The organism is Allobosea sp. Root483D1, from assembly GCF_001429505.1.
Lineage (GTDB): Bacteria > Pseudomonadota > Alphaproteobacteria > Rhizobiales > Beijerinckiaceae > Allobosea.
On sequence record NZ_LMJW01000003.1, the window covers coordinates 1 to 57,671 of the forward strand.

At 63.3% G+C, this 57,671-nt stretch carries 50 protein-coding genes and 3 pseudogenes (1 of these 53 running past the window's edge); 32 read left to right on the plus strand and 21 right to left on the minus strand.

What is annotated here, in order from left to right; genetic code table 11:
- Positions 1-364, plus strand: a pseudogene (locus ASE66_RS06365) (MBOAT family protein); the annotation flags it as partial.
- Positions 365-1,935: 1,571 nt separating this feature from the next.
- On the opposite strand, the gene ASE66_RS06375 reads toward ASE66_RS06365, so the two are convergent.
- Complete coding sequence (locus ASE66_RS06375) at positions 1,936-2,682, minus strand: FkbM family methyltransferase (protein WP_057188783.1); 747 nt, start codon at positions 2,680-2,682, stop codon at positions 1,936-1,938.
- Positions 2,683-3,273: 591 nt separating this feature from the next.
- Here ASE66_RS06375 and ASE66_RS06380 point away from each other — a divergent pair.
- The 6 genes from ASE66_RS06380 to ASE66_RS06405 all read left to right on the plus strand — a co-directional run bounded on the left by ASE66_RS06380 (position 3,274) and on the right by ASE66_RS06405 (position 15,050).
- Positions 3,274-6,717 (plus strand): AAA domain-containing protein, encoded by a 3,444-nt coding sequence (locus ASE66_RS06380; protein WP_057188784.1) that lies wholly within the window; start codon positions 3,274-3,276, stop codon positions 6,715-6,717.
- A gap of 182 nt (positions 6,718-6,899) precedes the next feature.
- Positions 6,900-7,373, plus strand: a complete 474-nt coding sequence (locus ASE66_RS06385; RefSeq protein WP_156412043.1) for a hypothetical protein — start codon at positions 6,900-6,902, stop codon at positions 7,371-7,373.
- A 404-nt stretch (positions 7,374-7,777) separates the two neighbouring features.
- Entirely contained in the window at positions 7,778-9,733 is a 1,956-nt protein-coding gene (zorA, locus tag ASE66_RS06390; RefSeq protein ID WP_057188786.1) for an anti-phage ZorAB system protein ZorA, read from the plus strand.
- Between the two features lie 24 nt (positions 9,734-9,757).
- Positions 9,758-10,678, plus strand: coding sequence for an OmpA family protein (locus tag ASE66_RS06395; protein WP_057188787.1), 921 nt, complete (start codon positions 9,758-9,760; stop codon positions 10,676-10,678).
- Positions 10,675-12,054 carry an EH signature domain-containing protein gene (locus ASE66_RS06400; protein ID WP_162262455.1) on the plus strand — a complete coding sequence of 460 codons (1,380 nt, stop codon included), beginning with the start codon at positions 10,675-10,677 and terminating at the stop codon, positions 12,052-12,054. Before ASE66_RS06395 ends, ASE66_RS06400 begins: the two co-directional genes overlap by 4 nt.
- Positions 12,051-15,050, plus strand: a complete 3,000-nt coding sequence (locus ASE66_RS06405; protein ID WP_057188789.1) for a DEAD/DEAH box helicase — start codon at positions 12,051-12,053, stop codon at positions 15,048-15,050. Before ASE66_RS06400 ends, ASE66_RS06405 begins: the two co-directional genes overlap by 4 nt.
- On the opposite strand, the gene ASE66_RS06410 is transcribed toward ASE66_RS06405, so the two are convergent.
- Positions 15,047-17,122: a 3'-5' exonuclease gene (locus ASE66_RS06410; protein ID WP_162262456.1), complete on the minus strand. Its 2,076-nt coding sequence runs from the start codon at positions 17,120-17,122 to the stop codon at positions 15,047-15,049. The genes ASE66_RS06405 and ASE66_RS06410 overlap by 4 nt on opposite strands.
- A gap of 433 nt (positions 17,123-17,555) precedes the next feature.
- Between ASE66_RS06410 and ASE66_RS31245 the strand changes: the two are divergent.
- The 5 genes and pseudogenes from ASE66_RS31245 (at position 17,556) to ASE66_RS06445 (ending at position 22,570) form a co-directional block, all read left to right on the plus strand.
- Positions 17,556-18,496 (plus strand): annotated as a pseudogene (locus ASE66_RS31245) (IS630 family transposase).
- Between the two features lie 1,349 nt (positions 18,497-19,845).
- Positions 19,846-20,796, plus strand: coding sequence for a hypothetical protein (locus tag ASE66_RS06430; RefSeq protein ID WP_057188792.1), 951 nt, complete (start codon positions 19,846-19,848; stop codon positions 20,794-20,796).
- A gap of 154 nt (positions 20,797-20,950) precedes the next feature.
- Positions 20,951-21,484: a hypothetical protein gene (locus ASE66_RS06435; RefSeq protein ID WP_057188793.1), complete on the plus strand. Its 534-nt coding sequence runs from the start codon at positions 20,951-20,953 to the stop codon at positions 21,482-21,484.
- A 466-nt stretch (positions 21,485-21,950) separates the two neighbouring features.
- A complete protein-coding gene (locus ASE66_RS06440; protein WP_057188794.1) occupies positions 21,951-22,289 on the plus strand; it encodes a hypothetical protein in 339 nt (112 codons plus the stop codon).
- Complete coding sequence (locus tag ASE66_RS06445) at positions 22,289-22,570, plus strand: hypothetical protein (RefSeq protein WP_057188795.1); 282 nt, start codon at positions 22,289-22,291, stop codon at positions 22,568-22,570. The genes ASE66_RS06440 and ASE66_RS06445 overlap by 1 nt, the downstream gene beginning before the upstream one ends.
- A 33-nt stretch (positions 22,571-22,603) precedes the next feature.
- Here ASE66_RS06445 and ASE66_RS06450 read toward each other — a convergent pair whose 3' ends face one another.
- Positions 22,604-22,795, minus strand: coding sequence for a hypothetical protein (locus ASE66_RS06450; protein ID WP_057188796.1), 192 nt, complete (start codon positions 22,793-22,795; stop codon positions 22,604-22,606).
- Positions 22,796-22,905: 110 nt separating this feature from the next.
- Here ASE66_RS06450 and ASE66_RS33115 point away from each other — a divergent pair, with 110 nt between their 5' ends.
- From ASE66_RS33115 to ASE66_RS06475, 4 genes are all read left to right on the plus strand, one after another.
- Positions 22,906-24,276, plus strand: coding sequence for a tail fiber protein (locus ASE66_RS33115; RefSeq protein ID WP_156412045.1), 1,371 nt, complete (start codon positions 22,906-22,908; stop codon positions 24,274-24,276).
- Positions 24,277-24,284: 8 nt separating this feature from the next.
- The gene (locus ASE66_RS32680) at positions 24,285-24,758 is read left to right on the plus strand and encodes a hypothetical protein (protein ID WP_057188799.1); all 474 of its coding nucleotides are present in this window, start codon (positions 24,285-24,287) and stop codon (positions 24,756-24,758) included.
- A 198-nt stretch (positions 24,759-24,956) separates the two neighbouring features.
- Positions 24,957-27,287 carry a tape measure protein gene (locus tag ASE66_RS06470; RefSeq protein ID WP_057188800.1) on the plus strand — a complete coding sequence of 777 codons (2,331 nt, stop codon included), beginning with the start codon at positions 24,957-24,959 and terminating at the stop codon, positions 27,285-27,287.
- Positions 27,284-27,946, plus strand: a complete 663-nt coding sequence (locus tag ASE66_RS06475) for a hypothetical protein (protein ID WP_057188801.1) — start codon at positions 27,284-27,286, stop codon at positions 27,944-27,946. The genes ASE66_RS06470 and ASE66_RS06475 overlap by 4 nt, the downstream gene beginning before the upstream one ends.
- An 80-nt stretch (positions 27,947-28,026) precedes the next feature.
- Here ASE66_RS06475 and ASE66_RS06480 read toward each other — a convergent pair whose 3' ends face one another.
- From ASE66_RS06480 to ASE66_RS33815, 4 genes are read right to left on the minus strand one after another with little or no spacing between them, the layout of a single operon-like run.
- Positions 28,027-29,073, minus strand: coding sequence for a type I restriction endonuclease (locus ASE66_RS06480; protein ID WP_156412046.1), 1,047 nt, complete (start codon positions 29,071-29,073; stop codon positions 28,027-28,029).
- A gap of 59 nt (positions 29,074-29,132) precedes the next feature.
- Positions 29,133-29,600 carry a hypothetical protein gene (locus ASE66_RS06485; RefSeq protein ID WP_057188802.1) on the minus strand — a complete coding sequence of 156 codons (468 nt, stop codon included), beginning with the start codon at positions 29,598-29,600 and terminating at the stop codon, positions 29,133-29,135.
- 10 nt (positions 29,601-29,610) lie between these two features.
- A complete protein-coding gene (locus tag ASE66_RS06490) occupies positions 29,611-30,084 on the minus strand; it encodes a hypothetical protein (protein ID WP_082613254.1) in 474 nt (157 codons plus the stop codon).
- Positions 30,085-30,088: 4 nt separating this feature from the next.
- Positions 30,089-30,568, minus strand: coding sequence for a helix-turn-helix transcriptional regulator (locus ASE66_RS33815; protein ID WP_320409756.1), 480 nt, complete (start codon positions 30,566-30,568; stop codon positions 30,089-30,091).
- A 64-nt stretch (positions 30,569-30,632) separates the two neighbouring features.
- On the opposite strand from ASE66_RS33815, the gene ASE66_RS06495 reads away from it, so the two are divergent.
- From ASE66_RS06495 to ASE66_RS06510, 4 genes and pseudogenes are all read left to right on the plus strand, one after another.
- Complete coding sequence (locus ASE66_RS06495) at positions 30,633-31,094, plus strand: DUF669 domain-containing protein (protein ID WP_057188804.1); 462 nt, start codon at positions 30,633-30,635, stop codon at positions 31,092-31,094.
- 163 nt (positions 31,095-31,257) lie between these two features.
- Positions 31,258-31,509, plus strand: a complete 252-nt coding sequence (locus ASE66_RS06500; protein ID WP_057188805.1) for a hypothetical protein — start codon at positions 31,258-31,260, stop codon at positions 31,507-31,509.
- The gene (locus ASE66_RS06505) at positions 31,506-32,705 is read left to right on the plus strand and encodes a hypothetical protein (RefSeq protein WP_057188806.1); all 1,200 of its coding nucleotides are present in this window, start codon (positions 31,506-31,508) and stop codon (positions 32,703-32,705) included. The genes ASE66_RS06500 and ASE66_RS06505 overlap by 4 nt, the downstream gene beginning before the upstream one ends.
- 47 nt (positions 32,706-32,752) lie before the next feature.
- Positions 32,753-33,085, plus strand: a pseudogene (locus ASE66_RS06510) (JAB domain-containing protein); the annotation flags it as partial.
- 196 nt (positions 33,086-33,281) lie between these two features.
- Here the strand turns inward: ASE66_RS06510 and ASE66_RS06515 are convergent.
- Positions 33,282-34,298 (minus strand): NAD(P)-dependent oxidoreductase, encoded by a 1,017-nt coding sequence (locus ASE66_RS06515; protein ID WP_244494822.1) that lies wholly within the window; start codon positions 34,296-34,298, stop codon positions 33,282-33,284.
- 124 nt (positions 34,299-34,422) lie between these two features.
- On the opposite strand from ASE66_RS06515, the gene ASE66_RS06520 reads away from it, so the two are divergent.
- The 6 genes from ASE66_RS06520 (at position 34,423) to ASE66_RS06545 (ending at position 41,622) form a co-directional block, all read left to right on the plus strand.
- Positions 34,423-35,043 carry a TetR/AcrR family transcriptional regulator gene (locus tag ASE66_RS06520; RefSeq protein WP_057188807.1) on the plus strand — a complete coding sequence of 207 codons (621 nt, stop codon included), beginning with the start codon at positions 34,423-34,425 and terminating at the stop codon, positions 35,041-35,043.
- Positions 35,044-35,149: 106 nt separating this feature from the next.
- Positions 35,150-36,565: a circularly permuted type 2 ATP-grasp protein gene (locus ASE66_RS06525; protein WP_057188808.1), complete on the plus strand. Its 1,416-nt coding sequence runs from the start codon at positions 35,150-35,152 to the stop codon at positions 36,563-36,565.
- Between the two features lie 85 nt (positions 36,566-36,650).
- A complete protein-coding gene (locus tag ASE66_RS06530) occupies positions 36,651-37,592 on the plus strand; it encodes an alpha-E domain-containing protein (RefSeq protein ID WP_057188809.1) in 942 nt (313 codons plus the stop codon).
- Positions 37,593-37,631: 39 nt separating this feature from the next.
- Positions 37,632-38,459 carry a transglutaminase family protein gene (locus ASE66_RS06535; RefSeq protein WP_057188810.1) on the plus strand — a complete coding sequence of 276 codons (828 nt, stop codon included), beginning with the start codon at positions 37,632-37,634 and terminating at the stop codon, positions 38,457-38,459.
- A gap of 80 nt (positions 38,460-38,539) precedes the next feature.
- A complete protein-coding gene (locus ASE66_RS06540) occupies positions 38,540-39,289 on the plus strand; it encodes a hypothetical protein (RefSeq protein ID WP_057188811.1) in 750 nt (249 codons plus the stop codon).
- 143 nt (positions 39,290-39,432) lie between these two features.
- The gene (locus ASE66_RS06545; RefSeq protein WP_057188812.1) at positions 39,433-41,622 is read left to right on the plus strand and encodes a putative bifunctional diguanylate cyclase/phosphodiesterase; all 2,190 of its coding nucleotides are present in this window, start codon (positions 39,433-39,435) and stop codon (positions 41,620-41,622) included.
- 110 nt (positions 41,623-41,732) lie between these two features.
- Here ASE66_RS06545 and ASE66_RS06550 read toward each other — a convergent pair whose 3' ends face one another.
- Entirely contained in the window at positions 41,733-42,329 is a 597-nt protein-coding gene (locus ASE66_RS06550) for an exopolysaccharide biosynthesis protein (RefSeq protein ID WP_057188813.1), read from the minus strand.
- Between the two features lie 82 nt (positions 42,330-42,411).
- Positions 42,412-42,681 (minus strand): usg protein, encoded by a 270-nt coding sequence (locus tag ASE66_RS06555; protein WP_057188814.1) that lies wholly within the window; start codon positions 42,679-42,681, stop codon positions 42,412-42,414.
- Positions 42,682-42,858: 177 nt separating this feature from the next.
- Between ASE66_RS06555 and bcsS the strand changes: the two genes are divergently transcribed.
- The gene (bcsS, locus tag ASE66_RS06560; RefSeq protein ID WP_057188815.1) at positions 42,859-43,572 is read left to right on the plus strand and encodes a cellulose biosynthesis protein BcsS; all 714 of its coding nucleotides are present in this window, start codon (positions 42,859-42,861) and stop codon (positions 43,570-43,572) included.
- Between the two features lie 157 nt (positions 43,573-43,729).
- Here bcsS and ASE66_RS06565 read toward each other — a convergent pair whose 3' ends face one another.
- From ASE66_RS06565 to ASE66_RS06590, 6 genes are read right to left on the minus strand one after another with little or no spacing between them, the layout of a single operon-like run.
- Positions 43,730-45,346: an NTP transferase domain-containing protein gene (locus ASE66_RS06565; RefSeq protein WP_057188816.1), complete on the minus strand. Its 1,617-nt coding sequence runs from the start codon at positions 45,344-45,346 to the stop codon at positions 43,730-43,732.
- A gap of 10 nt (positions 45,347-45,356) precedes the next feature.
- Entirely contained in the window at positions 45,357-46,049 is a 693-nt protein-coding gene (locus ASE66_RS06570; protein WP_057188817.1) for an XdhC family protein, read from the minus strand.
- Between the two features lie 4 nt (positions 46,050-46,053).
- Positions 46,054-46,683 (minus strand): LysE family translocator, encoded by a 630-nt coding sequence (locus ASE66_RS06575; protein ID WP_057188818.1) that lies wholly within the window; start codon positions 46,681-46,683, stop codon positions 46,054-46,056.
- Positions 46,684-46,695: 12 nt separating this feature from the next.
- A complete protein-coding gene (locus tag ASE66_RS06580; protein WP_057188819.1) occupies positions 46,696-47,022 on the minus strand; it encodes an XdhC family protein in 327 nt (108 codons plus the stop codon).
- A gap of 38 nt (positions 47,023-47,060) precedes the next feature.
- Positions 47,061-48,260, minus strand: coding sequence for a vWA domain-containing protein (locus tag ASE66_RS06585; RefSeq protein WP_057188820.1), 1,200 nt, complete (start codon positions 48,258-48,260; stop codon positions 47,061-47,063).
- The gene (locus ASE66_RS06590; RefSeq protein WP_057188821.1) at positions 48,257-48,631 is read right to left on the minus strand and encodes a nuclear transport factor 2 family protein; all 375 of its coding nucleotides are present in this window, start codon (positions 48,629-48,631) and stop codon (positions 48,257-48,259) included. The genes ASE66_RS06585 and ASE66_RS06590 overlap by 4 nt, the downstream gene beginning before the upstream one ends.
- Positions 48,632-48,702: 71 nt before the next feature.
- Between ASE66_RS06590 and ASE66_RS31265 the strand changes: the two genes are divergently transcribed.
- Together ASE66_RS31265 and ASE66_RS06595 are read left to right on the plus strand one after the other, a co-directional pair.
- Complete coding sequence (locus ASE66_RS31265; RefSeq protein WP_082613256.1) at positions 48,703-48,993, plus strand: BrnT family toxin; 291 nt, start codon at positions 48,703-48,705, stop codon at positions 48,991-48,993.
- Entirely contained in the window at positions 48,971-49,180 is a 210-nt protein-coding gene (locus ASE66_RS06595) for a hypothetical protein (RefSeq protein ID WP_057188822.1), read from the plus strand. Before ASE66_RS31265 ends, ASE66_RS06595 begins: the two co-directional genes overlap by 23 nt.
- Positions 49,181-49,192: 12 nt before the next feature.
- Here ASE66_RS06595 and ASE66_RS06600 read toward each other — a convergent pair whose 3' ends face one another.
- A complete protein-coding gene (locus ASE66_RS06600; protein ID WP_057188823.1) occupies positions 49,193-50,113 on the minus strand; it encodes an AAA family ATPase in 921 nt (306 codons plus the stop codon).
- A 118-nt stretch (positions 50,114-50,231) separates the two neighbouring features.
- On the opposite strand from ASE66_RS06600, the gene ASE66_RS06605 reads away from it, so the two are divergent.
- Complete coding sequence (locus ASE66_RS06605) at positions 50,232-50,585, plus strand: nuclear transport factor 2 family protein (protein ID WP_057188824.1); 354 nt, start codon at positions 50,232-50,234, stop codon at positions 50,583-50,585.
- Positions 50,586-50,750: 165 nt separating this feature from the next.
- On the opposite strand, the gene ASE66_RS06610 is transcribed toward ASE66_RS06605, so the two are convergent.
- From ASE66_RS06610 to ASE66_RS06620, 3 genes are all read right to left on the minus strand, one after another.
- Positions 50,751-51,557, minus strand: coding sequence for an FAD binding domain-containing protein (locus ASE66_RS06610; RefSeq protein WP_057188825.1), 807 nt, complete (start codon positions 51,555-51,557; stop codon positions 50,751-50,753).
- Between the two features lie 17 nt (positions 51,558-51,574).
- Positions 51,575-53,938, minus strand: a complete 2,364-nt coding sequence (locus ASE66_RS06615; protein WP_057188826.1) for a xanthine dehydrogenase family protein molybdopterin-binding subunit — start codon at positions 53,936-53,938, stop codon at positions 51,575-51,577.
- Positions 53,939-54,037: 99 nt separating this feature from the next.
- Positions 54,038-54,538, minus strand: a complete 501-nt coding sequence (locus tag ASE66_RS06620; protein WP_057188827.1) for a (2Fe-2S)-binding protein — start codon at positions 54,536-54,538, stop codon at positions 54,038-54,040.
- A 339-nt stretch (positions 54,539-54,877) separates the two neighbouring features.
- On the opposite strand from ASE66_RS06620, the gene ASE66_RS33665 reads away from it, so the two are divergent.
- Complete coding sequence (locus ASE66_RS33665; RefSeq protein ID WP_274532937.1) at positions 54,878-56,221, plus strand: methyl-accepting chemotaxis protein; 1,344 nt, start codon at positions 54,878-54,880, stop codon at positions 56,219-56,221.
- 3 nt (positions 56,222-56,224) lie between these two features.
- Here the strand turns inward: ASE66_RS33665 and ASE66_RS06630 are convergent, their stop codons facing one another.
- The gene (locus ASE66_RS06630) at positions 56,225-56,677 is read right to left on the minus strand and encodes a CoxG family protein (RefSeq protein WP_057188829.1); all 453 of its coding nucleotides are present in this window, start codon (positions 56,675-56,677) and stop codon (positions 56,225-56,227) included.
- A 166-nt stretch (positions 56,678-56,843) separates the two neighbouring features.
- Here ASE66_RS06630 and pcaB point away from each other — a divergent pair, with 166 nt between their 5' ends.
- Positions 56,844-57,671, plus strand: partial view of a 3-carboxy-cis,cis-muconate cycloisomerase gene (gene pcaB, locus ASE66_RS06635; protein WP_057188830.1) — the 5' portion only. The gene runs 543 nt beyond the window's last position; 828 of the gene's 1,371 nt are visible here — the first part of the coding sequence; its start codon is at positions 56,844-56,846; its stop codon lies beyond the right edge, outside the window.

Genomic DNA, 57,671 nt, shown 5'->3' on the forward strand with positions numbered 1-57,671 from the left:
CGCCGGCCTCAACTTCGTCGCCTGGGGCGTGGCGCATGGCGTCGTGCTCGCCATCGGCGTTCTCTGGCGCCGCGCCGGGCTGCCGATGCCGAAGCTGCTCGGCTGGGTGCTGACCTTCGTCTTCGTCGCCTTCTGCTGGGTGCTGTTCCGCGCCACCTCCTTCGACGCGGCGCTCGCCGTCTACAAGGGCATGCTCGGCCTCGGCCCGGTCGGCACCGGCTTCAAATGGCGCGCCTTCGTGCCCGCGATCGCAGTCGCGATGATCGGCCCAACCGCCTGGGCGGCAGTGCACAAGGCGACACCGGCACGCTGGCTCGCGGTCCTCACCGCCATCCTCTTCGTACTGATCCTGTTCAAGATCGGCNGACGACGCCAATTATGAATTCATCTACTTCCAGTTCTGAGGCNACGCTGGGGCGGCCGGACGCTACGTGCAAAGGCGCGCTATGAACTGGAACTCGTTCAACACCGCTTTTGTAATCTCAACCGTGCTGGGCGTTGCCGTCGCCGCTGCCGGCGGTCGATATCTGCCGAGCGATGACGGCAGATCGATCCCGCTTGTCACGGCAAACATCATGCGCACCGAACGCATCTGGCAAGCGCACACTGGTCAACCTGAGGCTTGCATCGCATTCCTGGGCGACAGCCGAACGGCCTTTCAACTGAATTCGTCCGAATTCTCGATGCCTGATTGCAAGGCCAGCAACTATGCATTTCCGGGCCTTTTTGCGAAGACCGTGGGCAGCGTCGCCCAAGCCATAGGCCGCCCGAAGCTTATAGTCTTCACCTACAGTGAATCCATTTTCCAGCAGCGGCCGGAAACGTGGAAAGATCACCTTCTCAGCTGGAGAATTCCTCGGTCGGTCTACCTAAGCTTCGCCCGAACAACTGCCGCAGTATCTGCTGTCTTTTCTGACAAAAGAAAGCCGTCAGACGGGTGGTGGTGGAACCCCGCCCTAGGACGCTGGATATACGACGGCGTCGACAAGCGGCAGCTCGCCTCTCTGCCCAGCCGCGACTCTGAGATACATACGATGGCCGTTTCCTATTTCGTGAAGGTCAAGAGACCTCCCACGCTCGAGGAGGACGTAAAGGCTTTTCTGATGAGCCTCGCCACGCGGACGGAGCGACTTGTCGTTGCCATTCCTCCCTCGATGCCCGGTTACCGCGACGTAGCGGATTCCGTCGCACCTGGAGAGCACGCCGCATATCTGGATGCTGCAAGGTCAGCGGCGAAGAGCCTTGGTTTGCCTGTTTTAGATTGCGCCGTCGCTTCAACCTGCGGTCTGGACGTGAGTGATTTCGCCGACCCTGTCCATATGAACGACAAGGGCGCAGCGAAGTGGACAGCTGTCGTAAAGGAGCGATTGAGAATTCAAGCGCTCATCCCGACTAAAGCCGCTGCTTTGCCGGCGCGTTAAACATTTACCTTCGACGCAGATCGGATTGTGGTAGTCTCCAAGCGGGGGACAACGCTGCGGAGCAAAGTTATGCTCGACCGGCTGGTGCGTCTCCTGTCGCTGAACAAGCATCCTTGCAAACGGTGCAGTTGGACGATCTCGCTTCACGGCACCATGTTGCAGGGCTGCAATGAGACCGGTCGTTGGGCGGTATTTAGGTGCAACCAGTGCGGCTCAACCAGGCTCATCGAGGAACCGGTTTCCGTAGATTCCCCACCGAATGGCCACCAGCCCGCCAGCTAGCCTAGGCAAACCTTTCGCGGGATCGGCCGCCCCATCAGCGGGACCGGCCGCCCCATCAAGCCTCAAATGCGTCGACCGTCTCCTCGGTCAGGTCGTTAACCTTGGGAGCGCACCTGCGGCTGCCAACGGGAGGACGACGAATTAGGTTGGTCAGACTGTGAACAGCAGGAAGCCGGCGAGTGCCAGCATAAAGATGCGCGACGAGAACGCTGAATGAATACTGCTGTAGAATTCAGTCTTTAAAGATCTCCTTGAAATGGCGATTTATCTCTTCGTGATCAACGGCGGTGCCGTGATTGCGTTCACACAAGATTTGTCGATTAAAATACCAGTCGTCAAAGCCGACTTTGAGCCGGTCGTAACCTGCCTGCGTGAGAAGAAGCGCGATTTCCTCGCGGCGCGGCTCAACAAAATTGTGCTCGATCGTGAAGAGCGGAATTTTGTACCGAGCGAGGTCGATGCTGCGCAGAATGTCGAGTTCCGAGCCCTCTGTATCGAGCGAAACGTAGTCAAAACCGGTCTGCGCAAAGTTGCCCAGAGAGGCCATCTCATCGAAGCTGATTGTCTCGACTTTGATAAGGCCTTTTTCGGCAATTTCGCGTCGGCGATCATTGGAATAGCCGTCGCAGTCCACGAATTCCTCAAGGGTACCGATCTCCGCACAGGCAACGAAACTGAGCAGCTGCCCGGACTCGCGGTAGACCGCCTTCTCCAAGCAAACGGCGGTACGATTTTGCCGTAGCAGTAAAAAAAGGCTTGGATTCGGCTCCACCACGATTCCATTCCAGTCGTACTCCGTCTCAAGGAAATAGCTGTTGCTATGGAGGATGCCGTCGAAGGCGCCGATCTCGATAAATCGTCCGTCACGTCGGCCGTTGCACATGGCGAAGACCCACCGCTCTTGCTCTATCTGTGAATTAGTCCGCATGCCGTAGGCGAGACGCGGGTCAAACACCTGTCTGTGCTCCTTAAAGGTCATCGCCCAAGTGCTCCTTAGCCTGCATCTGTCTAGCACGGCGCGCAGCGAAAATAGGGATAGATAGGCCGGTCATGTCCCCTGTAATTGCGAAGCCCAAACGATCAAAATCGCGCACTTGCGCAGGCAAATTTCCGACCTGACGGAGCAAGCCACAGCCACAGCCACAGCCGCATCCGGATCGGAGGGAGATGCTGGCAGATCACTCAATCAGAAGCAGGATCGTCTCGACAAGCTCCTAAGGCAACAGGGCGAGCCCCCAGCCGGTTAATGGCAATTGGTGACTTCGCGCCAGTTGCGGACATTGGCACGTTGCCCGGAAGCGGACATTCCAGACCTGCCGGCCGAATGCCCAGTCTCGACCCAGGCTGGTTACTCTCGGAGTTGCAGAGGCCAGAGGTCGCGCTGCTGAACGAATGACCGCTTCACGCCACAGCGTTCCCGAAACCTGCCAATCCGCTAACGGCCTTAAAGGGGCGTCCTTCGCCCCGCGCCCCGATATTTAGCGCACAGCGTGTTCGCCACGGAAATGTTGAATGCTCGGCAACCCTATGGGAGATGGCGGGTAGAGTGAATGCATGCCCTGGATAGGCAATGGTCAAGACCGATCAAGCTATTCTAAATTATTGGCGGTCGGCAGTTGCCGACAGTGCGATCGGCGACGCCTGTCTAACGAGCAAGATGCTCGGGGAGTTTCACGCCCTGTCCCGCGACGAGGCCGAAACCGGTGTGCTCGGGCGAGAGGCAGTCGATTTCCTGTTTGACAATGTGCCCGAGCAAGTACGGCGTATCGCGGTCAGCCTCCGCCCGCTCCACGTTCGCCGGCAAATGCGGCACGCTCGGTCGCGCGGCGACGGTCTGCCGCCCGAAGTCACCCCGATCGTGACCCAGGCCCAGGTCACGCGTGAGGGCCGCATCATTCCTAGCCACTGCGTCCTCGCGCGCGATATACTCGATCCCCTTCCGCGCGGTGCCTTCTCGGTCGGTCGTGTTGCGGATCTCGACAGCTTTCTGACGGCCAACCCCTTCCCGGCGGAAGAAGAAAATTCCGATCTCTGGCAACAATACCAGGACCATTGGCGGCAGATAATCACCGAAGTCGGCGGGAACTGGCCGGCTTCAGACTCCGAATACCAGATCGTTGGCCATGGCCTGATCCGACCCGAGACCGAGGCGGCCGCGACGGTAAAGCAGATCCTCGACTTGGCCGACACCCTGATCCATGACGCCCCGGAGACCCCGCTTCTGGCGAACTTGGCGCGCAGGACTGCCTGCGACGTCGAACCTGTGCGCGTGTCTCATTTCCCGCTGGCAGAGCGTCTCGGCCACTCCAGCGACAAGTTCGCGGTTGCCGACCAGCAGCGCGAAGTGCTCGCAAATCTGGCGACAGCGCGAAATGGCGACATCCTCGCCGTCAACGGCCCGCCCGGCACGGGCAAGACAACGATGCTTCTATCGGCGATCGCCGGGGAATGGGTGCGTGCCGCGCTGGCGCGCGCCGACCCGCCCTTGATCGTCGCGGCGTCGACCAATAATCAGGCCGTCACCAACATTATCGATGCCTTTGGAAAAGATTTCGGGCACGGCGAGGGTCCGTTCGCGGGCCGCTGGCTGCCCGGTATCGAGAGCTTCGGCCTGTTCCTCGCAGCATTCAGCAAGGAAAAGGAAGCATCGACCAAATACCAGACCGAGATCTTTTTCCAGAAACTCGAAACACCCGAATATCTGAGCGAGGCCCGCGCCGCCTATCTGGGCGCGGCCCGCAACGCCTTTCCGCACCTGAATGAGGCGGGTGTTGGGGCGGTGATCGACGCTCTGCACCAGCGCCTCAAAGAGGACAGCGAGGGCCTCGCTCGCGCTGACGGGGCTTATGCGCGATATCGCGAGGCGGAAGACGCTGCCCGCCGCATCCTGGGCGACGTGCCGGAAGCAACCCTCGCAGGGCGCCGCGAGGCGACGGAGCATAGCGCGACTGAAAAGGCCGCGGCCGACGCCCTGCTGCACGCATGGGAGGGCTGGCTCGCGGCCGAGCCGATGCTGCTTTCGCTATTCAGTTTTCTGCCGCCGGTAGCTCAAAAGCGGACTTTGCGGGCGCGGCTGTTCCTGCGCCAGGCAGGCGCACCCGAAACGTTTGCCTCGCACGCACGAATCGACGCGATCGACGAGCAACTGAAGAAGCATGCCCACGCTGCCGCGACACGCGCGAAGGAAGCCGCGGACGCTGATGAGTCGGCTAGGCGGGTGATCGCCAAACAGAAGGCGGCGAAAGAGGAATGGTGCGCGCTGGCCGGAACGCTCCTTCCGGACGCGAAGGAAAGCGCCGATCTGCTGGCGTTCGACCGTGCGGCCGACCGATTTGTGCGTTTTCCCCTCTTCCTGCTCGCCACGCACTATTGGGAAGGGCGCTGGCTGCTGGAAATGGAAAAGGCGCTGCCGGCACTTCAGCGGGTGCAGAAAATCGGTCGCGGCGGTAACGACCGCAGCATGGTCGAACCGATGTGGTCGCGTCGGATGATGCTCACGCCGTGCGCGGTGTCCACCTTCGCGACGCTGCCACGCAAGATGACCTGCCGAGACAACGCTTCGGGCAGCTATCGTACTAAATATCTGTTCAATCACATCGATCTCCTGATTGTCGACGAGGCCGGACAGGTGCTCCCCGAGGTCGCCGGCCCGTCATTCGCTCTGGCGAAAAAGGCTCTGGTTATTGGGGACGTCCAGCAGATCGAGCCGATCTCCGCACTGACAGCGGTCGTGGATACCGGCAACCTAATCGAAGCGGGACTTCTGCCGCCCGACGGAAGCCGTGAGGTCTTGCAGGCGCTCGAGGAGGTCGGGCTTACATCGCGCGGCGGAAGCACGATGCGGCTGGCGCAGTCGGCCTGCCGCTTTTATCCCTATCCGGAGTTGGCGCGGGGCCTTTATCTCTTCGAGCATCGGCGCTGCCTCGACGAGATCATCGGCTTTTGCAACGAGCTTTGCTACAAGGGCAGCCTGCAGCCGATGCGCGGCCCGGCGCAGGGCGGCGCTCTGCTGCCGATGGGCTATCTCCATATCGACGGCATGGCGATCTCGGCCGGCGGCAGCCGGTTCAATCCGCTTGAGGCGCAGACGATCGCAGCCTGGCTTGCAGCCAATGCCGAAAAGCTGAAAGCACGCTACGACAAGCGCCTGGAAGACATCGTCGGGATCGTCACGCCCTTCGGTCGTCAGGTCCGCGAAATCCGCAACTCCTGCGCCGCTGTGGGCATCGACGTCGGCCGACTAGGCATGACCGTCGGTACCGTGCACGCCCTGCAGGGCGCGGAGCGCGATGTGGTCATCTTTTCGCCGGTCTATTCTAAACATGCCGATGGCGGCTTCATCGACCTCTCGCCCAGCATGCTCAACGTGGCGGTCTCGCGCGCAAAGGATGCCTTTCTCGTCTTTGGAGACATGGACACTCTGGCCTCCGCGCCGCCGGGCAGCCCGCGATCCGTCCTTGAGCGCTTTCTGTCGCAAGACGACGCGAACGAGATGGTCTTCGAGGTGCCATCACGGCCCGATCTTTCCCGAGGGCCACGCGCGCTCCAATCCCTGCGCGATGCGGCTGAGCATGACGCATTTCTGCTGACGGAGTTCGCAAGCGCTCGGCGCAAGATTTGCGTCGTCTCGCCCTGGATCAACATCGCCACCATGAAGCAGGCCGGGTTTATCGAGGCCATCGCCTTAGCTCGTGCAAGGGGCGTCGGGGTGACGATCTACGCCGACTCCTATCTGACGCGCGAGCGAAGCAGACCCGGACAGGATATGTTCGCGGAAGCGCATGAGACCCTGGAGGGGCTCGGCGCGACGCTCCACGCTGTCCAACAGCTTCACAGCAAGATGATATGGGCGGACGATGCCTTGCTCGCGATCGGCTCTTTCAATTGGTTCAGCGCCCACCGGACCGGCGAATTTGCCCGTCACGAGACCTCGGTGGTCTATCGCGGCCAGCATTTGAGTCCCGAGATCCAGATTCTTGAAGACAGCCTGAAGGCCCGCATTCTCACCGTGTAACCTGTCTCTATGAGACGGCCAGACGGCATGTCTCTAGCCGCTTGGTCAAATACTCGTGCAAAACGGGAGAGAGTAGAGATCGGAACAAGCGGAGCCTCGCGACGGTCGAAGGTTCGTGAGAGGCTTGCGCGGCGCCGTAATGCTGGCCACCGTAGGGCACATCAAAACGCTTGGGGGCTGCCTTGGACGACCAACAGATTTCGCAACATCAGGTCGCCGTGTTCGTCGCGCAGACCGCCGATCCGACAGATCTCGACGCCATAGGCGTTTGGGCACGGAAGCTCCTAGAAATACAATCGTCGCCGCTTACTAAGATCGAGAAGGCGAAGGCGGCTGTCTCTCTCACGGCTTCGAGCAAGGTCGTCTGGCCGGCGGCCAAGATGGTCGCGAAGCAGGCCAAGCGCATCGGGTGGGACGACCGCAGTAAAACCGCAAGGCTAGGTCTCGGCGGGGCGGCGATCGGAGCCGCTGTATTTGGCGGAAAAAGCGCGGGGGTGGCCGCACTCGGCACGGCGATCGGTGTGCCTCTATGGGTTGTGCTCGGCGCCGGGGCCTCGTTTGCCAACGCCCTGATCGAAGAGATCACGCGGCGAAAGTCAGAGATTCAACACGCAACCTACACAGTCGTGGATGCGAAGCGCATAGAGCCCGACTGACAGACTTCTGCCAAGCTGCATGCGCTCTGCGTCGTTTTCGCTACGCGCCATTTGCGGAGTTTGGGTCCTCGCCAGGAAGAAGACATTCCACGCTGACGAATTGAGCGGCACTCCCGACCCAACGCAGGCACACCGCGAAGTGGCGAGGCCGCACGGGCGTCGGTACGCTCGATGTCTAGGCGCTGGTAACGCAGTTTGAGGCTCTGCTGGATAAGCACAAGCAGATGCTCTTTCTGACATGTCCGGCACGGGCCGAAAGTGGAATGGCAGGTTTCCCCCCCCCNACCGATCGATCGGGGTGCGACACGGGTAGACTGCGAAGTTTAATAAGATGAAGTACTTGAAAGACTTGCGCGAGCAAAATCGAGAGGCCTAAAAGGTACCTGGGTATGGGGAGACGAAGCATGCGCGGGCTCTTTATCGCGACGACGCGATTCGTTTTGTTCTGGGCGATACCCGTCGCTTTTGTTTTCGCCGCCGAGCTTCTCCTTCCACAGGTGAACTACCGGCTTGCCTACGACACCGTTGTGAGCGCCGCAGGCGGAAACATTGAAGGTATCAGCCAGCCGGAATTCGCCTATGCGCTGGCCGCAATACTATTCGTCTTCGCCATCGGCTTGGCGGCAGCCTTCATGCTGCTCCACGTTCTCCCGGTCATCCTCGCGCTTTCACGAGCCAAGCAGATGATCCAGGCTGCTGGGGGTAGGAGCAGGAACCGCGCGGAGGTTCGAAAGAGCTTCGCGTCCGGGTTTGAACGGCTGCGACAGCACCTCGCGCGCCGTTGGCTGATCGGCCACGCTTGGGTTGAGTTCGAGGAGACCCTTTTCGATATCGACAGTCCGGACGCAATTGGCAACACGGTGCGCCCGCAAGTCTTTTTCAACGCCAGCTTGGCGCGCGAAAGACTGGCAGGGCTGAAGATGATGAACGCCGTGCCTGGCTACTTCGTGGGCATTGGCCTGCTGCTAACTTTTGTCGGTCTGGTCCTCGCCCTTTACAAGGCAGGCACCGCCGCCGCGGCCGGCGACGCCAACGTTATGGCTGCGGAGATGGGCAAGCTGCTGCAGATAGCGACGTTCAAGTTTTCGACATCGATCGCGGGACTCGGCGCGTCGATCATCCTTTCGATCGTCTTTCGTTGGTTCTTCGTGCTGATCGAAAGCGCCTTCGATCGCTTCAACGCCGCGCTCGAGCGCGGCCTGCTCTACCACGCGCCACAGTCGATCGCGATGGAGATGAACCGCACCATGCACGATCAGCTGGTTCAGCTGAAGGACATCACGCAGGGCGACTTTTTCACACGCATGGGCGAGGAGATAGCACCGCGCCTCAACACGGCGATCAGCGATGCTATGGGCCCGGTCACTGAACAGATTGGCAGTGCGGTCGGCAGCCTAACGGCGAACAGCCAGACTGGCGTTGCAAGGATGATGGAGTCCTTTGTCAGCTCGCTGCAGAGCGGTGCTGGCACCGAGATGCGCGAGCTCGCCGCCACCCTGAAACAGCTGCAGATGGCGATGACCGAGATGCAGTCAAACGTCCGTGGCAGCGGCGATGCCTTCTCCGACAAGCTCTCGAAGGCGGCCGACAATCTCAACCTCATGATCGAACGCGCCGGCCAGAGCTTCGAGACGAGCTCGGGACAGAGCCGCGACGCGCTGGCCTCGGTCGTCGAGACGCTGCGCCAGACCATGGAAAAGGCGAATGCCGACATGGATGCTGCGCTGGGCAAAGCGGCCAGCGGCGCCTCGGCGAAGCTCGAGACGGCAATGGGAACGGTCATGGGAAAGCTCGACGAGCAGATTGTCGGCGTTGGCGAAAGTTTCGCCGCCCTGGCGCGTTCGATGCAGGCGATCGAGGGAGCGTTGTCCAGCCAGCGCGCCGCGCTGGAGGGCGCGACGGTGGAGGCACACAACGCCGCGAAGGCGTTCACTGAAACGGCCGGCAGTGTCCGCACCGCAGCTGTCCCACTTACGAAGGTCGGTGAGCAATTCACTAACGCTACAGAACAACTGGCAACTAGCGTCTCGACCACGCTGGAGACGCTCAACGGCGCCAAGGTCGAGATCGCGGCGCTCGCCGCAAACCTCGATGCGACCAACACGACGACAAACGAATTCTGGAACGGCTTTTCGTCAAAATTCGATGAGGTCGACACTGCGCTGGGCAAGGCAGTCAAGACGCTGTCGGAAACGTCACTCGACCACCAGCAGCGCCTTCAGGAGCATGTGCGCCAAGTTGACCAGGGGCTAACCGAGGCCATCCAAAAAATGGCACCAATGCTGACGAGCATTTCAGACAGCGCAGAGTCAATTGCCGACAGCTTAGAAAAAACTACGTCACTGGAAGCAGCGGAATAAGGTCAAAGCGACCGGGGCGGAAACATGATCGCAGCAGAAACCGACGAAAGCGCCGGAAGCCATGCCGAGGATGACGAAAACTATTTCGTCTCAATGACCGACATGATGGTCGGAATCCTGTTTATATTCATCATCATGCTAATGGTGTTTGCGCTAAATTTCCAGAAGCAAACCGACCAGACAGAGATGCTTACCAAGCAGCAGCGTCAGCAAATTGAGAGAGCACAGCACTTGGCTCGGCAAATTGCCAACCTCCAGACCCGCATCGATACTGAAGTAAGCGAGATCAACAAGGCGGACAAGGCGCGGGCTACCCTGCTCGAAACGGTCCGGGCTCGGCTCGAGGCAGTGGGGTTAAAAGTGACAATCGACAGCTCTACTGGCGTCTTACGTTTGGCGGAGGATGCGATCGAATTCGCGTCTGATAATTCCACGCTCGACAGGACCGCTTCGGCCAATGTCGACGCGCTGTCGAAGGTACTTCTCGACGTCTTGCCGGCCTATTCCGCCTGTGCATCAGACGCAACTTGCCCTCGGCACAGCGGATACACGGTCGAGACCGTGTTTATTGAAGGGCATACCGACCGAACGGGACAGGATAGCCGCAACTGGCAACTGTCTACCGAACGAGCGGTCAATACATATCGGCGGATCGTCGACAACTTCCCCGGTCTTCGCAACCTGAAGAATTCGGCAAACCGGGAGGTGCTTTCTGTCTCGGGGTACGCCTACACGCGACCGGCGACTAACAGAGAAGACCCTGACGGTCGCAAGATAAACCGCCGGATCGACCTTCGTTTTGTCATGGAAGCTGATCGCGAGAAACGTCTGACAGAAGTAACAAACCTACTTGAGCAGATGAAGCAGCAGGTCGAAACGCTGCAGGAATCGGCGCGCGCAGGATTGCCAGTTTCAAAACGACCAGCACCGAATGTCGCTCCGTGAGCACACTTTTGAAGGACGCTATCAGCGAGCTGTTGATACGGCACGGTCCGTCGAGAGCCCCGGCCATCGAGCCGTCCGTGCTGAGACTGGCGCGCAGGCTTCCGGAGGGCAGGGGCGATCTGCGTGGCGCCAAGAACTACGAGGAGATCGCGGTCCGGCTCAAGACTGCGCTCGGGCGTGGCGAGCGCCTTACCAAAGCACAGGCGCGCGATGGTGCATGGTGTCTTTGGGAAACCGAGGTCGCGATCGCGGAAGAGCCTGATCTCCTCAAGGCGTTCCTAGCCCAGGTGCGAGCGCTCAGGCACAAGGCATCCTCGCGTGTGCTCGCATTCTCCTACTTGATCAGCTTCCAAGCTGGCGGACCGGGTTTCGCCGCCGTCGCTTCGGTGTTGCGAGACCTAGCATCCGTGATGGGAGAACCGTTTGAGGTGTTGCATCATAAGTTGCAGATCTTCGACGAGGAACAGGGGCCTCGCCTGATAGGCGATGCGGCATTCGCCAAACGCAAATCGCCTGCAACAATTCTTGAAGAGAGCGGCCTGCGGCTGCAGCAGGTTCTGGCCGGCGGCTATGTGGAGCCCTGCTCCCGGCGCGTCCTGCAGCGCGCCGCCGAGGATCTGCGCCTACCGGCGCTGGAGCGCCTGGATTTCATCCAGCTCGTTGCGGTGAAAGGCGGCAAGCTGAATTTTCCAACTCACAAGGATTTGGTGGCCAACGCGCTGCTGCTCCCGCACCGTGACCGCGAAGTAGAAAAGAGTATCAAGGATCGCACGCTCGACTTCTTAGTGTCGCTCGAGGGCCTCGGCGATCCCCGTACGAGGAGCGGCAACTGGGTTGGCATCCCGCAGGCGCGTGATGTCGCGATCAACTGGCTCACCGAGCTTGCGCTGCGGCAATTCCTCGATGTTGTCGCGGCGGTCAACCCGAATGTTAACTGGCCGTACCGCCGCAGGTTCTGGGAGGCGATGCACAAGTCCGGCGCGATAAGCGGCGCGTGGCTGGTGCTGGACAGTGAGGGAACAAAGGAGGCTCATCGGCGGTTCGGTCGCAACGTGCCATTCGGGCGATTTGGCTATGGCAGCAGCGGCGTGCAGGCTGGCCACGCCGTGCTGCTGCTCCGGATTGGATCGGGCGTGTGCGCCGAGTGGAGCTTCGATGGCAAATGCCGCTTCTGGGCCGATGCTCAGCGCAAAGGGGCACCGGAGCTCTACAAGCCGCAGTATGACGCCGACGAACTCAGAACCGGCAACCGCTACGCTCCGGTCGAGGAAATCGTCCACATTCCCCATCAGGGTCAAAACGCCTGGCAGCATAAGGCTGCACGCCGGATTTCATTGATGACCGGCGAACGCTTCAATTCCAGGGACTACATGTGAAAGCCACCTTCACCCATTTGGTGCAGCCCGACGGCGTGTTGCTTAAGCTCCAGCGGCGGCGCTTGCTCAGCTGGCAGCCATTGCCGGTGAAGGACTGGCACCTGGCTGACGGCAAGCAGGGTGCCGCCGCTCGCTTCCTGCTGCCAGGGGTGGAGGCAGGCGACAGCGTCGAGCGCGAAGGTGGCATCTTTGTGCCTCACCCGCTGGTCGCATCGCTGCCGGGGACCGTCGCAGAAGCTGCCGGTCTCCCGCCGCTCGGTACGCTGTCGATCACGCTCGCCTTCGAGCGCATCATGACCGATCCCAAGGCGCGTATCCGTGCCAGCTGGTACGATCACGAGGAGAATCGGATCCGCATCACGCGGGTCGGCGCACTCGCCACTTGGGGCGCCATCGAAGGCCGTCTGTCGCGGCCTCTCTACGAGCTTGCCGAAGCGATCGACGGCTACAACAAGACTGAAGGAAAGAACGCTGAGACCCGTATTGCCGCATGGGGGGTGGTCCAGGCTGCGCTGAAGCGCACCACCGAGGACGAGCTGCGCAGCGACGACAACTATCTTACCAGCCTGACCGTCTACCAAGCCGGCGCGGTGGCGCTGGACGTGATCGAAACCGCGAGCGGACCCGACTTCTTCCCGGTGGTCATGGGCCGCGAGAAGGCCGCTACCCTCGCAGATAATACAGCGGCGCCCGATGAGGATGGTGAAGCGCCGCCGGCGCAGCGTGACCTCATTTCGGACGCGCTGCTGCCGCGAGCCATGCAGCAGCGATTCTCGCGCGAGATGTTTGCCGGCGAGTCCAGAAGCCGCGACGCCTATGTGCTGGACCGAAATGTCTTCCTAGTGCTTGATCCGTCGCTGAAGACTGCACTCGATGTCATCCGCCGCAAGCGCGCCGCGCCGAAAGCGGAGCGTATTGCCTTCCTGAAAAACCCGCGAGCTGAGATCGCCGCCGCGATTGGCGACGAGAGTGGCGAGACGACTTTGTCGCTGCTGGTCGAGACCTGGCAATATTCCGAGCGCGTGCTGGGGCTGGGCGTGTGGGAGCCGCCAGCGATTCCGTGGCTCATGACTAAGTCCGGCCAGTGGTTACCCGAGCGCTTTCCCTGTCGCATCGGCAACGAAGTCATCGAACTCGACCGCAAGGCGTTCCAGACGCTCAAGAGCGAAGTCGCCCGCGCCACGGCCAGCGATGAGAAGGAAATCACCGTAGATGGCCAGCATTTCCATGTTGTCGACGTTCAGGCCGCGTTTGTGCAGCTCGGCCTGGACCCATCAGGCAATGGACAGATGGAGGAGCCGCCAGCGCGTCCGGACATGCCGGAGCAGGCTGAACCCGATCTAGGCACCCCGCCGGGCGTCAATGTCGATGACCGCCTCGTCATCCGGCAGAACATCGACGGCAAGGAGTTCTGGGTCTCCTATTCGCCGCGCGTGGTCGCCGCTGACGTGGCGTTCCCCCGCGCACCGCTCGTCGCCACACGTCCGAAACCGCACCAGACCACCGGCTTCGCCTGGCTCGTGGATGCCTACAGGGCCGGCTGGCCCGGTGTTCTGCTCGCCGACGACATGGGGCTCGGCAAGACTTTCCAGGCACTGGCGTTCTTGGCTTGGGTGCGAGAGAACCGCCGCAAGGCAGGTCTTGATCGCGGCGCCCAGAACAAGCCTATCCTGATCGTCGCGCCGACGGCCCTGCTGCGCAACTGGATCGATGAAGCCGAACGGCATCTCGAGCCCGGTGCGCTTGGCGAGCGCGTCGACGCGTTCGGCTCGAGCCTGCGCCACCTCAAGGGGCCAAAGGACGAGCACTGGACGCCGGAGACAGCGATCCATGTCGACGAATTGCGCAACGCCAACTGGGTGCTGACCACGTACGAAACGCTGGCCGACAATCACCGCGCCTTTGCACGTGTTGCCTTCAGTGTCGCCGTCTTCGACGAGGCGCAGAAGATCAAGTCGCCCGGTGCCATTAACACGCAGTCCGCCAAGGCAATGAACGCCGAGTTCGTGCTCGGCCTCACCGGCACGCCGATCGAGAACCGGCTCGCCGATTTGTGGTGCATCATGGACCGGGTCGTGCCTGGTTACCTTGGTGACCTGAAGAGCTTTGTCTCGACCTACGAGCAGGGCGGCGATGAAGAGCTGAAGCGGCTGAAAGAAAGTCTCGACAAAGCTCCGGAGGGAAGCCGCGGGCCCGCGGTGCTGTTGCGGCGCATGAAGGCCGAGATTCTCGAAGGCCTGCCCACCCGCCAGTTCAAGAACGTGCGGGTCGAGATGCCGGCCGAGCAGGCGCAGGCCTACAGCAACGCGGTGCGCAAAGCACAGATTGGCGGCGCGACGCAGGGCGACATGCTGCGGGCGATCCATGTCTTTCGCGGTGTGTCGCTTCATCCTAGCGGCGCGCGCGACTGCGACCCACTCGACAAGGACTCTGTTCGGCGCTGGTTCTCGCAGTCAGCGCGCATGCGCCACGCCATCGCCGTGCTGGGAGAGCTAAACAGAACAAAGGAAAAAGCGCTTGTCTTCATTGAAGACCTGGAAATCCAGGCGCTGTTCGCCGCTGCGATCGCAACGCATCTCGACCTCGAGCGACAGCCCGCCATCATTAATGGTGGGGTTCCGGGCGAAAAGCGGCTGGAGATCGTCGACCGCTTCCAAGCTTCGCCGGCGCCTTTCGATCTTCTCGTGCTGTCGCCCAAGGCAGCTGGCGTCGGCCTGACCATCACGGCGGCCAATCATGTCATCCATCTGTCGCGCTGGTGGAACCCCGCGGTCGAGGACCAGTGCAACGATCGCTGCTATCGCATCGGTCAACAAAAGCCGGTGACGGTGCACGTGCCTATCGCGGTGCATCCGCACTATGGCGAGGCGTCCTTCGACGTGAAGTTGGATCAACTCCTGGAAAATAAGCGCCAACTGTCGCGCGACATGCTGATGCCGCCGGTCGCTGATGGCGACGTCCAGCAGCTGTTCGGTCAGACGGTGCGAAGCGTCTAGGGAAGCGCTGCCTCCGCAAGGAAGGGCGAAAGGATCGTCACCTTGTCGCCGATGCGCCCCGACGCGGTTAGGATCAGCCTTTTGCGCGCCCGCGTCATGGCCACGTAAAACAGCCGCCGTTCGCTCTCGAGCTTGCGCTCGTCATCGGCATAGCGGAGCGGCCAGATGCCGTCGACGACGTCGAGCATGACCACGGTGTCGAACTCGCGGCCCTTGGCGCGCAGCGCCGTCATCAGGTGCACAGGCTTCTTCCAGACGTCGCTATCGGTGTCGCTGTCCATTCCGGGTAGCTTGACCAACGTGTCCTTGGCCTTTTCCAGATCGTCAACGAAGGCCTGGAAGTCGGTGCCATAGCGTTCCGAGAATTCGACGAGATAGAGAAAGGGCGGATCGGCTAGGAAAATGTCCTCAGCGCCGCGCCCATAGTCCTGCCGGAAACCGGAATAAAGGTTCTGAAGTGCCTCTATCGCAGCGCGCACTGTCGGCGCATGGATCAGCTGGCGCAGCTTGATGGCGAAGTTGGCCGCCGTCGCGCCTTTGTCGCTCTGCCCACGGATCGGGCCGTCATAGGTCTCCAACTGGTCGATCGCTGCGTCGTAGGATTTCGGTCGCGCCAGCCGGATGTGGCGCGCCATCGCATCTGCTTCCGCCTTGCGCAGCGGATAGCGTTGGACCGAATTACAGAGCGCCATCACATCGTCTACGATAGTTGGCACCGCCACGCCCAGCCCCGCCATGGTCCGCGTCCTCAGCGCTCCAAGCAGCCTATCGAAGGTCTCGGAGAGGAAAAGGTGCAGGTCTTCGGCGGCGCAAAACGGAATGTCATCGCGCGCCAGCAGGATCTGATAGGGAATCAACTGCGCCCGCTTGCGCGACAGCAGCGCCATGCGTGCGCCGGGCGCCTTGCTGCGGACGAAGACGTGAATCTCGGATAGCACATTCTCGGTGGAATCCAGGAACGTCGCACCTCTGTGCATGTCCACAACGGCATCCGTGGTCGACACCGGGTGCATCGTCTTAGCGACACGCCGCTTGTTATGGGCGATCAGCCGCGCCGATTTCCCTACAATGTTACGCGGGCTGCGGTAATTCTTCTCGAGGATATAGGTGGCAAAGTGCCGGCCTAGATGCCGGTCGGGCTCAAGGATGAAGTCAGGCGCCGCGCCCCGCCATTCGAAGATCGCCTGGTCGTCGTCGCCGACGATCGTTAGCGCCGCCTGATTTAGCTCGGCAACGCTCATGATCAGCGCGAGGTCGAGCGGATTAATGTCCTGGAATTCGTCAACCAAGATCTGAGTGATGGACGTACCCTTCGCCACCGCCATTCCGGCGTTGAGCTGGCGCCGCTGGTCGAGCCAGGCGCCGTATTTCTGGTCCTCGAGCGTAAATGAGCCGGTTGCATACTGCTGCGCGCATGCATTTTTGAAGAATGGCAACGCCACTTCCAGGAAGGGCTCTTGGCGCCTGTTCGGCAACACACCTAGCTCTTCCAGCCGCTCGATGTACTCATGAATCAGGGGCATCAGGCCGAGTTCGGTCAGCGCATCCAGCCGATCGTCGGCCATACGCAGTGAGCCATCTTCATGGTCGAAACCGAGCGTCTTCATCATATCGAGCAGCCCGGCAAGCAGCTTTGGCAACTTGAAGGGCTGGTGCTTCATACCCCGCTCGAGCGCCGGCACGGCCGACCAGGCTGGTGCAAGTACGGTCTTAATCATGGTGGCGCGTTCGAACTCGGAGACGTGCAGGCGCGGCGACGCCGACATTGCTTTCAGCCGCCTGTGGCCCCAGCCATTCAGTGTCACCACGTCGGCCCGCGAGGCAAAGTCGACAAAATCCGGTCCGCTCAGCCTCGCCTTCAACTCGTCGCGCGCTGCGCGCGTGAACGATACGATGAGAAATCTGGAATCCGGTGCGCGGCGATACAGTTCAGCGCAGCGATGCAGCAGCGATAGCGTCTTGCCGCTGCCCGCTGGCGCCAGCAGGCGGATGTCGCGCTCGGGCGCTTGCACGAAGGACAGCTGCGTCCCGTCAAGGCCGCCATAACCTGCGTTGGGTGTGGTGATATTCACGATGCCCAAACCGCCTCGAGCATCCCCGCGGCCTTATCTGCTTCTAGCGTCAGAATCGTCATTGCTTGGAACTCTTTCTAATAATCCTCTCTGATTTCCAATGGAACGTTAATGGCTGCGGGGTCCGCTAGTCGAGCGTTCTTGGCCTTGGCGCAGCCGCTTCAAATTGATGCTCGAAGGAATCGTCGGGTTGACAGCCAGTCCCTGAACTGAACTGCCGGGAAGCGGACGCTCCGAATGACGGCTATGGGCCAAATTTGGACACTTGGTGTTTGCTAAGGCCTATTTGCCCCCTGCAAGGCGCAGTAGGGTTTCACTTGACCACGGTCGAGGCCGCATTCTGGCTAGAGCGTTTCCGCGGATCGTTGAATCGATTGTGATGTGACGAACCCGTGTTGTGCTGATTCAACCTGCCTGTTGAAGGAAGTGGACGATGGCACGGGCTTTGAGCGACGATCTTCGCGTGCGTGTTGTGGAGGCCTCGACGAATGGGCTTTCAGCTCGGCAGGCCGCGTGCCGGTTCGGGGGCGGGATCTCGACGGCGATCCGGTGGGTCGCGCGGGCCAGGAAGGGTGAACTGACAGCGCGGGCACAAGGCCGGCGCCGGGGCTCGAGCCTGGATGCGCACGCGCCTTTCATCTTCGGACTGAGCGAGGAGCAGCGGGCCATCACGTTGCACGAGATGTCGGCCCGGCTCCTGGCCGAACGCGCCGTCTCCATCCGCCGCAGCGCGTTGAGCGCCTGGCTTCGCGGACGGGGCTGGACGTTCAAAAAAAGACCGCCCATGCACTGGAGCAGGAGCGGCCCGAGTCCTGAAGCGGCGGCGGGACTGGTTCGAGGCCCAGCCCGATCGAGCTCCACGCAGCCTTGTCTTCATCGACGAGACCAGCCTCTCGACTAAGATGGCCCGCCTGCGCGGCCGGGCTCCGCGCGGCGAACGCTGCCGGGCCGGCGTGCCGTGGACATTGGAAAACGACGACGTTCGCCGGAGCTCTGCGCCTCGTTGGCATGACGGCGCCCTTTGTCTACGACGGCGCCATGAACTGCGTCGTCTTCCTCGCCTATGTCGAGCAGGTGCTGGTCCCAATACTGAAGCCGGGCGAGATCGTCATCATGGACAACCTGCCCGCCCACAAGCCGGCCGGCGTCCGCGAGGCAATCCAACGCGCGGGCGCGACGTTGTCCTTCCTGCCGCCCTACAGCTCTGACATGAACCCGATCGAGAATGCCTTCGCCAAGCTCAAGGCCAGGCTCCGAGCCAGAGCAGAGCGCTCGATCGGTGCGCTCTGGGACGCGGTAGGGGCCATCGTCGACCTCTTCTCGCCGAACGAATGCGCCACCTACTTCAAAGCCGCAGGATATGATCCGGATTAAGCCGGAAACGCTCTAGCTGTGCGCATGATAAAACGACCAGCTGGGGAGAGTTCTGTGCACGTGAGACCCGTGACAAGCGGGCATGTCCCGCTTTTGTCCTGTCCCGTCCCGGCCATGGGCAAAAAGCGGCTAGCGGGAACAGGACGGGACAAACCCTTAGGGTTGTCCCGGTTGTACCGTTTCCGATGCCGGGAAAAGATAGATTAATATGAAGATGCGGTGTCGCTGGAGCGCCCCCCTGCCCCGGGGGTATACGATCTCCAGGGCTCTCGATTCCGGGACCGGTGCCATCCCCGAGCGATAGCGCTAACTCAGATTTTTGCCTCGCGCGTGCGCAAGCGCGCGAGAGGACCGGGGCGGGTCTCGGTCCAAGAGCCTTGCTCAACCAGACCGGCGCCTTAGCAAAAAAGGTTCATCCGTAAAATTCGGAACCGGAAATGGGGAGCCTGCTAGACACGCGCCAAAGCGTGCTCCACATCGCCCTCAATTTCAGAAACGGTGACCTGATATTCCGCAGCAATCTTTGCGGCGTATGGGCCTGGCGACCTCCTCCAGCGAAGCTCTGCAGCGCAGGCGAGCTCATATGCCTCGCAAAGCTCATTCAGCGGGTGGGGTGCATCGCGGAGCTTCTCTCGCCATTCCGGCCGGCGGAGCATCAGCCTAGCCAGGCCAGAGTGTTGTAGGTCTGACATCTAGCAGCGGGCCAGCAGTAAGGGACCGCTACTCTATCACGCCGCACCACGGAGCGCGCACCCTTTCGAGGCGTTCACCGCAGCAAGATCACGGGTAGAACGACGCCCGCCCCAAGCACGACGACAATTGCGACTCTGACCAGGACACCTACAACACCAGAGCTAACCAACATAACAGCCTCCCTCGGCGCGAGTGAACGCGGCACGCAGTGGGTTGTTCCCGGGGGCACCAAAATCTCTGGGTATGACATTAGGAGCAGCGCCCGCAGTCCCCTCACGCGCAACTAAAATCGGGAGCTTTGATTTTTGATTTCCTGGCGGCATGCCGGATTGTGGCAATGCGGTTACAGCAGGCCCGATCTAGCAGCGGCATCAACGCTTTCCGGCATGCCTTGAAGAATATCCCCGATCCTCACACCTTCCTACAAGATGTACCAATCGTTGACGAATGCGCGTGCTCGGGACTAAATTTGGATATGTAAAGCGGTGCGCGCACTATATCATGTGTCTGCGGCCCGGACTGAGCCGCTTCCGCCGTTTCGGCTACCCACACCGACTACATCAAGAAAAGCCACCACAGGCCCGCTCTGGGCCAGGGAACCGCATTCAATTCCAAGACGCTGAGTAACGGCGCTCACTTACAATGGGGAACACCGAATGACCGTTACTTACTACCAGGCCCCGGCTAATCCGAATGACGCCGCGGGGCGACGGGCGATACTGTCCCGGATCGACGCCGCCAACGACAACCAGCCCACCCGCGTCGAGGAGTCCGAGATTCCGCGACATGCGAAGCACGAGCCGGAATTGCGACCTCTGCTGGTTTGGCGGCGACTGCGCATAGCGGAGGGTAAGACAGAAGCCCCCTCCACGTGGATGCTGGCCGCCGGAGCGTCGTCCGATCTGCCACAAGTCGCCGAAGCCAGTGTTGAAAACCTATGGCCTGTCGCCACGTTGATACGGGCGGCGCAGGATGGTGTTGATTATTGCGAGCGAAGTGGCGCGATCATTCCCTACGGCGGCAAGAGCGGCGCACTCGAGTACAGCGAAGGTACGGGCAGGCTGGTACGCCTCGGGCGATTGGTGCTTGCGGACGATTTGCGACCCGAGTCGGCCAACGACGACGAGCCGGAAGACGAGGCGGGGGACGTGCTTGCCGTTGATGAGGTGTTTGGCCGTGCGATATCCGGCGACCGCTGGGGGCGCGGAAACGTTTCGACCGACCGCAGATACAACACGAAGATCGCCAGGGCCGGCTCGATCATCGGGATCCGGCATAAGACTGAGAAGGGCAAGTGGGTAACACTCACAACCCCACGAAACCCGGACGGGGCTTATCGCAAACGCAGCACCGAGCAGCCGGAGCCAATCTTTCCCGACGATAGCGCCAACGCACAGGAGCGGCTGGCGTCTCTCCTTGCGGTTCTTTCGCCGCAAACGTTGCTGGTTCTAGACGCCGCGCTGGAAGCGCAGAATTTTCGGGAGATCGGCGAGCTACTCGGCAAGACAGGCAAGCATGCCGAGCGTGTCGGTAAACAAGCTTTGATCGACTCCTGCACAGACTTACAGGCTGGGCTCGTCTCTGCGCAGCAACGTCTCGCGGCCTAACGTCCCTTTTTCGCAGGTTGCGTCCCTAATCAATGAGAGGGAAGAAATTCCGCTCTGCAGCCCCCACGACTTCACGCCCTGGCTCATCGCCAGGGTGTTTTTTCTTTGCCATTTAACCCGTCACGGTACGCCGTGACTATTTCAAGGGAACTTCATGGCGACGCTCAATAGCGTGCTCGCCACCACCGAGCAACACGTCGGCTTTCCGACCAGCCGAACTAAACAGATCAACCGCAGGCTCGCAGAAGCTGCTATCACACCCACCGGCGGGCCACGTCGTTCGCCGCAGTTGGACGTCGACGATTTCCTTGCGCTCCTCGCCACATCGGCAATGGAAGACGGTCTCGCAGACGTTGTCTCCGCGCACCGCCGCCTGTTTGCGATGACGCCGGACGGACTTCCGCCGACACAAAACGTTCCGGCCAATCTGACGAAATCGGCATGGGAACAGCTCCAGACACTCGCAGACCTTGCTCTCGGCTCGCTCGAGGATCAACGCCAAGTCATTGCAACGAACATTGAGTTCGTTCGTGCTCCGGTAGCCGAGGTCATCTTTCATGACCGCGACGGCGGGTCGATCTCCTTCCACGAATCCGGACGCTGTCGCGATCACCAGCTGGGTCATCGCAAATCGACGACCGTCAACGGCAGCGCGCTCGTCCGCGCCCTCCGCTCTCTTTTCAACTGAGGATACATGTCAGGTTTTATAAAGGCCGCGGCCCAACCAGCGGCAGAGCTCGTTATGCGGTGTAGGGGTATTGCATCGTGATTGGCGTCATCTCGGAATGGTGCGCTGCCCGCAACAGCGGGCGTGTGCAGCCTGTCGATGAGCCACATCATCCAGGCTATTATTGTCACGGCGCTGCATTCAGAAACAAGCCACAGCCGATCGGCACGCGGGTGATCTACGAGGCTTGGACTTCGCGCAGTGGTCAAGACTTCGCGGTCAATGTGTGGCTGGAAAGCGCAGAGCCACCTCGATGACTGCCGCCTGATCCTCGCGCGGTCCCTGGCCAGCAACTTGTCCCTATAGCCCCCGGGGGGGTGCCTCAATCTGTGGGGCCATCGATCCACCGGAACGGTGCCGGTCCAACGCGCATGCTGAGCATGCCCCGAATCGATACGAACTTCTCAAATCATGAAAGAGGGCCGGAATGGCCGAAAGTCATAAGGTTCCGGCCCACTTGCGCCCCGAAACGCGCAAATGGGTACGGGAAATCGTTGCCGATTTTGATCTGGAATCCCATCATTTTCGTGTTCTTGTGAAGACTGCAGAGGCCTTTGACCGCTCGGAACAAGCTCGCGAAGAGTTGGTGAGCGGTCTGACGATCCTTGATCGGGCCGGTATTCCGAAGGCGCATCCGTGCGTCGCAATCGAGCGAGATAGCCGCACCGCCTTTTTCCGCGGCCTGCGCGAACTTGCGCTTGACGGCGTTGATGCACCAGACGCGCCGCGTGCTGCGCGCACAGCCGACTACGGCGCGAGGCGCTGATGCCCGTCAGAAAGCGCAAATCTAAAGCACGGACCAGCGACGTCGCTGCTTGGGCCGAGTTTCTTATGTGGGGTCGCGATTTTTTCGACGAGTTGGCCGCGGTGGGCCATTCCAGCAGCACGGCTATGCCGCTCGCCGAAAAGGTGTGGCACGAAATCGGTGACCAGGTGATTGCCTACATCGACGAGATGCATCGAGGCTTCACCCCCCCAACAAGGCCCTTCTGGGCCGAACGGGAATTCGGACCGCCGGGTGGAAAACGCAAGCTCCAGCGTCGATAAGGACCGTGATCCTTCAAACGAGTTTTCGGCTAGCTAGCTCTCACCCACACCCGCCGCAGGCTTATCCTCCGGTGGTACTTTCGGCGTATCCGCCTCGCCGGTGTCCTTTTCGGCGTTGGGGTCGATGGACACCTTATTCAGCGACTCCTTGTCCGGCTCGCATTGAATTGACTTCACCCTCTGGGCCTCTTCGGAGCTCAGTTTGTTTCCCTGTCCGTCGCGCATGGCGACCTCCTGTTCCCCCAATGAGGAACGGACGGCCCGAACAGCGGTTCCGCCTCACGCTTTCATTCCTTTTCTCAGCCGCCTTAGGGCGGCATTTTTCATGGACCATCATGCGTCGAGATCTAGCTTTTTTTCAATATTCGACCGATGAAGCTTTCAGTTATGTTCTTTCATTTAATGGAATCTCTCTTGCTGGCCGCCAGTTTGACGTAAAAATTCGCGAGCGCAGCTCGAATACTATATATGCCACTCTCACGTTGGGCACGGGGCTGACGCTGGAATCGGCGACTGAGATTTCGGCTGCCGTCTCGAAAGCCAGTATGTCGACCTGGCCACGCGGCGAGTACTCGGCGGACCTGGTCGATATCGACACCGACTCACGCCTCATCGCTGTACGGTTCGTCTACGATTTGCCGGGCCGCCTCGTTCAGGGCGTTCGTGATCGGAAGGCCTATATCAACTGGACGCCGAACCAGGCGGTCGTCACTGCGACCGGCGCTGTCGGTCCTGCTGGGCCGCAGGGCGCTCAGGGGCCACAGGGAAATGAAGGCCCGCAAGGGCCGCAGGGCCTGAAGGGTGAAACCGGCGACGAGGGCCCTCAGGGGCCCATCGGACCCGAAGGCCCGGAGGGTTCGCAGGGTGTTGTCGGCCCTGAGGGACCGCAAGGACCTGAGGGACAGGTCGGTCCGGAAGGACCTGAAGGTCCACAGGGGCCGCAGGGTGATCCGGGCCCGGCTGTGGGCGCCGGCTCGATCGGCTCCACAGAGCTTGCCAACAGTGGGGTGACGAACGCCAAGCAGGCAAACATGCCTGCCCACACATTCAAGGGTAACAACACCGGCTCTGCAGCGGCTCCGAGGGATCTCACGTTGGCGGAGGCGACCGCCGAACTAAGCGCGATGGTCGGCGACTCCGGTTCGGGCGGCACCAAGGGGCTCGTTCCCGCGCCCTCTGCGGGAGACGCGGCCAGCAAAAAGGTGCTGGGCGCTGGCGGGGGATGGGTAAGCGCTGCCGCACCGGGGGCGCGTGGCGCGTTTTACATGAAGACCGCCCCGGCGGGCTGGTTGAAAGTGAACGGCGCTGCCGTCGCTCGCGCTACCTACTCTGACCTTGATGCCGCGATCTATTGCGGGAACACCGACAACCCGACCGCGGATTGGGGTTATCGGTGCACCAACCCCGCGAGCCCTACCAGTACACGCAGCACCTCGGGCGACTACGTCGTCCTGCCCGACGAGCGCGGCGAGTTCTCTCGCGGCTGGGACGATGCTCGCGGTGTCGATAGCGGCCGCGGCTTCTGGGCTACACAGGGGCAAGCAATTCAGGCCCACACTCACGGTTTGGGCGGTGGCTCCAGCTTCGCCACCGGCGGTGCCGCCTTTGCTGTTCAGGCGGGCGGCTCAACTGTCCAATCGGGTCCCAGCGGCGGCACCGAAACCCGGCCACGGAACGTCGCAGCACTTATCTGCATCAAATATTGAGAGACAGAATGTTACTTTATCAGACGGATGTCGGCGGCTTCTTCGTCGGCCAGGTCACGGCCGACGAAAGTCCGCTAGAGCCTGGTGTTTTTTTGATACCGGCCGGTTGCGTGGCGGCGACGCCCCCGGTTGTCGAAGAGGGGCAATCCGCACGCTGGGACGGCGTCGGCTGGGTCGTAGTAGAGCCCGCCCCCCCGCCGGAGCCACCGCCGACCACGGTCGACGATTATCGGTTTGCGATCCAATCTCACCTCGACGCGACTGCACGGCAGCGCAACTACGACGGTGCGCTAACGTGCTCTTCCTATGTAAATTCGACGAACCCCGGCTGGGCAATTGAGGCCCTGGCCTTCGTGACCTGGCGGGATGCCGTCTGGACGTACGCTTATGCCGAGTTCGGCAAGGTCCAGTCTGGCGAGCGCGAGCAGCCTAGCGTCGCCGAGATCCTTGCCGAGTTGCCGACGATCGTTTGGCCCCAGTAGGAACACCATGGAAAACCAACCAGTGACCGTCAAAATCAGCATGCCCAAGGCTGACGGATTCGACCGCGTGAGGCTAGTGGACGACGACGACGGAGATTCTGCCGCCGTCTATATCGATCACGACACAGTATGCGTCAGGGTTGAGCTTAGGCCGCCTTCGGGCAACTTTTCATATTCGCGCCGCGACGCAGGAAACACATGGCAGTCGACGTAGAAAAACTCAGCCTCCTTTTGGAGGTGAACAGCCAGAAATTCGAAAACGCCCTCAAGAAGCAAAACGCCCAAGCTTACCGGATCTTCAAATCGCTAGAAGACCGGGCTAGCCAGATGGAGTCAGGGGTAGGCAGCTCGATTGAGCGCCTTGCCAAGATTATCGGCGGCGGCGCTGTCTTGAACGAGGTAAAGAAGCTTGCTGATACCTGGCTCGAGGCTAGCAACAAGATCAAGTCGGCAGGCGTTGCTGATGCAGTCGCCGGCTCGGTCGCCAACGAAATCGCTGACATTGCCACGCGCGCTCGATCTGGATTTGCAGAGGTCTCAGATCTCTATGCCCGCTTGACACGGACCAGCAAGCAATTTGGAGCGACGCAGGAAGAGGTCGCTGTCGCCACAGAGACCGTCGCAAAGGCCTTGAAGGTCTCGGGCGCAGGCGCATCCGAAGTGCAGTCCACCCTCATGCAGTTGGGCCAGGCGCTTGGGTCTGGACGCCTTCAGGGTGATGAACTTCGATCTCTAAGCGAGAACGCGCCGGTGGTCATTGAGGCCATCGCTAAGGAATTTGGCGTAGCCCAGAGCGCGCTGAAGGATCTGGGCGCCGAAGGCAAGTTGGTCAGTGACCGGGTGTTCAAAGCCCTGGTCAACGCAGCTCCCGAGGTTGGTGCTGCTTTCGCAAAGACGCAGCTCTCTATCTCAGACAGCTTCACACTCCTCTCCAATGCGGCGCTGAAATACGTCGGCAACAGCCAGCAGATGGGTATGGCGTCCAAGGCCGCGGCTACGTCGGTCAAGTTCCTCGCCGATAACATGAACGGCGTGGCGACCGCGGCTGGGGCAGTCGGTGCTGTGATTGCGTCTCGCCTGGTTGCGGCCGGGCTTACACCGTTGGTGGTGCAGATGGGCGCCGCAATCACAGCCGCAACGGCAACGTCCGCCGGCATTGCAGCTATTGGCTTGCGCGCCCAAGTGGCAGCGGCGTCAGTGGGCGCTCTACGTGGCGCGCTCGCGCTGGTAGGTGGCCCCGTTGGCGCTGCCATTCTCGGCACGGCTGCCGTAGTGGCTTACCTGGCCACCGAGGCCAGCAAGGGCAAAGAGGTAACCGACCGATACGCCGAGGCCCTGAAGCAGCTTCGCCCCGCCGCGGACAGTGCCAAGGAAAGCGTGAAGGCCGTCGGTGACGAAGTTGCTGAGACGTCCCGGCGTATGCGAGAGGCTGCGGCGGATGGTTATCGGCAGAAGCTGAAAGAGGACACGGGCGCAGCCAGGGACCTCGAGACGACGATCCGCAGCGCGGCGCAAGGGCTCGAGCAGTTCGGTTCCGTCGGTCTGAAGGCGGACGACAAGAAGCGCGGCCTGGAGCTTGTTCAAAAGGCTCTCGAGGGCAATGAGACCGCAGCGATCGAGGCGGCCGACGAACTGAAGCGCCTCGGCGACGTCAGTCCGAGCTTCGCGAACGCATTCGCCTCGATGGGCTCGCTGATCGAGCGTCTGGGCGCCGCGAGGCAGTCGGCATTGAACCTCAACACTGCTCTTGCCGGCGCGCTAGCTGGCAACGCTGCGAAGGACGATCAGTCCGCACTAGAGCGCTCTGGTTTCCGCGTTGACACGGCCGTTCCAGACGCAGCTACGGTGGTCAACAAGGACCCGGTTGTTGCAGCGATGAAGCTGCAACAGAAGATTCGGGAAGCACAACTCGGCAAGGACGCCAAGGCGCTCAAGGATAAGACTGAAGAGCTTTGGAAGGCTGCCATGGAAGGCGGCAGCCCGGTCACGCTGAAGCAGGCCGAGGCTGCCGCAAAGGCTATCATCGCGGCTGACAATGCCCAGAAGGGCAGCGGAGGCGGCGGGGGAAAGTCGACGTCAGAGACAGCCGAAGACAGGCTGAAGTCCTACACTGACAGCCTGGCTCGTCAGAATCTTGTCCTGCAGGCCGAGATTGAGAACTTCGGCAAGTCCAATGCCGAAAAGCGCGCGGCGCAGGAACTGGCCCGAGCCGGCGTCGACTTGAATCGCCTGGATGCCCAGACCCGAGAAGAGGTCCTCAGCAAGCTCAACAAGGAAATCCAGCTATCCGAGCAGTTGCGTACCAAAAAGAAAGAACTGGAAGACGCCCAGAAGGCTGTCAACGACGCGTCTCGGCTCTTCGCCGACTCCGCAGTCGATGCGCTCAGCGACATCATCATTGAAGGCGGCAAGGCCGAAGACGTACTCAAAAATCTCGTCAAACAACTAGCAAAAGCCGCCCTGCAGGCCGCCCTCATCGGCGGCGGGCCGGTCGGAACCATTTATGGCATTGAAAGGAAAGCCGCATGAGCGCGTGCAATATTATTCGAACTGATGAAGCAATTTACCTGTTCTCGGACGGCGCGTCCTACTACGGCGACGGAACGCTCGGTGCAGTCGGGCAAAAGGTGTCCATACTGGCGCACTTGAACTGCGCCATTTCGTGCCGCGGGCCGAAGGGCTTTGGCGAAGAGCTAGCGCAGGCGGTCAACGACTCTTTCGGCTCGTTCGACGAGCTGGTTGAGAGTTTCGCCCTGGCGGTGTCGAACCTCTACGCGATCGGCCGCGAGGGTTATGCGCTTTGCCAGACAGGCCCCGAGATCGAGGTCTATTTGGCGGGCTGGTCCGACGCGCGCAATCGCCCCGAATCCTATGTCGTCACGTCGCATTCTTTGTACGGCCCGGCGTGGGAGCTGCAGCCGCTCGGACCCGTCGCTGTGTCACCGTTCGATGCGGATCTGGAGGCCCGTTGCGCTGCCTTGGAGCCCAGCGATGACATCATCGCGACAGGCGTCGCCCTGATTGAGCAGCAGCGGCTGGTCCGCGGCTCTCATGCTGGCGCAGGGCCTGCTGTGGCCGGTGTAGGCGGGTTCTGCCAGGTGACGATCATCCGGCCGCAGTCGATTCAGACGGCGATCGTGAAGCGATGGGATGACAGGATCGGCGAGGTGTTGGGGGAAGCGGCGTAAGTGGCAAACCGGCCCGGTGACGTTGGATGTAAACGCACCGGGCCGGGGTGAATCAGATAGGCGCCAGCGCCCGCCCTGCGCTATGCCGCAGAGTAGGTGTTCGCTGTCTGCCGGATTCGATCCGCATGCTCATAGATCTCGTCCAGCGTATCAACTTTCATCTTCTCTTCTTTTTCGCCGTCGAAGAGCCCAATGTATTTCACAGAACGGTTGAACCAAAGGCGGACTAGGGGCTTCCGATTGTTGTTATCGACCAAGACGCCGCAGTAACTCTTCTGATCTCTCATAAAAATACGTGCAGGCTTAATGATGTCACGCACAATTGCCTTCACAACCATGAAGCCCTCGCGCTCCTCCTCGGAGGTCGCGATTTCCTCCTCGTCGTCTACGGCTAGCCCAATCTCGGGAACTTCTGTCTCAGCCAGCGCCGTTGACAGCCTTGATTGCACAGTTTCACGGACAGTTTCGCGGAACGCAGCTTTCACCATTGGCGTAAACATTTCGCGTACCTGGCTTGTAAAGCGACCGCTATAAAGCCCTGCCGTGACCATTCTAACAAAATCTTCGGGCGGGTTCTCCATCACATTGGCAATCTCTTTCTTGATTGCTGATGTGTATTTCAACCGATGAGCCGACTGGAGAATGCCATCGACATTGAATTCCGACTTAGCAAACTTCTTCAATTCACCAGTCAGTTGACCTTGGAGATCGGAAAGATCAAATGTGAGAAACGGCCTATCGTCGAGTTTATTAGGCGCGACCAGGTCGGTGTGGAATTGAAAGGTCCTGCCATTTGTAAGGATGGCAAATTTAGCATTAGTAACAGAGAAATACCGATATAGTTGAGCTAAATGCACTTTATCGAGAGAAGTAGATATCGGCTTACATTCAATTAGTATCCGAATATCTCCGTCCACTTTGATCGCATAATCTACCTTTTCACCCTTTTTTCCGACCGCGTCCGCGCAAAATTCGGGTATCACCTCGTCGGGATTGAATACATCATATTCAAGAGCAGCAAGAAAAGGCAAGACAATAGCCGTTTTCAGGGCTTCTTCAGTCAGCATCGCGCTAGAATGGGTTTTTATGCGCTCTGCCAGTACGCGCAATTTTTCGTCGACACTCATTATTCGTTGCCCCCCCTGCTTTGCCCCAGCGTCACGCAACCACGGCGTGCGGTCAAGGGTTAGGTGTCGTCTTCTTCATCCCAGTCGCCGTCAGGGTCGGGGTCGCGAGTTTTAGGCTGGATGCGCATGCGGCCGGAGGGGCGGCCGGTGAGCTGCTGCATGCGCGCAAGAACGTCCTTATCCGGATCACCAGCGGCCATCGCCTCTTGCATGTCAGTGACCAGCAGCATGTGATTTGCCATCGCGCCCATATAGGCGGTCTCTTCCTCCATACGGAGGACCAGAAGCCAGTAAAATCCGGCACCAGCTTCATCGACGATTATCCTATCGACAACTACAGCTGGATCATACAATTGGGTGTCGTGAAGCTTTAGTAGTTTGTCGCCTTTTACCGGAACATTCCAGCCAAAATATTGTAGATCGTAGTCGCTAAATCCGACGAGCTCGCCGTCTTCTTGAATGAAGACATAGCGAACTCGGATCATTGCTTCGCTGAATTTATCGATGATTTTCTGCTCTTGAGTCATGCCCTTATGTTCAATCCCCCGGGGTCGGGTCTGGCTTGCGCACTTTCGGCTTATACCGGCGGATGCCTGGCGTCGGCTCGCCGTCCAATTGGTGCGTTCGCGCCAAAATCTCTTTGGTCGGCTTCTTGTCTTCGATCGCCTGCGCCAGGTCGGTCATGAGCAGGGCATGAGTGCAGATCGCATCTGCCTGAGGCGATTGGTCAGCGTCCCGCACGACTATCGCCCAGTAGGGGCCGCGTCCTTTCCACTCATTGAGAAAATAGCGCCGCTGGACCGCCTGGAGCTCATAGTCACCATCGCCCCAGATCATGCCGATCGTGTCGCCGGTGTTTGGAACCGTGCCGCCAAAATAGTGCGCGGGGTACTCTGCAGATCCGATGAGCGTTCCATCCGCCTGAAATTTGACGATCCGGATCCCCGGAAGATCGTAGACGAAATGGCGAATGCCAATGTCTTTTATGTCACGCGGATGGTGGTCGTTCACGGCTTCAGCAAAACTCGAGTTCGGAAACAGGGACACCAGGGTAACGGATACCTGCTAGATCAATCAGATCCACTAGCCCTCTAGGTGCCGTCTTCGTCGGTCCATGAAATACCTGAACCTTATACGTCTCGCCTGATGATCTCGGGAATCTGGCCTCCATTTCAGAACTGGCTCGGAAGCGCACAATTTGCCCGGGCACAATCTTTCTTAAGCGCAATCCCGGCCCTTCACCGTTCTCAGGGACAAATATCACCCCTGCCAGTTCGAATGCCTTTTGAATCGCTGAAAGAGTCGACACGCGGGGGTCATTCTCTCCGCGCTCGATGTTTTTGATGCTCATTTCAGAAAGCCCTGCGGCAACCGCAAGGTCGGTCTGCTTCCATCCTATCAAGGCACGTGCGGCTCGTATCTGCGCTGGCGTAATCATGAACCTCATATAAGGCTCAATGTCCTTAAAGGCAAGCAAGGTGTCCCCTACGGTCATTTTCTCGTTGACGCTTAAGGAACTAACCCTTACGGTTATTCTTGTTAACCCTAGGAGCAACGCAATGGCCAAAATCGCCGGCAGCCACAACCCCGGACCCAGCAGCGGCTACCTCCCGCTTCCTGCCGGACCCTACACCCTCGAAATCGTGGAGACTGACTACGTCGTCAATCTGGCCGGGACGGGCATGGTTCTGAAGTGCAAGGCGCAAGTCGTCGGCGGCGACTATGACCAGCGTCCGTTCTACATCAACTACAACTTGGAGAACGACAACGCGACCGCGGCTGAAATCGGCCAGCGTGACTTCGCGGGCTTGCGCCGCGCTACCGGTGTGCTGCAGCTCGAAGACAGCCAGGAACTGCACTTCAAGCAGTTCGGCGTTCTGATAGGAATCAGGGCCCGCAAGGATACCGGCGAGATGGAAAACGTGATCAGGGCCTATCTGTTTGAAGACCAGGCTGCGCCACGACTGGTCTCAAAAAGAACCGTCACGACCCGAGCCAGTGCCGAACCGTGGGCGGCTTGACTTGGCCTTGTGACCACCCGGCTATTGAGCATCACCAAAATCTAGCCGGCGCGCCCAAAGAGCTCGCGAGCCGAGCATCTATGGCTGCGCCGGAGGGCAGGACTTGACTTTCGACCTCAAACACTCGGCTATTAGAGGGCATTCGCCCGCTGCGGAGCTACGAATGCGCGCATCCAACGATAACTCGCCCCTATACCTGCCCGAGCCCGCTATTGCTCAGCGGGTCTTGGGGCCGCGTGCGAAGACGCAATGGGCTGCGCTCGCCATGGTGTGGGAGCGCGAGGGCCTCCCGCGTATCGACCCGCTGACGGGCTGCCGCTACTGGCCCGCCGTCCGAGCGTTTCTCGACCAGCGGCACGGCCTCCATCAGAGCGCCCTGCCCTCTGGCGTTGACGGCCTGGAGAACTGGCAGTGACCGACTTTCCGGGACTCAAGCGCAAGCGTAACAAAGACGGCTCGTATCGGGAGTATTGGGAAGCCCGCTCCGATCTCGCAAAGCGTGGCTATCAGCCCAAGGCGGTGCGGCTCCACTATCCCGACACTCCGGAAGGTGCGGCGCAGAAGTCTTCTCGCTGCCAGGTTCTGCAGGCGGAAATGCTGGCCTGGGCGGCCCGCGGCAACCACGCAGCCCCCGGCTATGACGGAACGATGTTGAGCCTATCCCGGCTCTTCCAGACCAACGAGGACTCGCCGTTCCGCACCATGAAGTGGAACAGCCGGGACAATGTGCTCAAGTCTCTGACCATCATCGAGCAGAGCGTCGGCGCTCGGCAAATCGCAAAACTGCTAGGCCCCGATTTCAAGCGGTGGCACTCGCAATTCGGTGCCCCGAAGAAGCCTGATGCCCCTGCCCGCCCTTGGCGAGCCAAGCACGCGATGGACGCTGTCAGGCAATTGATCAGCTACGGCGTGACACTGGGCCACGACGACTGCTTCCGCGCCGACCGCATCTTGGACAAGATCCGATTCAAGTCACCACCGGCCCGGACCGCCGTGATGACGGTCGAGCACGTAAGCGCGGTTCGGAAGACTGCACACGCTGAAGGCTGGCCGTCAGTGGCGCTGGCAACGGTTCTTCAGTTCGAGCTCGCAATGCGTCAGAAGGACGTCATCGGCGAATGGGAACCAGCCGAGATCGAAGGCGGCATCTATTACCGCGGGCGCCGATGGGTGAACGGCGTGCTCTGGTCTGACATCGACGCGAACACGGTCCTTCGCAAGGTCCATACAAAGACTGGATTCCCGGTCGAACACGACTTGAAGCTTCACCCGGCCGTGCTTGAAGAGATTGCACGCGTCCCGCTAGAAAAGCGCATCGGGCCGATGATCATCGCCGAGCGCACAGGCGAGCCATACAAGCATCGAAATTTCACCGATCGGTGGCGAGCGATTGCCGACAAGGCCGGCGTACCGAAAACGGTGTGGAACATGGACGCTCGAGCCGGGGCGATCACTGAGGCCTACGACCTCGGCGCAACGGAAACTGACGTCATGAAATCCGCAGGTCACAAGAACCGGCAGACCAGCGCTCGATACAATCGCGGCACCATCGAACAGACCAGCCGCGTTGCCCAGCTTCGGCTCGCAAAACGTAGCGAGAACAAGAGCTAGGGGACGCGGCCGGGACGTTTGGGGGACGCGCCTTGCAAGTAGCTGATTCTATGTCAAAATCCGAGAAGGAGGAACACATCCGCATCCTCTTCCTCGACAAGAAGAACGCGCTGATCGCCGACGAGGTGCAGCAGACCGGCACAGTCGACCACACCCCGGTCTACCCGCGCGAGGTGATGCGCCGGGCGCTGGAACTCTCAGCGACGGCGCTGATCCTGGTCCACAACCACCCTTCGGGCGACCCGACCCCGTCCGGCGCCGACATGCGCATGACCCGCGAGCTGGTCGATATCGCCAAGCCGCTCGGCATCGCCATCCACGACCACATCATCGTCGGCCGCGACGGCCATGCCAGCTTCAAGGGGCTGGGGTTGATCTGACATTTGCTGGTGCCCGCACCAGCAAATGTCATGGTCGGCCTTGAGCCGACCATCTCAGGCCGAACAAGGTTCCTGTGCAGCCCTCTCGGTGAAGCGACTCGCGCGCCTGCGCGGAGTCTATCCTTGAGCCGGCCGAAGGTCGGACCCGAGGCTTCGCCCGAGAATGACGCAAGCCATAGCGATCCCGAAAACGGGATCAGCCATTGGCCGAACCCTCCTTGAAAACCGCACCGAACTCCTTCATCCGGGCGATATAGTAGGCGGGTTCGATGATCCCATCGGGGAAGTAGAGCCCCGGCTTCAGCGCCTCGCCGCCGACGAGCCCGAGAGCGCGCTCAGTCGCGAGCGCGACGCCGAGCGCGGTCAGCGGCGCCTGACCCTGCGGATGGACGACCTCGTAAGTCCGCGTGGTGCGCTCGCCCGACTGCAACACGCCCTCGATCGCGATCACGCTCTCTGTCGAGAACGGCTCGCCGCGCCGGCGGCTGGCCGAGACATCGAAGGCGAGATCGAAGCGGATGTTCCTCGCGTTGGTGGCGGTGGCAAGGCTGAGCACGTCGAGCGGGCCATAGGCGGTCGCCGGCAAGTCGACGCCGTCGACACTGCGATAGCGCGCTATGGCCTCCTCGCCGGCGATCCAGGCGAAGCGCCCATCCTTCAACGTCAGCGTCGCCGAGCCGGCCTGGGTGATGCGTTCATAGTCGGCGAGCGCCGCCTGCCCGCCCATATCCTCTTGGTCGAGCAGCACGCCGACATGGATTCGATCAATCGAGCGGAACGCCTTGGCGTAGTCGAGCGTCGGAAACAGCGCCGCGCCGGCCAGCCACTGGCTCGCGAGAATGATCGGCGCGGCCTGCGGCGCATGGACGAAGCGCGCGGCCTCGATACCGATTTCGAAGGCGCCGCTGGAGACGCTGAGATGCGGGATACCGTGGTGCTGGGCGAAGCGTAGCGCGTTGCTCCAGTCATCCTTGACGAAGACGATCACGGCGCTGAAACGCGCGCTCTCGGGCAAGCCGAGATCGGGCTTCGACAGGTCGGCGGCGAGCGCCTCGACGCCGAGCTTTTCTGCGACCGCCTGCGCCTTGGCGAGGTCGCGGCCGGCGATCTTCACCGGCAGGCTGGGATGCAGGCGGCGGATCGTCGCCGCAGCCTGCGCGCCGACGACGCCGGAGCCGCCGATGATGAGGACGGGATGCTGTATGCTGGACATCTGATGGTCTCCTTGACGAGTTCAGCCACGACAGGCTGGAATTCCTACTAAAAGTAACTTACCTTAAGTAGGAATTCGATTTCCCTCTTGTCAAGCGGGCCTTCGCCGGGATTCTTGAATCGCCATGCCACCGACCTCTGCCATCGCCTCAGCCCGCAAACTGCCGAAGCAGGAACGCCGCGAGCAGTTGCTCGATTGCGCGCAGGCCATGGTTCGCGAAGAGGGCACGGAGGCGCTGACCCTGGCGCGTGTCGCCGAGCGGGCCGGCGTCACCAAGCCGGTCGCCTACGACCATTTCGGCACCCGCGAAGCGCTGATGGTCGAGCTCTTCCGGCGCATCGACGACCGGCAGACGGCCGTGCTCGTCGATACGCTGAAGACGACGGCCGGCCGGCTCGACGCCATCGCCGCGACGATCGCCGCGGCCTATATGAGCTGCGCCCGTGAGGTTGGGACCGAGTGGTACGCGCTCTCGGCCGCGCTGAAGGGCAGCGAGGCGATGGAAGCCGTCCAGCGCGAACTCGTCACCCGCTATGTCGGGATCTGGCAGGGCGCCTTCGCGACACATGCGGCGCACCTCCCGCCCGACGAATTGAACCTGCGCTGCATCGGCATCCTGGGCGCCGGCGAGGCGATCTCGCTCGAGCTGCTCCGCGGCCATATCGACGAGGCGCGGGCTGCGGCGAGCCTCGCAGCCTTGATCACCGCAGCGATCGCTGCGCCGGCCGCCGCTGCGGCGAGCTGACCCCTGCCCAAGAATGAGGCAAGCCTAGCCAAAGTGCTTGGCAAAGAACCCCTTTCCGAACGCGAGCGAATGCGCATAGGCTACCCGAAACGGGGAACAAGCCTGCATGGTCGCATTCGACGAGATGACAGGGGGAGAGGGTGGCTTGCGGGCTGCCTATGGCGAACTGGATCGCTGGCTGAAGGAGGCGCCGCCCGAGATGCTGGCGCTGCGCCGGTCGCAGGCCGAGCTGTTCTTTCGCCGCATCGGCATCACCTTCGCGGTCTATGGCGACGAGGAATCGACCGAGCGCCTGATCCCCTTCGACATCATCCCGCGTGTGCTGACCAAGCCGGAATGGACCAAGCTGGAGAAGGGCCTGCGCCAGCGCGTCACCGCGCTCAACATGTTCCTGGCTGACGTCTACGGGAAGAAGGAGTGCCTGAAGGCCGGGATCATTCCGCCCGAGCTGGTCTATCGCAACGCCTGCTACCAGCTCGAGATGGTCGATTTCCAGGTGCCGCATGGCATCTACTGCCACATCGCCGGCATCGACATCGTCCGGGTCGACGCCGACACCTTCTACGTGCTCGAGGACAATGCCCGCACGCCCTCCGGCGTCTCCTACATGATGGAGAACCGCGAGGTGATGCTGCGGCTCTTCCCCGAGCTTTTCGCCACCCATCGCGTCGCGCCAGTCGACAATTACCCCGACCAGTTGCTGGCGACGCTGCGCTCGGTCGCGCCGCACCGCGCATCCTCCGACCCGACGATCTGTCTCCTGACGCCCGGCCAGTACAATTCGGCCTTCTACGAGCACTCGTTCCTGGCCGACAAGCTCGGTGTCGAGCTGGTCGAGGGCTCGGACCTGCTGGTCAAGGACGACGTCGTCTACATGCGTACGACGCAAGGTCCCAAGCGCGTCGACGTGATCTACCGGCGCATCGACGACGACTTCATCGACCCGCTGGTGTTCCGCAGCGATTCCGTCCTCGGCGTGCCCGGCATCATCGGTGCCTACAAGGCCGGCAACGTCACGCTGGCGAATGCGGTCGGCACCGGTGTCTCCGACGACAAGGCCGTCTACAGCTACATGCCTGAGATCGTGAAGTTCTTCACCGGCGAGGAGCCGATCCTGAAGAACGTGCCGACCTATCGCTGCCGCGAGCCCGAGGCCAATGCCTATGTGCTCGACAATCTCGAGCAGCTCGTCGTCAAGGAGGTCAACGGCTCCGGCGGCTATGGCATGCTGGTCGGCCCGCATGCCAGCAAGGCGCAGCTCGAGACCTTCCGCCAGAAGCTGAAGGACCAGCCCGAGGGCTTCATCGCCCAGCCGACGCTGGCGCTCTCGACCTGCCCGACCTTCGTCGCCTCGGGCGTGGCGCCGCGCCATGTCGACCTCAGGCCTTACGTGCTCTCTGGCGCCAACGGCATCTCCTGCGTGCCGGGCGGGCTGACGCGCGTCGCGCTCAAGGAGGGCTCGCTGGTGGTCAATTCCAGCCAGGGCGGCGGCACAAAAGACACCTGGGTTCTCGATGCATGAGCGAACGGGAGCGACCTCGAGCCAATCCATCCCCGATGCCGGGCCCTTGCGCGAGCCGCATCACGCTAAACGACCGGACCTGATCATGCTTTCCCGCACCGCCGACAGCCTCTACTGGGTCTCGCGCTATGTCGAGCGGGCCGAGTATCTCGCTCGCATCCTCGATGCCACGATCCGCTTGACCAACCTCCCCTCCGCCTATGGCGGTGCCGGCACCGAATGGCAGAGCGCGGTCGCCACCGCCGGCTGCGAGGAGACCTTCGCCAAGGCCTATGGCGAGGCGAATGAGCGCAATGTCTGCGACTTCCTCAGCTTCAACCCGGACAACCCGACCTCGATCCGCAACTGCTTCGCCCTTGCCCGCTCGAACGCCCGCGCGGTCCGCACCGCGCTGACCTCGGAGATGTGGGACGCGCTCAACGGCGCCTGGCTCGAACTACAGCGCTTCGAGCGCAAGCGCATGGACCGCGAGGAATTCGCGCGTTTCCTCGACTGGGTGAAGAACGTCTCGCTGACCTTCGACGGCTCGGCCTACCGGACCATGCTGCGCGACGACGGCTACTGGTTCTCGCGGCTCGGCGTGAATGTCGAGCGGGCCGACAACACCGCCCGCATCCTCGACGTGAAATACCATGTGCTGCTGCCCGAGACCGAGCAGGTCGGCGGCTCGCTCGATTACTTCCAGTGGACCACGATGCTGCGGGAGGTTTCGGCGCTGACCGCCTATCACTGGGTCTATCGCCAGGCGGTGAAACCCGTGCTGATCGCCGACCTGCTGATACTCAACCGGCGCATGCCGCGCTCGCTGGCCAGCTGCTACGAGAACATCTCGCGCTTCCTCGACCAGATCGGCGATGCCTACAACCGGCACGGACCGGCGCAGCGCCAAGCGCGCAAGACCCTGACCAACCTCGCCAACACGCCGATCGAAGCGGTGTTCCAGCGTGGCCTGCACGAATTCATCGAGGACTTCATCACCGAGAACAACCGCCTCGGAAACGTCATCGTCGAGCAATACCTGCAATAAGGACTTCCCTTCCGCTCCCGAATTTGGATTTCTCGCCGCATGCGGATCCGGATCTCCCACAGCATCGCGTATTCTTATGCAGAGCCGGTTCGCCAGCTCAGGCAGGTCTTGCGGCTGACGCCGCGCGACCATGACGGCCAGCACGTCATGTCATGGCGCGTCGCGCCGAGCATCGACGGGCGGCTGCACGCCGGTCAGGACCCGTTCGGCAACATCGTCCATGATTTCTCGGCCGACGGCCCGATCGAGAGCTACACGATCGAGATCAACGGGGTGGTCGAGACCATCGACCTCGCCGGCGCCGTCCGCGGCGTGACCGAAAAGGCGCCGCCCGACGTCTTCATGCGCGACACCCGGCTTACACAGGCCAACGAGCCCCTGCGCGCCCTCGCCAACAAGGCCGCCGGCACGGACGGCAGCGACCTGACCAGGCTGCACGCGCTGATGGAGGCGATCAACGCCGAGATTCGCTGCGTGCCGACGGCCGACCATCTCGGCATCGGCGCCGCCGCCTGCGCGGAGGCCGGCAAAGGTATCCCGCAGGATGTCGCCCATGTCTTCATGACCTGCGCCCGCCTACTGGGCGCTCCCGCGCGCTATGTCTCCGGCTATGTCGCGGCATCGGACACCCTGTCCCACGCCGACGGCGCCCATGCCTGGGCCGAGGCTTATCTGCCCGACTATGGCTGGATCGGCTTCGACAGCGCCAACGGCCTCTGCCCGATCGACACGCATGTGCGCGTCGCGAACGGGCTCGACTATGCCGATGCCGCTCCGGTCCGCGGCGCCCGCACCGGCGGCCAGGGCGAAAGCCTCCTGGTCGAGGTTACCGCCCAGGCAGCAAAACCGCGCTTCCAGGGACAATAACGACGGCCTCGCATTGTCGCTGTCACGGCGGCCTGATACCAGCCTCGCACGCCGTATTCGGCGTGCTGCGGAGACCAGTCGTGACCTATTGCGCCGGCATCCTCGTCCAGGACGGGCTCGTGATGATCGCCGACACCCGCACCAATGCCGGGCTCGACGACATCTCGACCTTCCGCAAGCTGCATATCTTCTCCTGGCCGGGCGACCGGACGCTGGCCCTCGCAACCGCCGGCAACCTCTCGGTCACCCAGTCGATCGTCAGCCTGCTGCACGAAGGCATCCCCAATCCGGAGACCGGCGAGCCCGAGACGCTGCAGAACGCGCCCTCGATGTTCCGCGCGGCCCAGCTCGTCGGCCGCGCCGTGCGCATCGTGCGCGAGACTGATGGCGAGGCGCTGCGCGAAGCCGGCCTCAAATACGACATGTCGCTGCTGTTCGGCGGCCAGATCAGCGGCCAGCCGATGCGGCTCTTCATGGTCTACTCGGCCAGCAACTTCATCGAATGCGGCATGGACGCCCCCTTCCTGCAGATCGGCGAGCACAAATACGGCAAGCCGATCCTCGACCGCGCCGTCACTTTCAAGACGCATCTCTACGATGCGCTCAAGGTCGGGCTGATCTCGATGGATTCGACCATGCGCTCCAATCTCGGCGTCGGCCTGCCGATCGACCTGATCGTGCTCCGGCGCGACGCCGCAGCCCCGGAGCTCAACCGGCGCATCGAGGCGGGCGAGCCCTATTTCCATGATCTGCGCGAGCGCTGGTCGGCCGCCTTGCGCGCCGCCCATATGGCGATTCCCCGTCCGCCCTACGAGCCGACGGGCGAATAGCCTCAATCAGGCGATTTTAGTCGAAAGTTCTGCAACTTCGCTGGCTTCCCGGTGGTTCTGGAAACCGGATGGCAAGATTCCCCTGCCAAGGTCCGCTGTCAGCGTGCCGCTACAGGTCCGGGTCTTTGCCGACAAACGTTAAGATGACGAACACCGAATCGTCGGCACGCATGCTGACTCGCACGCTGGCGACTCTGGCCGGTGCGTTCGCGCTCGTCCTGGCGGCAGTGCTCGGCGTGATGTCCGCGATGGTGAGCGACGCCAACCAGCTCGAAGCGACCCGCCAGCGCGACCGTGTCGAGGCGGCACTGACCACGCAGGTGCATCTGCGCCGGCTGCGCTTCGAAAATCTGCAGGCTGCCGGCGTCCTGCAACCGGTCCTCAACAGCCTCCTGCCGAACGCCACCCTGCAATGGGCTTTCGCCCAGGTCGCCAATCGCTTCCTCGATTTCGACGGCACCTATCTGGTGACCGCCTCGGGCCGCGTCCTTGCCGGCGTCGAGCAGCACGAAACCGGAACGCAGGCCGGCTACGACGCCCTCATCCGGCTCAGTCCCGACCTGCCTGGCGGCGCGGCGCCGGCCGAGCCGCGCGGTATCGGCAACGGCCCGGTCAGCGTCGTGCTGATACGGGACGGCTCCAACACTGTCGGCATCATCGCCGCCGATCTGCGCAAGGGGAAGCACGCCACGGGCGAAGGAGCCGCCCCCGAGACGGCCGCCTTCATCGTCGGCTATCGCAAGGTGATGCAGGCCCAGCTCGACGAGCTCGGCCGGCGCTATCGCGTCCCGCGCCTGGAAATCGTCACTGAACGCCCGGCGGACCCGCTGCGGCGGCGCGACATCCCCTCGCCCGACGGCTCGGTGAACGCCTGGATGAGCTGGACGCCGGAGCGCCCCGGCGATGCCATGCTCAGCCAGTTCTCCTGGGCCCTCGGCGCGATCACCGCTCTCTTCGCCTCGCTCTTCGTCTATGTCTTCCATCGCCTGCGCAACGCCGCCCAGCAGATCGCTCTGCGTGAGAGCCAGATCCATCGCCTGGCCGGCCAGGACGAACTCTCCGGCCTGCCCAACCGCCGGACCTTCGATCTCAGGCTCGATCAGGAGATCGCCCAGCTTGGCCGGACCAAGAGCGGCCTCGCGGTGCTGATGCTCGACCTCGACCGCTTCAAGGCCGTCAACGACACCTACGGCCACAATGCCGGCGACGAACTGATCCGCCAGGTCGGACAGCGCCTGACCACGGTGCTGCGCCTCGGCGATACCGTCGCCCGCCTCGGCGGCGACGAGTTCGGCATCATCCAGACCAACATGACCGCTGCCAACGCCAGCGCCGCGCTCGGCCAGCGCATCCTCGACGCGCTGACGGAACCCTTCGAGATCGCCGGCGTCGCAGTCACCATCGGCTGCTCGATCGGCATCGCCCACGCGCCGCGCGACGGCTCCGACCGCAGCACGCTGCTGCGCCTCGCCGACACCGCGCTCTACCAGGCCAAGAACGAAGGCCGGAACCGCTATTCCTTCTTCGAGCCGCAGATGAACCGGGCCCTGCAGCTCAAGCGCATGGTCGAGGAGGATCTGCGCAACGCGATCGTCCGCAACGAATTGCTGCTGCACTATCAGCCGCAGGTCTCGATCGACGGCACCAGCATCATCGGCGTCGAGGCGCTGGTGCGCTGGCCGCATCCCGAGCACGGGATGGTGCCGCCCTCCGAATTCATCGGCATCGCCGAGGAACGCGGCCTGATCGTGCCGTTGAGCGAATGGGTGCTGCGCCGCGCCTGCGAGCAGGCCCGGCAATGGCCCGGAATCAAGCTCGCGGTCAACGTCTCGCCGATCCAATTCCGCCACAAGGATTTCGTCGCGAGCGTGATCCGCGTCCTCAACGAGACCGGCTTCGACCCCGAACGCCTCGAGCTGGAGCTGACCGAGGGCGTCGTGGTCGAGGACGCCGATGCCGCCGAAGCTGCCATGATGGACCTGCGAGCCCATGGCGTCAGCCTGGCGCTCGACGACTTCGGCACCGGCTACTCCAGCCTGATCTATCTGCGCCGCTTCGCCTTCGACAAGATCAAGATCGACCGTTCCTTCCTCGAATATATGGAAGCGACCGGCGAATCGGCGATCCTCGTCCATTCCGTCGTGCATCTCGGCCGGGCTCTGGGCCTGCGCGTCTGCGCCGAGGGCGTCGAGACGGCCGAACAGCACCGCTTCCTGCAGGCGATCGGCTGCCACGAATTGCAGGGTTTCCTGTTCTCCAAGGGCGTACCGCCCGAGGAGATCGACCGGCTTTTGACCCTCGACCGGCCGTTCGAGCAGGCCCTCGCCGCCTGAAGGCACCTTCGGAGCCCGCCCCGAACTCCGAAACCGATGCGCTTGCTCGTTGAAGCGATCGGAGGCCGTCTCGAAAGTCGCTCCGGCGAGCAGGCTTTCGAGACGGCCTCTCAGAAGAAGCTCGCGACCCAGCTCACCAGCGCATAGGCGAAGCCCGCCGACAGAGCGAGGCCGGCGATGCCGACCACGGCGCCGGCGATGATCACCACCCCGTCACGCTCGACCAGGCCGAGCCCGACCAGGCAGACCGCGAGCCCGAGCGGGATCTGGCCGATGAACGGCGCCGCCACGATCAGCCCGAGCGCCAGGATCAGCAGCACCGCGCCAAGCACCGGCAGCGCGAAGCGGCCGCCGAGCATGGTCAGCCGCGGCTTCGAGAAGCGCTCGAGCCGGATCAGCGGCGGCAGGGCGCGCGCGACGGCGCGCGCGAGATCGGCCTGCGCGATGCTGCGATTGAGCAACCGCAGCGGCAGCCAGGGCGTCGCCCTGGCCATCAGCATCTGCGCCGCGATGAAAGCGAGGACGAGGCCGCAGACCAGCGGGATCGGCGGTGGCATCGGCAGGCAGTTCGGCAGGCCGAGCAGCACGACCAGCAGCGCATAGGCCCGGTCCCGCAGCGCCGCGACGATGTCGCGGACGGCAACGCGCGGGCCCGGCAGGTGGGTGAGCGCGATCAGCAGTCCGGAGGTGCGTAAGGGGGAAGACAAGCAGGCTCGCCAGGCGATGAGCAGGGCCTGCGGCCTAGCATGCCCGCCGCCGGGCCAACAACCCCGCCGCAGCGCATGCCTGTCAGTGCAGCGTCAGCACGCCGTTCACATTGACGATCTCGGCCGGCCGAATAAGGCGCGAATGCGCCACCGTGATCGAATGCAGCGGCCCCTCGAGCTCGCGCCGCCAGAAATCGAGGAATCTGTGCAACTCCGGGAAGCGCGGCGCCAGATCATATTCCTGCCAGATATAGCTTTGCAGGAAGTCGGGATGGTCCGGCATCCGGTAGAGGATGGTGGCGGTCGTCAGCCCGTAACCTGCCAATTGGCGGATGAAGTCCTGCGAGACCATGACCGATGCGCTCCTTACCCAAGAAGACGATGAGCCGGCTGTCATCAGGCTGCGCCGCGATGGTTAACAAACGCTTGCGGGAATTTCTCCAACTGCCACACTCATGACATGTAGGGGGCCGTCCAGCAGGACGGAAGGGGCGTTTGCGTGGCGTGGGGGATCGCGAGCCGGTCTGGCATGCTCGCGCGTGGGATCGGCGCAGCGATCGCGCTCGCCTCCACAACTCCCAGGGCCGATCCGGCCCTGATGGACCGCCCACCGCTCTCCCTGGTGATCTTCGGGTCGCTCGAAGCCGATCCGAGCAAGACCCATGGCTCGATCGGCTTCAAGCGGGCTTTCGGCGCCTTCGGCGGGCTCGACGCCAGCGGCTTCCGTTTCGGGATGAAGTGGGAGGCAAGCGTCGAACCGGCTCATCGCAAGCCGAGAGAAGGCCGCCTCTACAGAGCCGAAGTCCATACCCTGGTGGGCTATGAATGGCGGATCGGCGACAGCTATCTCGCCCTCTCCGCCGGGCCCGCGGTCGAAACCGCCTATCGCGAGACGCGCCGGTATCTCAGCTTCGAGCAGCGCACGGCGTTGCGCCTGCAGGCCGATCTCTGGTCGACACCTGCGGAAAATTGGTTCCTGCAGGCCGGCGCCTATGCAGTTCTCACCGATAATGGCCGCTATTGGGGGCGCCTCGCAGCAGGCCGACAGCTGATCGGCGAACTCTATCTCGGCCCCGAGTTCGAGGCCTATCGCGAGCGCGACTATCACAAGCTGCGCCTCGGCCTGCACCTGAGCGGCCTACGCCTCTTCGGCCTGGATTGGCGCCTCGCCGGCGGCATTCAGAAGACGAGCGACGAGAAGGCCGGTGCCTATGTCACGCTGGGGCTGCACCGGAAGCGGTGACGGAAGGGGGGAACGCAGTGTCCGATTGCGAACTCGTCAGGACGTGGCGAGACTGGTGGTCTTCGAGCATCGGAGCGCAGCGTACTCAAGTACGTGAGCACCGAAGCGCAGAAGAACGCCAGTCGCAGGCCGTCATCACGACTTCGCAACTGGACACTCAGCCGCGCGGCCCCTGTCCCGTCAGTGCGCGAAGCGCTTCCGGCGTGTCGATGTCGAGCGCGATGGCGGGGTCGTCGAGTGCGATCTCCTCGACAGCGTCGCCGGCCGCATCGAGCAGGCGGCGCGCGCCCTGGTCGCCATCGAGCTTGGCGACCCCGGGAAAGAGCTTCCGCGCGAGCAGCACCGGATTGCCGCGCTGTCCGAGCAGCGTCGGCGCCACGGCGAGCGCATCCGGCCGATCGGCGAAGGCCTGCGCCAGCCGGTCGATCACGGCGGCGGTGACGTTCGGCATATCGCCGAGCGAGACGACGACGCCGGGCACCTCCGCCGGCACCGCCGCGAGCCCGGCCTTGAGCGAGCCCGCGAGCCCGTCGGCAAAGGCCGGGTTGTGCACGATGGTGACGTCGAGCCCGGCGAGCGCGGTGCGAACCTCGTCCTGCTGATGGCCGGTGACGACGATGACCGGCGCGGCGCGCGAGGCGAGCTGCGCCTCGACGGCGTGACGCACCAGCGGCTTGCCGCGGACGTCCTGCAGCAGCTTGTTGCCGGCGCCCATCCGGGTCGAGCGGCCGGCCGCCAGCACGATGCCAGCGACGGGCGCGGCCTCGCCTCGGCCCGGCGCGCGCGGCTGCGGCCGCGAGACGATCTCCATCAAAAGCCCGCCGACGCCCATCCTCTGGATCTCGGCGCGCGTCACCGGCACTCCCGCAAGGCTGCGCTGCAGCACCCAGTCGAAACCGTTCTCCTTGGGCGAGCGGGCGCAGCCCGGCGCGCCGATCACCAGCTTGCCGTCGAGCTTGCCGAGCATCAAGAGGTTGCCGGGATCGACCGGCATGCCGAGATGCTCGACGGTGCCGCCGGCTTCGACCAGCGCCTTCGGCACGACATCGCGCCGGTCGGTGATGGCAGAGGCGCCGAAGACGACGACGAGCTCCGCCGGCCCGGCCACCGCCTCGCGGATCGCCTCTGCCAGCGGCGAGCTCTCATGCGGAACGCGGGCGTCGCGCTCGATCGCAGCGCGGGCCGGCTCGAGCCGCTCGCCCAAGGTCCGCAGCGTCTTGTCGACGACGCTGGTCTTCAGGCCCGGCAGCAGCGTCGAGACCACCGCGACCGATTTCAGCTTGTACTCGGCGACCGCGATCGGCTTGTCGGCTCCGAGCCGCTCCAGCGCCTCGGCGATGCGCTTCTCCGGCACGGCATAGGGGATGATCTTGACCGTGCCGACCATCTCGCCGGCGACGACCGGCTTCAGCGCCGGCAGGGTCGCGACGGTGATCGCCTCGTCGACGGCATTGAGCGCATCGATCACGCCCGCATCGATCTTAAGCACCCCCGGCGCCGCGGCGAACAGGTTGACCCGGCCAGTGAACGGCGCCTCGGTCACCACTGCCCGGCCTGCCAGCGCCCGCGCCAATTGCTCGGCTGCTGTGTTCTCGTCGATGTCGCCGGCTTCAAGCTGCACGGCGATGATCTCGCTCAAGCCCGCGGCGGCGAGCTTGCGCGCATCCTCCTCGCCGATCGTCGCGCCCTTGCGCACGATCGCCTCGCCGGCACGCACGGTATGAGCCGCGACGGCGCCGACAGCTTCAGCGATGGGAACAGGACCGAACTTCATCAGTAGTCTTTCAAGCGGGCTGGCGGCGCGGGCCGCGCAGGCCCTGCACGATCTCGGCGAGGATGGCGAGCGCGATCTCGGCCGGCGAGACCGCGCCGATATCGAGCCCGATCGGCGCGTGGATGCGCTTCACATCGGCGTCGCCGAAGCCGACTGCTGCGAGGCGCTCCAGCCGCTTGCCATGCGTCTTCCGGCTGCCGAGCGCGCCGATATAGAAGCACTCCGAGCGCAGCGCCGCGATCAGCGCCGGATCGTCGATCTTGGGATCATGTGTCAGCGCGACGAAGGCGGTATAGCCGTCGAACGGCAGGCGCTGCAGCGCCTCCTCCGGCCACTGCGCCAGCAAGGTCACCTCCGGGAAACGTTCCTGCGTGGCGAAGGCGGTGCGCGGGTCGATGACTGCAATGTCGAGATCGAGCAGCTTGGCCATCGGTGCCAGCGCCTGCGAGATATGGACCGCGCCGGTGACGACGATGCGCGGCGGCGGCGCCTGCACGGTCAGGAAATAGGCCTTGCCATCGACCTCGACGCTGCCGCTCTTGCCGCTGCGCAATTGCTTGCCGAGCGCCTCCGCCAGCACATCGCCGGCAAGGTCGACCTCCTTGACCAGGCGCTGCTCGCCCGAGCCGAGTTCGGTGACGAGGACGGTCGCGCGCCGGGCGGCGCGCTCGGCGTTGAGCGTGGAGAGAAGCGAAAGATCCACGGCGTCAGCCCTTGTCGGTCGCGAGCTTGAGGCCGAGCCCGATCATCAGCGAGCCGCCGAGCCAGCGCCCAAGCGCAAAGCCGGCGCGGCTCGCCTTCATCGTCTTCATCACCAGGCTGGCGCCCAGGACGGTGACGAGGTCGGCCGAGGAGAAAGCGAAGTTGACGATGGTGCCGAGGATCAGGAACTGCGCCCAGACCGGCAGCGACGCGGTGGGATCGACGAACTGCGGCAAGAGCGCGATGAAGAAAAGCGCCACCTTCGGGTTCAGCACCTCGACGATGAAGGAATCGACCAGTGCACGCCTGACCGTCTTGGCCGGTGCCACGGCCTGCGCCTCGCCGCCCAGCCTGGAGCGGATCATGCCGATGCCGAGCCAGACCAGATAGAGCGCGCCGACGATCTTCACCGCGACGTAGAGCTCCGGCACGTGCTTGAACACGGCCGACAGGCCGAAGGCCGCGGCGACGACATGGACATAGCAGCCGAGATGGATACCGAGCATCGCCATCAGCCCGGCCTTGCGGCCATGGGCGATGGTCTGCGCCGCCGTGTAGAGCAGCGCCGGACCGGGGAAATAGGCGATGACCAGCGTCACCGTCGCGAAAGCTAGGAGCGTTTCCCAGGAGGCCATCAGCGCGTTTCCTTAAGCCCGAACCGGCTCGACATAGACCTTGATCCGGCCGCCGCAGGAGAGGCCGACCTGCCAGGCGGTCTCGTCGGCGACGCCGAATTCGAGCGTGCGCGGCTTGCCGTCGGCAATCACGTCACCGGCCTCGGCGACGACCGCGCCCTCGACGCAGCCGCCGGAGACCGAGCCTAGGAAGTTACCCTCGCCGTCGATGACGAGATGCGAGCCGACCGGACGCGGGGCCGAGCCCCAGGTCTCGACCACGGTGGCGAGCGCGACGCCGCGCCCGGCCTTGGCCCAGGCCTCGGCAGTGGCGAGGATGTCGGTGTCGGTGCTGATCATGGGAGCGGTCCCGCTACGGATACTGTTGAGATCATGCCTCAACCCGCCTTCTTCAACCACTGGCGCGGATCGGTGATCTGCCGTGCGTCGGGCGACAGCGCCCGGCAGAGATCCGCCATCGCGGCGAGATTGTGGATCGGCCGGAACTGGTCGACATGCGGCAGCATCGCCCGGATGCCGCTGGCCCGCGCCTCGAAGGCGTCATAGCGCAAAAGTGGGTTGAGCCAGGTCAGCTGCCGGCAGGAGCGATGCAGGCGGTCCATCTCGAAGGAAAGATCAGGACCGAGATGGCGCTCCAGCCCGTCGGTGAAGAGCAGCACCACCGCCCCACCCGAGAGCACCCGGCGCGACCAGACTCGGTTGAAGGCGTGCAGTGCCGAGGCGATGCGCGTGCCGCCCTCCCAATCCGGCGCCGCCTTGCCGGCGAGCGCCAGCGCCTCGTCCGGGTCGCGGGCGCGCAAGCTGCGCGTGACATTGGTCAGGCGTGTGCCGAAGACGAACGAATGCACGCGCCGGCGCTGCTCGGTGACGGCATGCAGGAAATGCAGGAAGATGCGCGAATACTCCGCCATCGAGCCGGAGATGTCGACGAGCGCGACCAGCGGCGGATGCACCTCGGCTCGCTCGCGGAAGGCGAGGTCGATCGAGGCGCCGCCGCCTCTGAGCGAGCGACGGAAGGTGCGACGCGGATCGATCCGCGCTCCGGCATGCGCCGCCTGGAAGCGCCGCGTCGGCACGGCGTCATTGGGTAGCCTGAGCTCGGCGATGAGCTGACGCGCCTTGGCGATCTCAGCCGCGCTCATCTGGGCGAAATCGCGTGATTTCAGCGTCTCGCGCTCGGAGACGGTGAGCCGCGCCGTAAGCTCTGTCAGCTCGACCGGCGGCTCCTCCTCGCGTGGCGGCGGGGTGAAGGCCTCGGCGACGCGCAAGGCGCCCGCTTCCGGCTTCTGCGGCTCGCTGTCGACCCGCGGCGTCACTGGCGACATCTGCGCCATCAGCTTCTCGATCAGCCCGCGGCGGCGCCAGAACAACCGGAAGGCCTGGTCGTAAACCGCTGAATCCTCATGCTTCTTCACGAAGATCGCATGCAACGCCCAGTAGACGTCATCGCGGCCGCCGAGCGCCCCGTCGGCCAGCGCCTCGACCGCCTCGACCACGGCCCCCGGCCCGACGCGCAGGCCGGCGCCCCGCAGAGCGCGGGCGAAATAGGCGACGTTTTCGGCAAGCTTGCCGGTCAAGCGCCCGTCTCGGTCATGAACACCTTCTGCGCGACGACCCATTTGCCGTCGACCTTCAGGAAGGAAAGCAGGTCGGTGAAATAGCGCGGCGGCATCTGGCACTTGACCTTGACCAGCGCCATGGATGGCCCGACCAGATCGACGGCCAGGATATGGTCGCCGCGCTCAAGCCCGGTCTCCTTCGGCGATTTGCGTCCCCGCACCGCCTCGAACCATTGCTCGCGCGGCACGACCTTGAGCTCACCATCGAGCGACTGGGTCAGCGCGCTGGTCGGATGGAAGACTGAAGTCAGCTTCTCGACATCGCCCTCATAGAGCCCGTCGAGATAGGTCCAGGTCGCGGCCTCGATCGCCTTGATGTCGTCGTTCATGAGTTTGCCATCCACCTTGTTTGGCGCGTGCAGAGAGTTGATGGTATCATCGGGTAACAAGGCAAGGCGACGTGCGCTTCGAATGGGATCCGGCGAAGGCCGCCAGCAACGAGCGCAAGCACGGCATCCGTTTTGAAACGGCAGTACGCGTTTTCGCAGATCCGCTGGCGCTGACCGAATATGACGGAATCGAAGGCAGCGAGCACCGATGGACGACGATCGGGGTCGTCGATAACCGGCTCCTGCTCCTCGTCGTCCACACCGAACGGAGAGACGGAACGGTAGAAATCGTGCGCATCATTTCCGCACGTCCAGCCGATAGAAAGGAAAAGCGACGCTATGAGCAAGATGGTGCAGTATGAATTCGACCCCGCTAATCCGCCGAAGCTGACCGATGCGCAGAAAGCGGAAATCGAAGCGCTGGCGCTTAAGCCGGATAGCGAGATCGACTATTCCGATATTCCACCGCTCGACGAAAATTTCTGGCGCAACGCGGTTCGCAATCCTTATCTCCAGCGCGAGAGCGGATTGAAAAAGAAAACTGGCTGACAGGGGCCCCATCTACCCCCGCGCCGCCTGCTTCGCCTGGTCGAGCAGTTCGCCGACCTTCGAGCCCTGCATCGCCTGGATGTCGTCCTGGTATTTCAGCAGCGCCCCCAGCGTGTCGGAGACGATCGCCGGATCGAGCGCCACAGCGTCGAGCTCAACCAGCGCGCTCGCCCAGTCGAGCGTCTCGGCGACGCCCGGCGCCTTGAACAGCTCCTCCTTGCGGATCGCCTGCACGAAGGCGACGACCTGCTTCGCCAGCTTCGCTGGAGCCTGGGGCGCGCGCGATTTCAGGATGGCAAGTTCGCGCGCCGCGTCGGGATAGCCGACCCAGTGGTAGAGGCAGCGGCGCTTCAGCGCGTCATGGATCTCGCGGGTACGGTTGGAGGTCAGGATCACGATCGGCGGCTCAGCCGCCTTGATCGTGCCGAGCTCGGGGATCGTCACCTGCGCATCGGCCAGCACCTCGAGCAGGAAGGCCTCGAAGGCCTCGTCGGTGCGGTCGAGCTCGTCGATCAGGAGGATCGGCGCCCCGCCCTCCTGCGGTTCCAGCGCCTGCAGCAGAGGGCGCTTGACGAGATAACGCTCCGAGAACAGGTCGCTCTCCAGCCGCTCGCGATCGCCGGCGACGCCGCCAGCCTCGGCGAGACGGATCGCCATCATCTGGCCGGCATAGTTCCACTCGTAGACGGCCGAGGCGAGGTCGAGCCCCTCATAGCATTGCAGCCGGATCAGCCGGCGGCCGAGCCCCATGCTGAGCACCTTGGCGATCTCGGTCTTGCCGGTGCCGGCCTCGCCCTCGAGCAGCAGCGGCCGCTTCATCCTGAGCGCGAGGAAGAGCACGGTCGCCAGCGCCCGGTCGGCGACATAGCCTTGCGCCTGCAGCAGGGAGAGCGTGGCGTCGATAGAGGTCGGAATGCGCGATGGGGTCAGCATGAACAAGGTCTAGCGCGGCGGCGTCAGCGACGGAAGCCGCGCCGATGCAAGGCGCTCTGCTGTCACGATCGGGACGGGATCGGAGACTACCATCATGCCCTCACAGAGGAGATGCGAAATGACCACGCAGGAACTCGCCAACGCATTCGTCGCCCTGCTGAAGGAGGGCAAGCACGAGCAGGGCGCCGCCACCTACAATGCCGACGATATCGCCAGCTACGAGAACATGCCGGGGCCGATGGCTGAGTGCCATGGCAAGCAGGCGGTGAAGGGCAAGGGCGAATGGTGGACTGCCGGACATGAGGTGCACGAGTTCACCACCGCGGGCCCCTATCTCAACGGCGACCAGTTCGCCGTGCACTTCTACTTCGACGTCACCGTCAAGGACAGCGGGGAGCGCCGCAAGATGCACGAGATCGGGCTCTACACCGTGAAGGGCGACAAGATCGTCGAGGAGCGGTTCTTTTATTGAGGTCGCTCCGTCATTCCCGGGCGGGGCCCTCGGGTCCGACCTTCGGTCGGCCCAAGGATAAACTCCGCGCAGACCCGGGAATCTCATGACGAGAAGGCTTCGATCGGCGCCTTCTCCGGGCTGAGATGCTCGGGTCAGGCCCGAGCATGACGCGGAACGGCGGCCTCAAGCCTTCCCCGTCGCTTGCGCCACGGCCTGCTTGGCCATCACGCCGATCAGATGGGCGCGATACTCGGCATCGGCGTGGATGTCGCCATTGATGCCCTTGGCCGTGTGCTTGAGACCGTCGAGCGATTTCGGCGCGAAGCGCGCCTTCAGCGCCGCCTCGGCTTCTGGCCAGCGGAAGACGCCGCCCTCGCCCGCCCCGGTGACCGTGACGGCGATTTCGCTGCCACGCTTGGCGACGAAGACGCCGACCAACGCATAACGCGAGGCCGGATTGCGGAACTTGGCATAGCCGGCCTTGGAGGCGGCCGGGAACGAGATCTTGACGATGATCTCGCCCTCATCCAGCGCCGTCTCGTAGAGGCCGCTGAAGAACTCGGCGGCCAGGAGCTTGCGCTTGTTCGTCACCACCGTAGCGCCGAGCGCCAGCAACGCCGCCGGATAGTCCGCCGCCGGGTCGTTGTTGGCGACCGAACCGCCGATCGTGCCGCGATGGCGCACATGCGGATCGCCGATATGGCTGGCGAGGTAGGCGAGCGCCGGGATCGCTTCCTGCACCTCCGGCGAGGCTGCGACCTCGGCATGGGTCGTCATCGCGCCGATGACGAGATTGCGGCCCTTGCGGGCGATGCCCTTGAGGTCGGCGCAGGAGGAAAGGTCGACCAGCGCGCTGGGCGAGGCCAGGCGCTGCTTCATCGTCGGCAGCAGGGTGTGGCCACCGGCGAGCAGCTTGGCGTCCTCCTTCTTGGCGAGGAGGCTGGCGGCCTGTCGCGCGGTCGCCGGGCGGTGATAGGTGAAGGCGTACATCGTCTCGTCCTTTCAGATCACTCGGCAGCCATGCGGCTGAGCGTTTTCTGCGCGGCGCGCCAGACGGCCTGCGGCGTCGCCGGCATGGCGATGTCCTCATGGCCGAGCGCGTCGGTGATGGCATTGATGACCGCGGGCGGCGAGGCGATGGCGCCGGCCTCGCCGCAGCCCTTGATCCCCAGCGGGTTCGACGGGCACGGCGTCACCGTCATGCCGACCTCGAAGGATGGCAGGTCGTCGGCGCGCGGCATGCAGTAGTCCATGAAGCTCGCGGTCACGAGCTGGCCGTCGGCATTGTAGCGGGCGCCTTCGAGCAGCGCCTGGCCGACGCCCTGGGCGATGCCGCCATGGACCTGGCCCTCGACGATCATCGGATTGATGACATTGCCGAAATCGTCGACCGCGGCCCAGCGCTCGATCCTGGTGATGCCAGTGTCGGGATCGATCTCGAGCTCGCAGATATGGACGCCGGCCGGGAAGGTGAAGTTGATCGGGTCGTAGAACGCCCCCTCCTTCAAGCCCGGCTCGAGGTCCTGGCCGTTGAACTTGTGCGCGACATAGGCCTGCAGCGCGCAGGAACCGAAATCGAGCGTCCGGTCGGTGCCCTTGACGGTGAAATTGCCGTCCTTGAAGTCGATATCGGCCTCGTCGGCCTCCAGCACATAGGCCGCGACCTTCTTGCCCTTGGCGATCACCTTGTCGATCGCCTTGAAGATCGCCGACATGCCGACGGCGCCCGAGCGTGAGCCATAGGTGCCCATGCCCATCTGCACCTTGTCGGTGTCGCCATGGATGATCGAGACGTTCTCCAGCGGCACGCCGAGTCGGTCGGAGACGAGCTGGGCGAAGGTCGTCTCATGGCCCTGGCCGTGGCTGTGCGAGCCGGTCAGCACCTCGACCGTGCCGATCGGATTGACCCGGACCTCGGCCGATTCCCACAGGCCTACGCCGGCGCCGAGCGAGCCGACCGCAGCTGACGGGGCAATGCCGCAAGCCTCGATATAGGCGGAGAAGCCGATGCCGCGCAGCTTGCCGCTGCGGGCGGAATCGCGCCTGCGCTTCGGAAAGCCTTTGTAATCGATCATCTCCATCGCCTTCTTCAGCGATGCCCCGTAATTGCCGGTGTCGTACATCATGATCACCGGCGTCTGGTGCGGGAACTTCCGGATGAAGTTCTGCGTCCGGAACTTGGCCGGGTCCTTGCCGAGCTCACGCGCCGCGACCTCGACCAGGCGCTCGACCACGAAGGTCGCCTCGGGCCGCCCTGCCCCGCGATAGGCATCGACCGGGGCGGTATTGGTGTAGACCGCATCGACCTCGCAATAGATCGCCGGAATGTCGTACTGGCCCGACAGCAGCGGCGCGTAGAGATAGGTCGGCACCGAGGAGGAGAAGGTCGAGAGATAGGCGCCGAGATTGGCGGTGGTGTGCACCCGCATCGCCAGCATCTTGCCGTCGCCATCCATGGCGAGTTCGGCATGGGTGACATGGTCGCGGCCATGCGCGTCGGAAAGGAAGGCCTCGGTCCGGTCCGAGTTCCATTTCACCGGCCGGCCGACCTTCTTCGCCGCCCAGACGCAAACCGTCTCCTCGGCATAGATGAAGATCTTCGAGCCGAAGCCGCCGCCGACATCCGGCGCGATCACCCTGAGCTTGTTCTCCGGCGCGATGCCGATGAAAGCCGAGAGCACGAGCCGCGCCACATGCGGGTTCTGGCTGGTAGTGTAGAGCGTGAAGGCGCCCTCGCCCTGGTCGTAGTCGCCGACCGCGGCGCGCGGCTCCATCGGGTTCGGCACCAGCCGGTTATTGACGATGTCGAGCTTGGTGACGTGCTTGGCCGCCTTGAAGGCTGCCTCGGTCGCAGCCTTGTCGCCGAGATGCCAGTTGAACACCGTGTTGCCCGGCGCCTCGTCATGGACCTGCGTCTTCGCCTTGACCGCGCTCGCCGTGTCGACCACCGCCGGCAGCACGCCATAGTCGACGACGATCGCCTCGGCCGCGTCGCGCGCCTCAGCCAATGTCTCGGCGACGACGACCGCAATGTGGTCGCCGACATAGCGGACCTTGCCCTGGGCCAGCGCCGGATGCGGGCCGGCCTTCATCGGCGAGCCGTCCTTGGAATGGATCATCCAGCCGCAGATCAGCCCACCGACCTTGTCGGCGGTAAGGTCGTCGCCGGTGAAGATGCCGAGCACGCCCGGCATCGCCGCGGCGGCCTTGGTGTCGATCGTCTTCAGCGTGGCATGCGCATGCGGCGAGCGCAGGAAATAGGCGTGGGCCTGGCCCGGCCGGTTGATGTCGTCGGTGTAGCGGCCCTGGCCGGTGATGAAGCGGTGATCTTCCTTGCGGCGGACGGGAGCGCCGATTCCGGTGGCGGACATGGATTCCTCCTGGCGTGGCGCCTCTTGAGCGGGCGTTTGCAACGAATTTCGGGGATCACATCGTGCGTTTCGGCTCGCGCTAAGCGAACCGGGCAATGCTCACTCGGCAGCCTGCCGGACCAGGCTCGCGCCCTTGCCCATCGCCTCTGCGCCCGCGGCGACCGCCTTGACGATGTTGTGGTAGCCGGTGCAGCGGCAGATGTTGCCGTCGAGGTCCTCGCGGATCGTCTTCTCGTCGAGGCTGTTGCCGCGCCGGTTCACGATATCGACCGCCGACATGATCATGCCCGGCGTGCAGAAGCCGCATTGCAGGCCGTGATGCTCGCGGAAAGCTTCCTGCATCGGGTGCAGCGTCCCGCCATTGGCCAGCCCCTCGATCGTCGTCACCGAGGCGCCCTCGCAGGACAAGGCCAGCGTGGTGCAGGCCTTCACCGCCTTGCCGTCGAGATGGACGACGCAGGCGCCGCACTGACTGGTATCACAACCGACATGCGTGCCGGTCAGCCGGAGATTTTCGCGCAGGAACTGCACCAGGAGGGTGCGCGGATCGACGGTCGCGGTGACGGGCTTGCCGTTCACCGTCATGGACAGATTGGCCATGGGGCACTCCTCCGAAAGCCTGTTTTCAGATGCGCCCCACGACATCTCGACGGGACGCACGATCCGCTCGCCGGCCCACCAAGGGCCAGCGAAGAATTTCCTTGGAACAACTCGAAAAAGCAGTGTGGACCCGGGATTTTCTGTGGTCAAGCGGCACGCCATTCCGCAGGCGAGCCCATTTGGTGGCGTTTTTGCATGGTTTTGGACGGCCTGGCTTCGAACGCAGGAGCCCGGATATCGCAACCGACAGATGGGCCCTTTGCGGAATCTTAACCACGCAGGCTCAGCATCATCCGTCGGAATGACGATCTCCGATCGTTCCGCTCACGGATGGCGCGGTTGGCCACGATCCTCGAACACGTTCAGCGTCGCTTGTTGGCGATCGGCTACGACGAACGCCAGCGTAAGCGCCTGCGCCGCTATCGTGGCATCGTCGAGCGCGTCATCGTCGATATCGTCGAACAGGATTTCGCGCGGGCCTTCTCGATCCATCCGATGCTGAAACTGGCGGTAGAGCCGGTCGCCGCCGAGCTTTTCGCGGCTGAAGCCAACCATTTCCGCCTGCTCTTCGACGGCGATTTCGACCAGAATTATTGCGACTCGCTCGAACGGCTGACCTTGCTGGAGCGGCACGGTCAGGTCGGCGCCCGCGCCCGCGCCTCGATCGCCTTCACCCTGTTCCGCATCTTCCTGGAGGAGAGCCGCACCCGGTTGCTCTTCTCGCGGCGCGACATCCCGCATGATCTCTTCATCATCGAGCGGGTGCTGACCTACGACGTCAACACCGCCATGTCGCTCGATCGCGAGTTCGAGGCGGCGGAAGCCCGCCGCCGCGGTGTCGCGCTCGACGAGGTCGCGGCGACGCTGACCTCGCGCATCGGCCAGCTCGACGGCGCAATCAGCAAGGCGGTCGACCTGTTCGTCGACACCGCCGGCGAAACCTCGGCCGCCAGCAGCTTCATCAAGGATCAGGTCGGCTCGGTTGCCCAGACCTCGCTGCTGGTGCGCGAGAAGGCGATGCAGACCGCGGCCGCGACCGAGGAGATGTCGGCCAACATCGCCGAGATCGGCCAGCGTGCCCGCCAGAGCCTCGAGATCGCCAATCGCGCCGTCGCCGACGCCCAGGCGATGGACGAGGCGATCACCCGCCTGCGCCACGTCACCAGCAGCATCGGCACCGTGGTCGGCATGATCGCCGACATCGCCGCGCAGACCAATCTGCTCGCCCTCAACGCCACCATCGAGGCGGCCCGCGCCGGCGAATCCGGCCGCGGCTTCGCCGTGGTCGCGGCCGAGGTGAAATCGCTGGCGACGCAGACCGCCTCGGCCACGCAGGAGATCGCGGCGCAGATCGCCGAATTGTCTGCGAGCGCCGAGGCGTGCGGCGTCCGCGCCTCCTCGATCGGCGCGACGATCGGCGAGATCAAGGAGGATTCGGAGGCGATCTCGGATGCGGTCGCCCAGCAGAGCAGCGTCACCGGCGGCATCGCCCGGCACGCCGCCGAGGTCGCACACGGCTCGGACGTGGCGATCGAGAGCGCGACCCGCGTCAACGACAGCATCGGCAAGACCGAGAAGGCGCTGGAACGCGCGAATGCGGCGGCGGCCGACATCGCCCTCCAGGTCGGTGCGGCCGAGGCGACCGTCAGCGAAGCCTTGGCAGCGCTGCGCAAGGCCTCGTGAGGCTCAGCCCTCGCTGACCGCCTTGGCGAAATTGGCGAAGAACTCGTCGGCCAGCTTCTTCGAGACCGAATCGATCAGGCGCGCGCCGAGCTGCATCAGCTTGCCGCCGACCTGCGCCTCGACCTCGTAGCGCAGCAGGGTCTGCCCGCCTTCCGCATCGCTGAGCATGACCTTGGCGCCGCCCTTGGCGAAGCCGGCGATGCCGCCCTCGCCCTCGCCGACGATGTGATAGCCGTTCGGCGGGTCGAGGTCCTGCAATTCGACCTTGCCCTTGAAGGTCGCCTTCACCGGGCCGAGCTTGACCTTCACTACTGCCGAAAAATGCGTGTCGTCATCCTTGGTGAGCTGCTCGCAGCCGGGAATGCAGGCCTTCAGCACCTCGGCGTCGTTGAGCTTCTCCCAGACCACCAGCTTGGCCGCGGGCAGCGTCACCTCGCCATTCATCGTCATTGCCATGGTGTCGCTCCTCACGCTCTCGAAGCCACCGACATGTTGCAGCCGGCCCGGCCTCGGGTCTATCCAAGGTTCGCCTAATCCATGACCGGAAAGCACCGGCGGGCACAAGAGGACGAAGCTGGGATGTGGGTTGCAACGACCGCTCCGCAGGAAGGCGCATCCGGCCATGGCTGATATCGGGCTCTATGGCGAACTCTTCGCCGACCGGGAGATGGCAGCCGTTCTCGACGAGCGTGCCGCGCTGCAGGGCATGCTCGATTTCGAGGCGGCGCTCGCCCGCGCCGAAGCCGAGGTCGGCGTCATCCCCGCCGCGGCGACCGACCTCATTGCCGCGCAATGCAAGGCCGAGCTCTACGACATCGCCGCGATCGGCAAGGCCGCGACGCTCGCCGGCAATCCGGCAATCCCGCTGGTCAAGGCGCTGACCGCCCGCGTCGCCGCCGTCGACGCCGAGGCGGCGAAGTGGGTGCATTACGGCGCGACCAGCCAGGACGTGATCGATTCAGGCCAGGCCCAGCAGTACCGGGCGGCCCAGGATCTGATCCTCGCGCGCTCGGCCGACCTCGCCCATGCGCTCGCGGCGCTCGCACGCGAGCACCGGCGCACGCCGATGATCGGCCGCACCTTCCTGCAGCATGCGGTGCCGATCTCTTTCGGGCTCAAGGCCGCCAACTGGCTGAGCCCGATCGTCTCCTTCCATGACGACTTCATGATCTGGGGAGAATCGGCCCATCAGCTCGGCGGCGCCGCCGGCAGCCTCGCCTCGCTCGGCGACAAGGCCGATGCGGTGTCGGAAGCCTTCGCCCGCACCATGCCCTCGATCGGCGCCGTGCGCGTGCCCTGGCACACCGAGCGCCGGCGCCCCGCCCGGATCGCGACCGAGCTCGGCCTGCTTCTCGGCCATCTCGGCAAGTTGGCCGGGGATATCGCGCTGATGGCACAGACCGAGATCGGCGAGCTCGCCGAGCCGGAAGCGCCCGGCAAGGGCGGCTCA

Coding starts and splice junctions, on each gene's coding strand:
- ASE66_RS06525 (WP_057188808.1), top strand. CDS start 35,150: ATGGTCGCATTCGACGAGATGACAGGGGGAGAGGGTGGCTTGCGGGCT.
- ASE66_RS06475 (WP_057188801.1), top strand. CDS start 27,284: ATGAGCGCGTGCAATATTATTCGAACTGATGAAGCAATTTACCTGTTC.
- ASE66_RS06600 (WP_057188823.1), bottom strand. CDS start 50,113: ATGCTGACCCCATCGCGCATTCCGACCTCTATCGACGCCACGCTCTCC.
- ASE66_RS32680 (WP_057188799.1), top strand. CDS start 24,285: ATGTTACTTTATCAGACGGATGTCGGCGGCTTCTTCGTCGGCCAGGTC.
- ASE66_RS06520 (WP_057188807.1), top strand. CDS start 34,423: ATGCCACCGACCTCTGCCATCGCCTCAGCCCGCAAACTGCCGAAGCAG.
- ASE66_RS06450 (WP_057188796.1), bottom strand. CDS start 22,795: ATGCGCGACGGACAGGGAAACAAACTGAGCTCCGAAGAGGCCCAGAGG.
- ASE66_RS06630 (WP_057188829.1), bottom strand. CDS start 56,677: ATGGCAATGACGATGAATGGCGAGGTGACGCTGCCCGCGGCCAAGCTG.
- ASE66_RS06515 (WP_244494822.1), bottom strand. CDS start 34,298: ATGTCCAGCATACAGCATCCCGTCCTCATCATCGGCGGCTCCGGCGTC.
- ASE66_RS33115 (WP_156412045.1), top strand. CDS start 22,906: ATGCGTCGAGATCTAGCTTTTTTTCAATATTCGACCGATGAAGCTTTC.
- ASE66_RS06565 (WP_057188816.1), bottom strand. CDS start 45,346: ATGAAGTTCGGTCCTGTTCCCATCGCTGAAGCTGTCGGCGCCGTCGCG.
- ASE66_RS06590 (WP_057188821.1), bottom strand. CDS start 48,631: ATGAACGACGACATCAAGGCGATCGAGGCCGCGACCTGGACCTATCTC.
- ASE66_RS06375 (WP_057188783.1), bottom strand. CDS start 2,682: ATGACCTTTAAGGAGCACAGACAGGTGTTTGACCCGCGTCTCGCCTAC.
- ASE66_RS06480 (WP_156412046.1), bottom strand. CDS start 29,073: ATGAGTGTCGACGAAAAATTGCGCGTACTGGCAGAGCGCATAAAAACC.
- ASE66_RS06500 (WP_057188805.1), top strand. CDS start 31,258: ATGCGCGCATCCAACGATAACTCGCCCCTATACCTGCCCGAGCCCGCT.
- ASE66_RS06435 (WP_057188793.1), top strand. CDS start 20,951: ATGGCGACGCTCAATAGCGTGCTCGCCACCACCGAGCAACACGTCGGC.
- ASE66_RS06545 (WP_057188812.1), top strand. CDS start 39,433: ATGACGAACACCGAATCGTCGGCACGCATGCTGACTCGCACGCTGGCG.
- ASE66_RS06485 (WP_057188802.1), bottom strand. CDS start 29,600: ATGACTCAAGAGCAGAAAATCATCGATAAATTCAGCGAAGCAATGATC.
- ASE66_RS06535 (WP_057188810.1), top strand. CDS start 37,632: ATGCGGATCCGGATCTCCCACAGCATCGCGTATTCTTATGCAGAGCCG.
- ASE66_RS06615 (WP_057188826.1), bottom strand. CDS start 53,938: ATGTCCGCCACCGGAATCGGCGCTCCCGTCCGCCGCAAGGAAGATCAC.
- ASE66_RS06430 (WP_057188792.1), top strand. CDS start 19,846: ATGACCGTTACTTACTACCAGGCCCCGGCTAATCCGAATGACGCCGCG.
- ASE66_RS06575 (WP_057188818.1), bottom strand. CDS start 46,683: ATGGCCTCCTGGGAAACGCTCCTAGCTTTCGCGACGGTGACGCTGGTC.
- ASE66_RS06445 (WP_057188795.1), top strand. CDS start 22,289: ATGCCCGTCAGAAAGCGCAAATCTAAAGCACGGACCAGCGACGTCGCT.
- zorA (WP_057188786.1), top strand. CDS start 7,778: ATGCGCGGGCTCTTTATCGCGACGACGCGATTCGTTTTGTTCTGGGCG.
- ASE66_RS06620 (WP_057188827.1), bottom strand. CDS start 54,538: ATGGCCAATCTGTCCATGACGGTGAACGGCAAGCCCGTCACCGCGACC.
- ASE66_RS06610 (WP_057188825.1), bottom strand. CDS start 51,557: ATGTACGCCTTCACCTATCACCGCCCGGCGACCGCGCGACAGGCCGCC.
- ASE66_RS06440 (WP_057188794.1), top strand. CDS start 21,951: ATGGCCGAAAGTCATAAGGTTCCGGCCCACTTGCGCCCCGAAACGCGC.
- ASE66_RS06470 (WP_057188800.1), top strand. CDS start 24,957: ATGGCAGTCGACGTAGAAAAACTCAGCCTCCTTTTGGAGGTGAACAGC.
- ASE66_RS06530 (WP_057188809.1), top strand. CDS start 36,651: ATGCTTTCCCGCACCGCCGACAGCCTCTACTGGGTCTCGCGCTATGTC.
- ASE66_RS06380 (WP_057188784.1), top strand. CDS start 3,274: ATGGTCAAGACCGATCAAGCTATTCTAAATTATTGGCGGTCGGCAGTT.
- ASE66_RS06595 (WP_057188822.1), top strand. CDS start 48,971: ATGAGCAAGATGGTGCAGTATGAATTCGACCCCGCTAATCCGCCGAAG.
- ASE66_RS06605 (WP_057188824.1), top strand. CDS start 50,232: ATGACCACGCAGGAACTCGCCAACGCATTCGTCGCCCTGCTGAAGGAG.
- ASE66_RS06580 (WP_057188819.1), bottom strand. CDS start 47,022: ATGATCAGCACCGACACCGACATCCTCGCCACTGCCGAGGCCTGGGCC.
- ASE66_RS06395 (WP_057188787.1), top strand. CDS start 9,758: ATGATCGCAGCAGAAACCGACGAAAGCGCCGGAAGCCATGCCGAGGAT.
- ASE66_RS06495 (WP_057188804.1), top strand. CDS start 30,633: ATGGCCAAAATCGCCGGCAGCCACAACCCCGGACCCAGCAGCGGCTAC.
- ASE66_RS06555 (WP_057188814.1), bottom strand. CDS start 42,681: ATGGTCTCGCAGGACTTCATCCGCCAATTGGCAGGTTACGGGCTGACG.
- bcsS (WP_057188815.1), top strand. CDS start 42,859: ATGCTCGCGCGTGGGATCGGCGCAGCGATCGCGCTCGCCTCCACAACT.
- ASE66_RS33815 (WP_320409756.1), bottom strand. CDS start 30,568: ATGACCGTAGGGGACACCTTGCTTGCCTTTAAGGACATTGAGCCTTAT.